This is a genomic window from Variovorax sp. Soil_C_17 (genome assembly GCF_057657265.1).
The window spans coordinates 503,420-559,578 of record NZ_JBDGIT010000001.1; the positions used below are offsets into that span (position 1 = coordinate 503,420).

Sequence of the window (56,159 nt, forward strand, 5' to 3'; positions counted from 1 at the left end):
GTTCATGCCTGGCATCTCTATGTCGTTCGACTGACCTCGAACGCGAGGATCACCAGAGACGCGCTCATTCAGCAGTTGTCGGATCGTGGTATCGGGACGAGCGTGCACTACATTCCGCTTCATCGCCAGCCCTACTGGCGCGACCTCTATGGGCTCAAGCCCGAGATGTTTCCCTGCTCCGAAGCAGCTTACCAATCCATGCTGAGCATTCCTCTCTTCACAGCCATGACGGATCAAGACCAGGATCGGGTGATAGACGCTTTGCACGAGATACTGACCTGATGATCAAACGGGGCTTCGACATCTGTTTTTCACTTTGCGCATTGCTGGTCTCCGCACCCGTTCTCGCAATCATTTCGCTCTGGATCAAGTTCGACTCCCCCGGACCGGTGCTATTCCGGCAGCAGCGTATTGGCCTGCGAGGCCGCCCGTTTGCCATCAACAAATTTCGAACCATGCGGATTGGAGCCGACGAACAGGGGCCGCAGATTACGGTAGAGGCTGACCCGCGCGTGACGCGAGCTGGTGCGTTCTTGCGCCGCCACAAGCTGGACGAGTTGCCACAGCTCTTCAACGTGCTCATCGGGAACATGAGCATTGTGGGACCGAGACCGGAGGTCTCTCGCTACGTCGACCTCTATCCGCGCGAGAAGCGGGAACTCATCCTCAGTGTGCGGCCGGGCATCACCGATCTTGCTTCCATCGCTTACCGGGACGAGAGTGCACTACTTTCCAGCGCGGGCGACCCCGAAGAACGCTATCTCAGCGAAATCCTGCCAGCAAAGCTGGAGTACTGCTGCTGCTACGTCAAGCAACGCAGCATGAAGCTCGACCTATTCATCATCTGGCGAACCGTTGCCGCAGTCCTCCGTAGGCCGCAGTCCTAGAGAAGATCTCGATTTCTCGTCATTCAACGCATGCGTGTTGGTAGACCCCGATCGGCATACTGACATGAGGTGAGAGCGCTGCGCAGCCACCATCTCGCGCACCGCTCCTTCGAACCTTCGAACCTTCGAACCTTCGAACGCGGACGGCAACGGTGGACGGCATCGCTGATGCTGACGTAAACACGGTACGCCCTCAATCCACCGTCGGCACCTCTCGCCAATTCAACAAGCGCAGTCCCAGCCCACCCGGGTCCTTGACACCCTGCTTCTTCACTTCGCCCAGCACATTGCCGGTCAGCCATCGAGTCTTTCCGTCGACCCCGACCACAGCCAAGTCGGTGATGGCTGAACTTGATTCGACAAACGCTTGTCCATCCGGCGTCAACGCAGACTTGCCAGTTCCGAAATCGATCGCATAAAAGCGGCTGATACCTGAAGGGCTGCACGCATCGCCGATGGTCAGCAGCGGTGCAAACGAAACCACACCGTTGAAAGCCAGCGGATTGAGCGTCATTCGCCAAGTGACGCTGCTGCTGGTGTCCGCGCCCAGATCCAGATACCACCCCTTGGATGTGTTGGGCAAGGTGACTCCGGTGGTCAGGTTGGTCAGCGCAGTCAGGTTCGCGCGGGTGATCGGCATCGTCGCATCGGCAGGCGCGAAGCTGGTCGCATTGCCGTCGATGATCGAGTAGAAGGTCTGCGCGGTCGTCGAGCTGATATCGCTCGGATCGAGCAGTTGACCGGTGCCGAACATCACGTAGCGCTTGCGAGTTTGCGGATGAATCTCGATCAGCGGCTGAGTCGTGATGGCTTGCGGCCGGGCGGCTGTCGTGCCGTCTGTCAGCAGCGCCAGCTTCGTCGGGGTTGGGTAGGCTGTCGTGGTGCCTCGGGGCGCCGTGACGTCGAAGCGCCAGAGCTGCCCGTCCAGGTCGCCCACGTAAATCGCGTCAGCGGTGTAATCGGTGAAATCCTGCACATAGGCCGATGCGTGCGTCAGGCCGTTCGAAGCAACGCCCGTGCTCACCTTCTGAAGCAGCGCACCGGTCTCCGGATTCACGAAGTAGAGGTAGCCCAGGCCATCGCTGTTGTTGTAGCCCGAGGTCAATACGACCACCCAGCCGTAGCGCTTGGTCTTCACTATCGTGGGCGCGCCGAAGCTATAGCCCATCGTCGGGTCCGTGAACTCCCACAGGACCTTGCTGGCGACCGTCGCCTCGCTTGTCATGCCCGCAGGGTTGGTCACGTCGATGGCGTAGTAGCTCTTGCCGCCCTTGCCCAATCCGCCGACCAGGATGGAGCGCCACCTAGAGGTTCCATCCGTCACGAAATTGCCGCCTGCTCGACTGAAGTCGACATCGAAGACCTTGGGCGTCGCATCGACGTAGTAGTGATGCAGGTAGTTGGGATTCCCAAGCTGCGCCAGTCCGTTGTCCTGTGGCGCGGCCGGCGAACTCGGTCCCTGGAACACGGCGCTGGGCACGTAGGCGAATTGCTCTGCGCCCGCCTCGGTGCCGGTCAACGCTCCGTTGAATGCGTGAAGCATGCCGTCGTTCGCGGCGGCGTACACCATGGTCGGGCGGCTGGCCCAGGTGGTCTTGAAGGTCTTGTAGCCAGGATTGACTGCTTCCGAGAACCGCTCACCCGGCGGTGCGACCGGCGTTACCTTTGCATTGACGATATCACCCAGCAGGGTCGCTCGCGCGCGATAGGGCCTGGAGGGCGCGGCCAGCGATCTCTCATTGCTTCGATCGCCGCGCAGGTAATTGAGGTAGTTCGCGCTGTCGTCGCCGGTGACGTAGCTGGTGTTGAGGGCTGTCGCTTGCGCCGTAGTAAGGTTGGCCGTGCGGAACGCGACCCCTGCAGTGCCGTTCCAGGTGGCAATGCGCCTGTTGGTGTCCCAGCCGGTGCCGGTGAACTGCGCCGCAAGCTTGTCGGTACTCGCCCACTTCAGGGTTGTCGTGGGATTACCGGCGCTGTCGAATGTGATTTCGCTGGCCGTGACGATGCTGGTCCAGCCGTTGGCGTCGTACTGTGAGGCGTAAGACGCGGCTCCCGCCGAAGACACCTGCACGGCGGAGAGCGAGAACGACGTGGTGTAGGCCTTGATGGCACTGACGATGCTTTCGAGTGCCTGCGTCAAGCCCGCTACCAGCGTGTCGGGGCGTCCCGCCGCGAAGTAGTTGTCCGGCCGTTGCTGCGTAGTGTTGGTACGGGTGTCGGTCAGCGTCTCGCCGTTGGTCGACCACCAATCCAGCGGTATCGTCGCGGCGAAGGTGTAGGGATCGAAGTTGGCCGGGACTTTCAATCCACCGAACTTCGCGGCCAAATAGAACTGATTGTTGGCCTGGAAGGGCTGCTCCAGCACGTCGACCCAATAGGTCTGCACAGTCTGCTTGCCGATGGTCTTGGCCTGATTCGCGACATCCGGGCGAATGTCCTTTGTGTTGGCGTCGTAAGCCAAGCCCGCGATGTACGCCGAGTTGTCGCGACCACTGTAGCTGTTCGTCGCGCCCAACGCGTTGCCCAGGCCTTGCAGTGAACCGACCTTATTGGTTGCCGTGATGGCATTCACGGTGTTGTCTGCAGCGATCTCCGCGGGCATGGCAGGCTCCCGGGTGCGGTAGGTAGCGTTGCCCGCCACGTTCTTGTCGACGTGGGTGTAGATGTCGCCGATCCCCAGGATGAAGTTTCGCTGGCACGAATACTGAATCGGATCGTCCCAGCTCGTGATGACGGGGAAGCCATCGATCCAGGTCGTCTTGGTGGCCGCGCTGGCGCCGGTCATCGAGCTCCATGCCGGGACATTGCCGAGATTCTTGTAGTAGCGCAGGACGGCGTAGTACATCTCGCTGACCGGGTCATAGTTCTTGTAGTTGCCGGGAATGAGCTGCCCGAACTGGTTCAGGTAGTTCATCACGCCGCTGTTGGTGATCTGGACGCCGAACTCTGTGGTGGTGGCAGTCGCGTCGGCGCCGTTGGGATTAGGCTCGAAGATACCGGTCGTATCGCTCCACTCCTTTTGCGTGTTCGCAATGGCGGTCTGGCCAGGGCGCGGTGCAGTCGGGCCGACGAATTTCTGCGCGGCGCGAAGCACGCCGCCATCGCGCTGGTCGCTGGCGTCGTTGAGATATCCGAAGGCGCTGAAGCGGATTCTCTGCGAGTACTTCTGGATGAGGCCCTCGGGCTTGTAGTTGCTCCCGTAGGCCTTGCAGTTGGCCTCCACGCCGCCTGCCGCCGTCGACGGATCGCAAACCTTCACGCGCATGGTGTAGTCGACCGTCGCGTCACCGGAACTGAAAGGTGTGAAAGTGCCAGGTGTGGACGGCTTCTGCCATAGCAGGCGCATGGTGGCGCCGCCGGAGCTTTCAAAATAATCAACCCTGACGCTGAAGCTTTGCCCCGCAGTGAGACTGATGGACCCACTGTCGTCGTCCGTGGGTCCGTGGTCCGAAAAGTTATTGATGATGCGATTGCCGTCGCCGAAGCTGCCGCTTCCCGAGGTGTCGACCCACAGCCGAACACCATCGTCGGAGTTGGTCCGGAAGATGTAGTTGCCCGTTTCCGGCGCCGTGAAAGTGCCCGTGAAGCGGACGGAGAAGTTGTCGACGTTCACGCCTGTACCAGGACTTGCATTTCCCCAGTTGTGGTCCGCAGTGTCATTGCTGACCGTCAGTACCGCGGGATTGGTGAAATTCTTGTTGTTGTAGTAGTTGGCGGTGAAAGTGCGCGCAGCAGGGTCGTTGATGCTCAGCCGCATCTTGAATCCCATGCCGTTGACACGGATGCCGAGACGAGTTGCGGTGTCGTAGGGGGTGGCACCCGCGATTTCGCTGACCGTGAGATCGCGGTCGGCGAACAGCCCTTGGCCCGAATGCCAGCCTTTTTCAAGAATGGTTTCGGTTGTGGTATCCACGACACGACGGCCGCCCGTCATCGCCCAACGGAACGGATCGATGGTGGCCGTTGCGGCCCAGTTGAGAAAGTTGCCGCTCCACTTGTTGTTGTTGCTGGTCCCGGTGCAGGTGCGGCTGGTGGCCGGCCCCGCGGGATAGAAGTGGCTGATATCGCCGGTGTTGGTGCTGTTGGCCGTGGTGTTGGTCTGGTACAGGTAGCACTTGTTCGGGTCGAAGTAGCCGAGGTAGGTGCTGGCGCTGGTGTAGGCACCTACGTGCGCCGTCCGGGAAGCTGTCGGCCACTCCACCGACAGGGCGAGCGCCAGGTTGCCCGGCACTTCCGAGGTCGAGAACACCGGTTGGTCGGACAGGGTCGTGGCCGAGGCGATCAGGGCACCTCCCAAAGCGATGCCAAGCACGGCAGCAAGTCCCGCTTTTTGCAACGTGCGGGATGACAAGAGGAATTTTGTTTTCATGAAGAATGCTCTTGCGGGTTACTCGGGCCTTGAGAACGAGCTCTGCAGAAAGACCTGCGTGTCGCGCGGCCCGTCGACTCGGATGCTCAGCCGATAGATGGCGGGTGGCGGCAGGTCCGGCTTCGCCACGCCGGCGGTGCCGCCGCCCACCTGCGTTGTCGCGGAAACGCAGCCGGAGTTGCCCAGCGTGGCAAAGCTGCCGGAGGCGTTGCACATCCGATCGATCACGTAGTACACGGTGACGCCTCCTGCCCCCGTGATGGCGCCTCCGGTGGGGGTGAAATCGGCATTCGTGATGTCCTTGCCGGTGAGACCGGTCTTCTTGAGCAGCACGTCGGGAATGCCGAGCTTCTCGTTGACCTTCAATTGAACAGCGCTGTAGTTCTCGGCCGGCACGCTGTTGGCCGTGAGCGTGGAAGTCGCCAGTCCGCCTGTCTTGAACGCCTGCATGGCCTTGGACACCGCCAGTTCGCCCTGGTTGACCAGATCGCGCTTGAAGGCCAGGTTGCCGGCACTGAACAGCGAGGAGTTCATCGAGCGCATCACTGCGACTCCGCCGGCAAGCAGGATCACGAGAATGACCAGGCAGAACAGAAGCACCACACCCCGTTGACGGGCGGGCGAGATGGAGGCGGAGACGGTCTTCATGCGGCGGGCTGCAGCAACATGTTGCGCAGCGGGATGGTGGTGTCGATGACTCGGTAACGGTAGCGCTGATCGAGCGAAACGGAACGTCGCAACGCAGTGGCCAGATCGCTGAAGAGCGTCAGCGACGCCGGTGACACGTTGTCCTTGTTGAGCTCGGAACTGCGCATGACCAAGGCCACCCGTACTGCCACGATCTGCCTGACGGTGGCTGGCGTTGTCATCAAATTTGCGATCGCGTATGACGTGCCACTGGGGGCAACCCAGTCATTGACGATGCCGTCGCCATTCGTGTCGATGCCGTATAGCGCGCGGAGTTCGACGACACCATCGGCGATAGCCTGCAAGGCATCTGCGTCGGAGCCGCTTCCCGCACTTCTGAGCAGGTCGTAGGCAAACAACGTCTGGTTTGAACCCACGCCGATGAGCTGGAACTGGACGCTGCTGGCGAGCGTGTTGCCGACCGGGATGTAATAGGCCGTTCCGCTGGCTGCCAAGGTTGCGAGCGAGGTGGTCGCCCCGCTCGAAGTCAAGTAGCGACCTCCCAATGGCAGCACTTCATTGCCTGCGGCGCCAAAGGTCGTCGCGTCCGTCACGTTGACCTGCTCGATGAGGCAGTCCTGCGTGCCGTCCTGTGCGACGAGTCCGAGATCCCCGTTGGCCAGCCCGATCGTGTTGTTGAGACGCAGGTTGTTGGTGCCCGTCACGCCAGAGCGGATCTGCCGGGGGACGTCGCCGGCAGCGCCATTCCCGCCCATCACCACGAGTACATCGGAACCGGTCGCAGATTGGCCTTCGGCGATCAGCAGCGGCGCCACGCGCAGGTTGCCGGCCAAGGTGGCGCCGGCGCCGCCGAGAAAAGAGGCGAATGGAGCAGGGAAAGCGGTTGTGCGAGGCAGGATGGTCGTAGCAGTACCTCCGATGTCTCGCGCCACGCTCAACTTGCAGCCATACACACCGAGGTTCCCGGACTGCACGAAGCCTGAGCCCGCACTCCGCAGCACGCGGTCGAGTGCGTAGGCGGCAAAGGCACCGCTCTGGCTCATGTCATTGGTGGACGTGGTGGTTCGTTTGTGGGCTTCGCCGACAGTGACGACGCTGGTCACCGCCAGCGTGACGATGAGGCCGATGGCCATCGCCACGAGCAGCTCGATGAGCGTCAGGCCTCGCTGCGGCATGCGAGAGGTGGATGTCGGTGGGTTCATGGCGGCGGCGGGAGGGTCACGCGGGTCGTGAGCCGGCTCTTGTCGGTCGAGTTGCGCTGAGGGGGCACCCACTCGATCGTGATCTCTGCGGTGTTCGCCGTGACGGCAGTGACCGTCGCGGTGGCGCCAGGCAGCCCGTCCTTGGACGTGTCTGCAATGCGTGTGGCCCATGCGGTCCCGGCGCCGGTATTGACTGTGATTGAGTTGTTCAGCCACATCGTGCTGGCAATCTCGTTGGCCAGCAGGGCAGCGCGGTTGCGATCTGCCGCGTCGACCGAGAAGCTCATGGCACGCGTCTGCAAGCCGATCATGCCGAGAATGCCGAGAGAGAAAAGGAGGATGGACACCAGCACTTCGATCAGGGCCATCCCGGCCTGAGCGCGCAAGGGGAAATGAGGAATGCGCTTCATCAGGGGCATCCGTCGGGAGAGGTTGAAATATTCCTGGCCGGATCGCACATGCGCACCTGGCCTCCCAAGGTGACCAGTACGCGCAGTGGCCGGTCGGACCCGGTGGCGCTGACGATGTAGGTCGCCGCTGCGGCAGTGCAGTTGGCGCCGGTCGGGCCTGGATCGGAGTTGGTAACCAGTCGACCCAGTGAGTTGAAGCAGATGGATGCCGGGCCGGTGATCCCCACGCCGCTTCCTACGCTGGTCAGCACACCCGCTTCGATGAATTGAGCCGTCTCGTCCGTGAGCAGCTTGACGGAGTTGACGGACCAGTTGCGGCCATCGGCGACTGCGGTCAGGCTGGTGGCGGGGGTGGTGCTGTTGGTAAGCGAGAAGACTGTCTGCCGGCTACGGCGAAGCGCCTCGGCTTGTGCAAGGCGAAGGCCATTTTGCAGTCCGTCGGCAACCGTTCGAACTTTGGAGTTGTGGACCCACGTCATCATCGACGGGAACCCCACCGCCAGGAGCAGGCCCATCAGCACGATGGTCACCATCAACTCGATGAGGGTGAAGCCGGCCATGCGCCCGGCTGGGCGCTTCAGCACGTCTGCCCCCTCTTCGTAACCCAGTCATTGCTGCAGGTGTTCCAGCCCGAGACCCCGGTCACTGTGGTCGACCGCTCATTTTTCTCGTTCACTTTGAACGTGAAGCCGCTCGTGGGGCCACTGCCGACGGCCTCGAGCGTGAATGCTGTGGCTGTGGGGTCAGGATTGCACTGGAGCTGAAAACTTCCGACCTTGCGATTTGCCGCCGACACCAAACAAGGCGAAGTGAATCCAGTGACCGAGTTGTAGGTCCGGTTGTCCTGATAGAAGCGTTCCATGTTGGCGCGCATGGCTGCCAAGCCATTCTGCGCATCCACGAGTTGGCCGCGCAGGACATAGTCGCGATAGCTCGGAAGTGCGATTGCCGCCAGGATGGCCACGATCGCGACCGTGATCATGACCTCGATCAGCGTGAATCCTCTCAACGAGCAACGAGACTGGAGAGCGTTTGGCACTGTGGTGATCCTTCGAGCGCAGTTCTTGTAACGGTGACAAATTGTCAACAGCACAGAAGATTTCGCGACAACCGTCCGTCAGCACTCAGCTTCCATTCGTCGTCTCCACTTAAGCCATTTGTGCACTTTTTGGCACAGGCACAATGCCGCGCATGACGACCTCCGCCGTTCGTGCCAGTGCGCCCGCGTCGTGGGTCTTCGGCCCCGTCGCAACGTCGGCGCCACTGCTCGCACTGCCATTTCTCTTCCCCTTCACCGCCGGCCCTTCCGCCAGCGTCTGGCAGCAACTGGCCACATTGACCTGCGCGGCGCTTCTGCTGCTGGCAGGGCCAGTGCTTTGCCCGGGGCGGGGCGTTCTGGCATGGCTGGGTGTGATCGGCATGTCGATCGTGCTGGGGCGGGCACCCGATTCGATGCTCAGCCTCTACGCGATGGGGGCCGTGGCAGTCGTCGCAGTAGCAGCCTGCGTGGGCGCCGGCCTGGCGCGCGCACCAGCCTCGCGACAAATCGTCCTCGCCTACGCCCTCCTCGCGGCCGGCCTCCTCAGCGCCCTCCTCGGCCTCCTCCAGTACTACGGCCTCGCCGCCCCCCTCGTCCCCTGGACCACCGCCCCCGATCTCGGCCAGGCCTATGGCAACCTCCGCCAGCGCAACCAGTTCGCCACCCTGATCAGCATGGCCCTCATCGCAGCGCTCTGGCTGCACGGCAACGCCGGCCACCGCGCCCGCCTTGCACTGATCCCCGCTGCAGCCCTGCTGCTCGTCGCTCTCGCCGCCTCGACCTCGCGCACCGGCCTGCTCCAGCTGCTGCTGATCAGCGGCATCTCCGCCTGCCTCGCCTGGCGCGAAAGACATCCCCGCCCGGGTGACCCGGCGAGCACCCGCCTACCGCCGCCCTGGGCGCTCCTCGCCTTCATCCCCGCCTACTTCTTCGCCGCCTGGCTGCTCCCCCTGCTCGCGGGCTCGAGTGTCGAAGGCATGATGCATCGCCTGCGCGAGGGCGCGCCCGAGGCCCACAGCCGCTTCGTGCTCTGGGCGAACGTTCTCGATCTGATCGCCCAGCACCCCTGGACGGGCTGGGGCTGGGGCGAACTGAGCTTCGCCCACTACAGCACGCTCTACCAGGGCCCGCGCTTCGCCGAGATCCTGGATAACGCGCACAACCTGCCCTTGCATCTCGCAGTCGAGCTGGGCATTCCGGCGGCACTGCTGATCTGCGGCGGCTTCGGCTGGCTGGTGCTGGCCGGACGGCCCTGGCGCGAGACTGACCCCGGGCGGCTGATGGGCTGGGGCCTGCTCGGCGTGATCGTGCTTCACAGCCTGCTCGAATATCCGCTGTGGTACGGGCCCTTCCAACTGGTCTTCGGCCTCTGCCTGGGTTTCCTGTGGCCCTCGCCGCTCGGCAACGCAGCTCCCGCGCCGGACGGCCGCCCGGCCTTCGCGGCCTCCCGGGCCGCCGCCCTCGCGCTGATCGCCATCGTCGCTTACGCAGCCTGGGACTACACCCGCATCAGCCAGCTCTATCTCGCCCGGGAAGACCGCCACCCGGCCTGGCGCGACGACACGCTGGCCAAGGTGCAGGACTCCTGGCTCTTCGCCAACCAGGTGAAGTTCGCCGAGCTCGCGCTCACGAAAGTCGACCGGACCAACGCCGCGGAAGTGCATGCCCTGGCGCAGCGCCTTCTTCATTTCTCGCCGGAGCCGCGCGTGATCGTCAAGCTCATCGACAGCGCCACGCTCCTCGGCCGCGACGAAGAGGCCTTCGAACAGGCCACGCGCTTCAGGATCGCCTTCCCGCTCGACTATGCGCGCTGGCTCGACCACGAGCCGATGAACGATCCGTCGGAGTAGCGTGCCTCAGCCCTTGGCGGGCGGGGCTGCGGTGTAGCTCCCCGACTTGCCGCCATGCTTCTCGCGCACATGCACGCCGTTGATCGTCATCCCCCGATCCACCGCCTTGCACATGTCGTAGATGGTCAGGAGCGCCACCTGAACCGCCGTCAGCGCCTCCATCTCGACGCCCGTCGGCCCCACCGTCTCGACGGTCGCGGTACACACCACCTGCGGCACGCTGCCCTCGCCCGTGCCCAAATCCACAGCCACGCGCGTCAGCGCCAGCGGATGGCACAGCGGGATCAGGTCGCTGGTCTTCTTGGCGGCCTGGATGCCGGCGATGCGCGCGATGCCCAGCACGTCGCCCTTCTTTGCCGTGCCCGATTCGATCAACGCGAGGGTCGCCGCTTGCATCTCGATACGACCCGTGGCCACCGCCACGCGATGCGTGGCCGGCTTGGCGGCCACGTCCACCATGTGGGCCTGCCCTTGGGCATCGAAATGGGTAAGAGAACTCATGCTTGAACGTTCCGCGGAGTAAAGCATCATACGAGGCCCAGCCATCGACCCATGCCATGCTGCGCCGGACCTCTTCTCCCCCTCCGACCCGCAAGCCGAAGCCCCTGCTGCGGACGCTCTGCGCCTCCCTCCTGATCGCCGGCCAGCTCGCAATGCCGCCGCAGGCGCAGGCCCAGTTGCCCGGAATGGGCGACGGCGGCGAGATGACGGCCAGCGCCGAGCGCCGGCTCGGCGACCAGATCGCACGCGAGCTCTACCGCGACCCCGACTACGTCGACGACCCGGTGCTGGTCGAGTACGTGCAGGACATCTGGCAGCGCCTGCTGGCGGCAGCGCGCCTGCGCGGCGATCTCACGCCCGAGCTCGACGAGCGCTTCGCCTGGACCGTGCTGCTGGGGCGCGACCGCAGCATCAACGCCTTCGCGCTGCCGGGCGGCTATCTGGGGCTGCACCTCGGGCTGATCTCGGTCACCGGCAGCCGCGACGAGCTCGCCACGGTGCTGGGCCACGAGCTCTCGCACGTCACGCAGCGCCACATCTCGCGGATCATGGCCAAGCAGAGCCGGCAGATGCCGCTGCTGCTGGCCGGCATGATCCTGGGCATGATCGCCGCCGGCAAGAGCCGCAACGGGGATGCCGGTCAGGCCGTGCTGATGGGCAGCCAGGCGGCCTTCATGCAGAACCAGCTCAGCTTCTCGCGCGACATGGAGCGCGAGGCCGACCGCATCGGCTTCGGCGTGATGACGCAGGCGGGCTACGCACCGCAGGGCGCGGCCGCGATGTTCGAGAAGCTGCAGTACGCCTCGCGCCTCAACGACAACGGCTCCTATCCTTACCTGCGCAGCCATCCGCTCAACAGCGAGCGGGTGGCAGACATGCAGGGCCGCTACCAGTTCAGGCCGGGCAGCGGGGTCACCATGCCGCTGGCGATGGACCACGCGATGATCGCCGCCCGCGCCCGCGTGCTGGTGCGCCCCGGCGTGGACGTGCTGCGGCTCTGGATCGACGCGGCCGGCAGCGGCGAATTCGCCCGCAGCACGCCGGCGCAGCAGGCCGGCACGCTGTACGCGGCGGCCCTGGCGGCCAACGAGTTGCGCGACTACAAGTCGGCGCGCGCGCTGGTGCAGCGGCTGATGGCGCGAACGTCGGAAGATGCGCCGGCAGCGCGGCTGGCACGCCTGCTCTCGGCCGAAATCGAGCTTGCGGCCGACGACGCGCCGAAGGCGGCCACGCTGCTCGACCTGCAAGCCAGGGACCGGCCCGAGATGCTGCTGGCCGCGCAGGCCGCCGCCGCCACCCGCAGTCCGAAGCCGATGGTGGCGCCGTTGCGCGACTGGGTGGCGTCGCATCCCCGCGATGCGACGGCCTGGCGCATGCTGGGCCGCCTCTACGGCGCGCAGAACGACACGCTGCGCGCCATCCGCGCCGATGCCGAGGCCAACGTGGCGGTGCTCGACTATCCGGGCGCGCGCGATCGCTTCAAGGCGGCGCAGGAGTTCATGCACAAGGGAGGGGCGCCCATCGACCATTACGAGGCCTCGATCGTCGACACCCGCGCACGGGCGATCGAGGTGCTGGTCAAGGAGCAGGCGGCGGAGCCGCCGCTCAAATAAGTACCGGCCTCAGCGGCCTTTGAACAGGCCGCCCAGCGCGGCCTCGATGATCAGGCCCAGCAGCGAATAGATCAGCGACCCGATCAGCGCCGCCACGAATCCATTGACGTGGAAGCCGTGCAGCAGGCCCGAAGCGGCCCAGAACAGCAGGGCGTTGATCACGAACAGGAAGAGGCCCAGCGTGACGATGGTGACCGGCAGCGTGAGCACCACCAGCACCGGCCGCACCACCATGTTGAGCAGGCCGATCACGGCGGCGGCGATCAGTGCCGAGGTGAAGCTCGACACCTGCACGCCGGTGTAGATGTAGGTCACTGCGAGCAGCGCGAGCGCGCTGAGCAGCCATTTGATGACGAGGCGCATGCGTCCGGTTGCGGCGCGCGCCTCAGTCGGTCAGCTCGTTGGCCAGCACCAGCAGCGCACCCATGCCGAGCACCGCGCCCGGCACGGCCCAGCCGGACTGGCCGGGCGACTTCACGTCCGGCGCCACCGGCTCGAGGTCCACGCCGATCTTCGGGCGGCGAGCGTCGATCACGCGGGCGGTGCCGTGCTCCATCTTCAGGCGCTGCGTCAGCTCGGCCAGCGGGCCCTTGGCCAGGACGGAAGTCACCTGGCCGTTCTCCAGCTGCAGCAGCGGCAGCAGTTGCTCTTGCGTCTTCGCCAGCCACTTGTTGCGCCAGTTCTCGCGCGCGCTGTGGCTCACCCATTTGCTGATGCGATGCGTCATGCGCGGAGCGCAGGCCACCAGCACCCAATGGCGGGCACCCGTGCCGACCGCTTCCGGCGTGAGCCGCGAAAGCAGCTCACGCGCATAGGCCGCGTCGTCGACATACAGAATGATCTTTTCCATGGGTGCTCCTTCTTGGCGAGATCAGGCGGTCGCGGTGTCCTGCGGCTTGGGCCGGCGCATGGCCACCCACTTGCCGATCGCCAGCACCAGCAACGCGCCGCCGATACCGGCAATGTAACGCACGGTGTCGGTCTGCGGCAGCTTGGGCACCCAGCCCCAGTTGGCGGGGTTGACCACCGCGGGATCGGTCACGGCCATGGTGCCCGCGATCCAGCCCAGCAGCATGCCGCCCAGCGTGATGATGATGGGGAAACGGTCCATCAGCTTGATGACCAGCTGGCTGCCCCAGACGATGATCGGGATGCTCACCAGCAGGCCGAAGATCACCAGCGGCATCTGATGGCCCTGGCCCGCGCCCTGGGCAGCACCGGCGATGGCGATCACGTTGTCCACGCTCATCACCAGGTCGGCCACGATCACGGTCTTGACGGCGGCCCACAGCTTGTCGCTGGCGGCGATGTTGCCGTGCGCATCGTCATGTTCGGGGGCGAGCAGCTTCACGCCGATCCACACCAGCAGCAGCGCGCCGGCGAGTTTCAGGAAGGGGATGGCGAGCAGGGTGAGCGCGAAGAAGATCAGGATCACGCGCAACAGAATGGCGCCCGCCGTGCCCCAGAGGATGCCCTTGGTGCGTTGCGCGGGCGGCAGCTTGCGGCAGGCCAGCGCGATGACGACGGCGTTGTCGCCACCCAAAAGAATGTCGATCATGATGATCTGACCGACGGCCACCCAGAATTCCGGGGTCATGAACTGTTCCATAGAGTCCTCTGTTCGTGATGCTTCATCCCATGCGAGTGTCGGATCAAGCGGCTGAATGAGGACCCCAGGGGTCCCGGACATGCAAACGCTTCGATCGAACCCGCGCGAGCTCCAATCGAAGGTCTTGCTCGGCAGCGTGAACTGCCCGACAGGCCGGAAGTGTTGTCTTCGTATTGACGACCTGTCGAAGTCCGCCCTCGTGGAGGACAGGTGGGAGCTACTCCCCTTCGTGGGCGCGATTAGAGCATCGAGGCGCCCGGGCTGGCAACCGGATTTTTCTCGGGCCTTGAAGAAAAAGCGCCGGCATGCTGCGCCGCCAGGGCACTGGACGCTATCGATTTAAGAGCAGGGCATAACCTTCACCCGCCGCTGGATTTTGCCGGCACTATGATGCCCAGCCGCATTTTTCGGACCCCTCATGGCCGCCATCCACATCACCGACATCGAGGCCGCCATCAACTACTGGCGCGACAGAAAACCCTCGCCCGACGGCATCACCCTCGCGCCCGAGCTGCGCGCGCTGGCCGAGGTCTACGCGTTGATGGTGTTCCACCACGAAGACGAGGTCGACGAGGTCGGCTTTCCGCCCAAGGCCTGGGACGCCTGGCTGGCCTGGTACCAGAGCACCCCCGACACCCCCTGCATCGCCATCTGCTCGACCAGCCAGGGCGATGACGAATGCAAGGGCTGCGGCCGCAGTTTCGACGAGGTGCAGCACTGGCCCTCGATGACGCCGGCCCAGAAGCGCGCCACCTGGCGCCGCATCACCATGCTGGACAAGGCCTGGCGCTTCAACCGCTATGCCGAACGCGCGCGCGAGGCCGAGCCCGTCTGGCCGGACGACGAACCCGTGCCGGCCGAAGCGGCCGAGCTGCCGCGCTGACCAGGGCACAAACGCCATGCGCCGCCTCGCGCAAGCCCCCAACCTGGCGATCGCCACCCTCTGGGCCGATGCCTTGCGGGAAGAAGGGGTCGCCGTTTCCGTGCAGCGCGAATACCTGGGCGCGGCGGCGGGACAGCTGCCGCCCGACCAGTGCCTGCCCGAGCTCTGGGTCGAGGACGAGGCGCAGTTCGAGCGCGCCGGGCAGTTGCTCGATGCCCTGCAGCACCGGCCCCAGCGGCGCTGGCAGTGCGCTTGCGGCGAGTTGGTCGAGGGCGGCTTCGAGCAGTGCTGGCGCTGCGGCGCCATGATGCCTCGCGAGGCCTGAACTAACCTTACTTCCAGCGCAGCGGCTCGATGTCCACGGTGTGCGTGCCGTCGCCCAGCATCAGCGTGCCTTCCTGGATCGTGGCCTGCAGCTGCATCGAGCGCTGCGCGAGCGCGGCCAGCGCCTGCGAGGCGGCGGTCGGCACGCGATGGACGGCCAGGTTCTGCGGCCGTGTGAGCTTGTTCTCGATGCCTCGCCACCAGACCTCGGCCGCGTGGTGAAAGGCGTAGACGATGGTCTCGTCCGCCTTGCCGCAAGCCTTGATGATCGGCTTGTCCTCCGGCTGTCCGACCTCGATCCACAGCCGCACCGCGCCGGTGAAGTCGCGCAGCCAGACGTCGGGCTCGTCCGGGTTCGACAGCCCGGCGCCGAAGGCCAGCGTGCCGTCGCCCTGGCAGACGTCCTGCAGCTTGTGGGCATTGAGCGCCAGCGCCACCAGCCGGATCATCATCCGCTCGTCGGTTTCGCTCGGGTGGCGTGCCAGCGTGAGCGCATGGTCGGCGTAGTAGCCGTGGTCGATGTCGGCCACCGCGAGGGTGGCCTTGAAGATGGTGGATTTGAGCGCCATGGGGTCGCGAGTGTAGGCTGCACGGCCCGGCGGCTCAGAACATCATGCGGCCCTGCACGTACACCGTGCGCGGCGCGCCCACCAGCTTGCCCGCATTGGTGTCGGTGGTGCGCGTGAAGTAGCGCTTGTCAGCCAGGTTGTTGACGCCCACCACCACTTCCACGCCGCGCTTGCCGGGCATCTTCCAGCGCGCCTGCGCGTTCCAGACCCGAAAGCCCGGGATCACGCCCACGGTTCCGGCCGCGTTCTCCGCCACCGTGTTGGCCTCGTCCGCGAACTGGCTCGACTGGTGGGTGCTGGAAAGATTGAAGCTCCAGTCGCCGCTCGCGTAGCGGGCGCCGACGGTGTCGGTGTGACGCGAGTAGAAGGGCACGTCGTTCCCGGCGAAGCTGCCCGACCGCAGCTTGGCGCGCGTGCTGGTCAGCGTCGCATAGGTGCTGAAGCCTGCCAGCGGACCCGACCGGTCGAAGGCGTAGTCGACGCTTGTCTCCACGCCTTCATGGCGCGTTTCGCCGAGGTTCAGGAAATAGTTGGAGCTGCCGACGAACAACAGCTGGTTGTCGAAGCGCATGTTGAACAGGGTCGCCTCGGCCGACAGGTTGCCGCTTTTCCAGCGCGCGCCGGCCTCGATTGTCTTCGCCACTTCCGGCATCAGCGGATTGCCAAGCGGGTTCAGGTTGAGCTGCAGGTGCTGGATGCTGCCGAAGGAGGTGTTGTAGTTGGCGAACAGAGTCAGCTCGCGGCTCAGCAGATAGGCCAGGTTGACCGAGGGCAGCGACTTGCTGTTCTTCACGCTTTCGCCGTAGCCGGTGAGCGTGTTCTCGCGTCCGGTCTCGATGCGCTCGAAGCGCACGCCGGGCGTCACGCGCCAGCGGCCGATGGCGACTTGATCGTCGATGTAGAAGGCGTGCGCGTCCGTGCTGTTCTCCGAGCGGCGCGCAATGGTCTGCCGCGCGGTGCGCAGGTTGGTGTTCACGTTCGTCTCGTCTGCGCGCTCGCGGATGTAACGGTAGCCCACGCTGACGTCCTGCGTCACGCTGCCGGTACTGAAGCGCTGCGTGTAGCGCGGCTCGATCCCCAGCACGCCGTAGTTGCGCGGCTGGTTGCTTACCGAGGTGGCGCCGGCGTCGAAGTTGTTGGCCAGGAGGCTCTGGCGGAAGCTGTCGTTGTAGAACGCGCGCAGCTCGAACTCCTGCGTGTCCGAGATCGTGTTGAGGTAGCCCAGGTCGATGCCGGTGCGGCGCCCGCTCCAGAGGTCGCGCGTGCGTTGCGACTGGAAGGGGTCGGCCGCGTACTGCGCGCGGTTCAGGCCGCCGGGCACCTCGGTGCGGGCCTCGTAGTACGAGAACTTGCCGTACAGCTCGGAGGTGGGGCTCAGCTCGTAGCGAAACTTGAGCGCCACGTCGTCGATTCTCTCCTTGCTATGCTCGCGCCAGCCGCTGCCGTCGGAGCCGGAATAGAGCAGCGCCAGCCCCAGTTCCTTGGTGACCTGGCCACCGATGAAGGCGCTGTACTGCGTGCTGTGCCCGCCCTCGCCGAAGCTGTTGTAGCGCAGCGAGACATCGCCCGCGAGCGGCTCGTTCGGGATCGAGCGCGTGCGGAAGTTGATGATGCCGCCCACGTTCTGCGGCCCGTAGCGCACTGCGCCGCCGCCGCGCACCACGTCGATCGATTCGATGTTGGCCAGGCTCACGGGCGCGAAGGACAGCTGCGGCTGGCCGTAGGGGGCGACCGCCAGCGGGATTCCGTCGAGCAGCACCGTGGAGCGGGGCGAGTAGCGGCCTTCGAGACCGCGCACGCCGATGTTGAGCGAGATCGCGCTGCCGCCGCTGGAGGAGTTGTCGGTCACCTGCACGCCGGGGATGGTGCGCACCACGTCGCCGATGCTGGCCGCTCCGGTGTCGGAGATGGCTTGGCGCTGGACCAGCGTGCGCGCCCCGGCGAAGCCCTGCACGCTGTTCTGCAGGCCCGAGCCCAGCCAGTCGCCGCTGACCTGGATGGTGCCGAGCGTCGGCGCCTCGGCGTCCGACACGCTCGATTGCGCTGCGGCGCTCATCGCGAGCAGCAGGCCGCACGCGGCGGCGACGATGGTGCGCGAGGGCAAGGGAGGGTGGATGTGCATGGTTTTCATGGAGATCGGTGAATAGACGAAAGAAAAGATGGGCGGTGCAGGCTCAGCAACGGCGACGGCGACGCCGACGCCACCAGAGCCAAAGTCCGCTGAAGCCCAGCCCACCCAGGACCAGCCCGGTCAGCGCCGTGAGCACCGAGTGCGCGGCCCCGCCGAGTGCGCCGGTATGCAAGGGGTAGATCACGGCCACGGCACGCGCACCCGGGTCCAGCGCATTCCAGCGGCGCGCGCCCAGCACCTCGCCGCTGACCGGGTGCAGCCAGACCGAGCTCAGCCCGTTGGGATGCGGGTCGTCGTCCAGTCTGAAGCGCACCTGGACCGGTCGCGCGGACTGCGGCGGCAGATGGATGTAGCCAATCGGTTGGCGCGGGAAGACGGCGCGGGCCCGCTCGAGCAGCGCGTCGAGCGTGGCCGGCGGGCCTTCGACGGCGCCCTTGGGCACGGGGGGTGGCGCTGTCGGTGCCGATCCGGCCAGGGTGCTGACAAAGCCGCGCAACGGCGGCCAGGCCATGTACGCGCCGCTCAGCACCGACACCAGCACCAGCAGCCCCAGAAGTGCCCCACCGGTGCGATGCAGATCGAACAGCCCGCGCACGAGGCCGCGGCGCAGCTCGACCCGCCAGGAGGGCGGCCAACGCGTCGGCCACCACAGCACCAGACCGGACAGAAGCAGCAGCGCATAGGCGAGCGCCACGCTCGTGAGCAGGGCCTTGCCCGTGTCCTCGAGCAGCAGCGAGCTGTGGATCTCGAACAACAGGTTGAAGGCGCCCTCGTGCTCGCCGCGCCGGCCCTGCTCCAGCCCGGTGGCCGGGTCCAGGTACACCGTGCCGTTCCAACTTCCGCGCACGCGCACCCAGAGCGTGTCGTCCGGCTGGCGCGGCGGACGCAGCGTCAGGCCGGTGCGCGGGCCGAACTCGCGCAGCAGGCGCTGGCGCACCGGTTCCAACGGCGCCGCCGGCGCGCTGCCGGCCGATTTCGACACAAAAAGCCCGGGATGGGCCCAGCGGTCCAGCGGCTGCGCCACGACCAGCGCGGCGCCGAGCAGGGCCGTCAGCGCAAGAAGCCAGCCGAGGCCGAGGGCCGTCCAGCGATGGGCCTGAAGCCAGAGGCGTCGCAGTGCAGGGCGCAGCATGAGGTGAGGCGGATCTGTCTCATGGGTTGCTGGCTTGCACCGACGCGAACGCGGCGCTGGCTGTCAAAGATGAAGAAGAAGATGCCGGGCGCAGTCGGCTAAGGGGTTTGAGCCCGCCGCGCCAGCTCGGCCGCCTTGCCGGTGTAGCTGCCCGGCGTCATGGCCAGCAGCCTTTCCTTCTCGGCGTCGGGGATCTCGAGCGATCGGATCAGCTTGTGCAGCGCCTCGGCGGTCACCGTCTTGCCCCGCGTGACCTCCTTGAGCTGCTCATAGGCGCCCTGCACGCCGAAGCGCCGCATCACGGTCTGGATCGGCTCGGCCAGCACTTCCCAGGAGGCGTCGAGGTCCTCGGCCAGCGCCTCTTCGTTGAGCTCCAGCTTGCCCAGCCCCGTCGCCAGGCTCGCATAAGCCAGCACCGCATAGCCGAAGGCCACGCCGATGTTGCGCAGCACGGTGCTGTCGGTCAGGTCGCGCTGCCAGCGGCTGATCGGCAGCTTCTCGCTCAGGTGGCGCAGCAGCGCGTTGGCGAGTCCCAGGTTGCCCTCGGCGTTCTCGAAGTCGATGGGATTGACCTTGTGCGGCATGGTCGAGGAGCCGATCTCGCCTTTCTTGAGCCGCTGCTTGAAGTAGCCCAGCCCCACGTAGCCCCAGACGTCGCGCGCGAAGTCGACCAGGATGGTGTTGATCCGCGCCACTGCATCGAAGAGCTCGGCCATGTAGTCGTGCGGCTCGATCTGGATGCTGTAGGGCTGGAAGGTGAGGCCCAGGCCCAACGGTGCGGGCGTCTCGACCACCTTGCGGCTGAAAGCTTCCCAGTCGAACTCGGGCCAGGCCGCCATGTGGGCGTTGTAGTTGCCCACCGCGCCGTTCATCTTGCCCAGCAGCGCCACGCCGGCGATGCGCTCGCGGGCCTTGGCCAGGCGCACCGCCACGTTCGCGATCTCCTTGCCGACGGTGGTCGGGCTGGCGGTCTGGCCGTGCGTGCGCGACAGCATCGGCACCTCTGCGAAGCGGCCCGCCATCTCGCGCAGGGTGGCAATCAGACCGTCGATCGCGGGCAGCACGACCTTCTCGCGCGCCGCCTGGATCTGCAGCGCATGGCTGGTGTTGTTGATGTCCTCGCTGGTGCAGGCGAAATGCACGAACTCCGAGGCCGCGAGCAGCTCGGGCCGCGCCTCGAACTTGGACTTGATCCAGTACTCCACCGCCTTCACGTCGTGATTGGTGGTCTTCTCGATCTGCTTGATCGCGACTGCGTCGGCCTCGGAAAAATTGGTGACCAGCCCGAGCAGGTACTTGCGCGCGCCGCCGGTGAGCGGCTTGAACTCGGGGAAGCCGCAGTCCGACAGTGCGATGAACCATGCGACTTCGACCTGGACCCGCCGGTGCATGTAGCCCTGTTCGCTCATCAGGGGCCGCAGGGCCGAGAGCTTGGCCGCGTAGCGGCCGTCGAGGGGGGAGAGGGCGGAGACGGTGGAGAAACTCATGTTTGAATTTTAGGTGCCGCCCCGGGGCGTTCAATTTCAGTCGGCGGCGGCGCGGAAGAAGGCGATGCGCTCGGCCGTGGCCGGGTGCGAGGAGAAGGCCAGGCCGATGGCGTCGTCGTCCACCCCGGCGCGCTTCTGGCCGGCGCGCCAGCGTTCGATGGACTCGAAGAAGGCGACCATCACGCGCGGCGAAATGCCGGCGGCGCGCATCAGCCGCACCGATTCGGCATCGGCCTCGCGCTCGGCATCGCGCGAGTAGCCGAGCGAGGCCAGAAGCACCGGCGCAGTGCCGATCAGCGTGCCGTAGTCGCCAAAAGCGACCGACACCGCAAAGCCGATGGCCGAGGCCTGCACCAACTGGCGCATCGCATGGCGCAGCCGCACATGGCCGAACTCGTGGCCCAGCACGCCGAGGACCGCATCCGGGTCGCCGGGCAGCAGTTCCGCCAATTCGTCCGTCAGGATGATGGTGCCGCCCGGCAGCGCCAGCGCATTGGGGCCCAGGCGCTTGTCGCGGGCGCGGCGGAACTCCAGCTTCCAGGCCGGCGCGCCTTCCGGATGGGCCGCGTGCACCATCCGCGCGAAGGCGCGGCGCAGGCGCTCCTGCTCCTCCGGAGGCAGCGCGCTGGGCGCGAGCAGCGACTGGTCGATGGATTCGAGCACCTCGGCGCCGATCATCGCGTCGACGCTGGCGGGCACCGCCGCGGTCACGCCGCGCACGATCCAGGGCAGGCCCCACTGGTACAGCGCCGCAGTCGCCGCCAGCAGCAGCGCCAGGGCCAGCGCCACGCCGCGCCAGTTCTGCTGGGCGCGAACCGCCCAGCTCTCGCGGCGGCCGAGCTGGGCCACCCAGGCGTCCCACGCCGCGACATCGAGGGCCTGCACGCCGGCGCCTTGCGGCAGCTGCAGCAGACGGCCCCCGTGGCGCGTGCGCTCGGGCCAGCGCAGCGGCGCCAGCGGCACGCTGAACGCTGCGAAAGCTTCGCCGGGCGCCGGCGCGATGGTCAGGACGTCGCCCTGGACGTGCAGGCGCGCCGCCTGGGGCCGGCTGCTGCGGCCGTCGAAGAAGCGGACCTCCAGGGCTGAGCTCATTGCGTCGGCCGTGCGGCCCTCACAAGCCGATGTCCAGCCCGAACAGGTCGGCCGCCATGTCGCCGGTGGCGCCCGGGTCCTCCCGTGCCGCCGCCTGGCTGAGCTGATCGAGCCCGATGCGCGTCTGCAGCTCGACCGCCTCGATCTGGGCGCGCCGCGTGTTCACCACCGCGAAGGGCCAGTAGAGGCCCAGCGTGAGAAAGATCAGCAGGTAGTTCCTGCACTGCAGCCCCATGTAGCTGCCGAACTTCAGGCGGCTGTCGAAGCGCAGCACCTCGTTGCCGGTGGTCGACCACAGCAGGTTCTGCAGCCGGACCTGCAGGTAGGACTTGGGCAGGATGTTGACGAGCAGGATCGCGCCGAAGCCCATGAGCGCCGCCACGATGACGAAGCCCGCGCCGGTGCCGGTCTTGCGCCCGGCGAAGGCGAACAAGCCGCCCGCCAGCAGCATGACTGCGAAGGCCGCGAAGCTGATCCCGATCAGCTTGATGAAGATGCCGTAGAGCACGCCCAGGTCGGCCTTGAGCCGGGTCTGCAGCGGGCCGATGGCGTAGTTGTCGTGCTGGTAGCGCCGCACGCGCCAGAGGAAATAGGGCAGCCCCGCGATGAAGGCCAGCATGCCCAGGCCGACGAGGCCGGTGGCCACTGCCGGCAGCGCGGAGGGCTTGCCGTCCACCGGCGCACCAGCCATCGCCCCGGCCAGGGCCACCGGCAGCAAGGCCAGCGCCAGGGGCGGCATCATGCAGGCGTAGGCGCCCGCGGTGTCGCCCGCGAAATGGAAGCGCAGGCCGCGCCAGCTGGTGTTGGCCAGGCGAAAGCGCATCGCCGCGCGGAACAGCGCCGGCCACAGCGCCACGAAGGCCAGCGCCGCCAGCAGTGCCGCCCAGCCCGAGAAATTGCTGCCCACCGAGTAGGCGATCAGGAAGCCGGCGGCGATCAGCGTCCCGCGCAGCATCTTGGCCGGTTCGCCGTGGAAGTCCAGCGCGTCGCCGCCGACCCAGGTGTTGCTGTAGAAGTACTTCAGCTTGCGCACCTTGGCCCACGGCAGGTAGACGCCCAGGGTGAGGACGATGAGCAGCAGGTTCACGATCCAGATGCGGAAGTACTCGCTGCCGCTGGCCGTGAACTCGATCGGATGGCGCTCGGGCGCGGCATCTGCAGGCGCTTCTGTGACCATGTTCTCCTACCTTCTCCCTCGTTGGCTTGGATGCGGGATTCTGCACTGCGCGCCTTCCCCTAGAATCAAAACGCTACAACGACGACCCCGAGGGGGAGAGAGCCCGCATGAAACTGATCGGATCCGCAGCCAGCCCTTATGTGCGCAAGGTGCGCGTGGTCATGGCCGAGAAGCGGCTCGACTACCAGTTCGTGATCGAGGACGTCTGGTCCGACGACACCACCATCGCGAGTTCCAACCCGCTGGGCAAGGTGCCCTGCCTGATCATGGACGGCAGCGAGGCAATGTTCGACTCGCGCGTGATCGTCGAGTACCTGGACACCTTGTCCCCGGTCGGCAAGCTGATTCCGCAGCCCGGCCGCGAGCGCGCCGAGGTCAAGACCTGGGAGGCCCTGGCTGACGGCGTGATGGATGCCGGTGTGCTCTGGCGCCTCGAGGCCACCTGGGCCCGCCGCGCCGACGGCGAGCGCAGCCAGGCCTGGATCGACCGCCAGCGTGCCAAGGTCGAGGCCGGCATCCGCGCCATGGCCAAGGGCCTGGGCGACAAGCCCTTCTGCAGCGGCATCCACCTGAGCCTGTCGGACATCTCGGTCGGCTGCGCGCTCGGCTGGATCGGCTTCCGCTTCCCGGATATCGACTGGCGCGGCGAGCACCCGAACCTCGGCAAGCTCTACGACAAGCTGATGCTGCGGCCCAGCTTCGCCGACACGGCACCTTGAGCTTCTCAGCGCCCAAAGCAAAAGCCCCGCAGTGCGGGGCTTTGCTTTTGGGGAAGATAAAAATGCTGCGAGGCGCCCCGAAACGAAGGAGGGAGGGAGGGAGGAGGAGAAGAATCGCCTCGGGATTTCGACCGGACGTCAGGCGTCCGGAAGGCCTCGCAACATGAAAAACGCTCGGGTCTTTTCACACCCGAACCGATAAGAGCCCGGTCCGAGCGGACCGGTTCCCAGGCAGTGGTAAGCGTTTGTGAACGAGCCCCGCGCACGCGCCGCGCCGACCGGAATCCGCAATCGTCACTGCGGCCCGAGTTGCTTCTCCAGGTCGCGCACGAAGGCCCGGTCGTCCGGCGAGGTCATGCTCGAATACGACTCCACCACCTTGCCGTCGCGGCCGATCAGGTACTTGTAGAAATTCCACTTGGGCGTCGTGCCCGTGGCCTGCGCCAGTTCCTTGAACAGGGCGTTGGCCTGCGCGCCGCGCACGGACGATTTGGCAAACATCGGAAACTTCACGCCGAAGGTGCTTTCGCAGAACTCCGCGATTTCCTTGTTGGTGCCTGTCTCCTGCGAGAAGTCGTTGGAGGGGAAGCCCAGCACCACCAGCCCGCGCGAGCGGTACTTGCTGTCCAGCGCCTCCAGGCCCTTGTACTGGGGCGTGAAGCCGCAGAAGCTCGCGGTGTTGACCACCAGCACCACCTTGCCCGTGTACTGGCACAAGGCCTGGGGTTTTTCGTCTTGCAGGCGGGGGAAGGTGTGCTGCAGGATGGGAGGGCAGCCGGCAGGCATCGCCGTGGCGGCGGGCCTTGCGGCGTCCTGGGCGCCCGCGGCTGCAGGCAGCAGGCAGACAGCCGCCGCGAGGGCTGCAAAAAAGGGAGCAACAAAAGGCCGTCGGAGGGGGCGTCGCATGGCGGTTTCCAAGGGTGAAAAAGGGGCGCGGCCCGGGCGATGCCACGGCCGTCTATACCGCATCATCGCGCGCTTGTCACGAGGGCGCCAAACCCCGCGTCTAAAATTGCCCGGTTCAGAAAGTCATTGATGCTCTACCCGGAACTTTTCAGACAGCTCGAATCCGTCCGCTGGGACATGGACAAGGACATTCCCTGGCAGTCCTTCGATGCGAGCCGCCTGTCGGAAGAACAGGCCCAGACCATCAAGATGAATGCCATCACCGAGTGGGCCGCCCTGCCCGCCACCGAGATGTTCCTGCGCGACAACCGCCACGACAGCGACTTCTCCGCCTTCATGTCGATCTGGTTCTTCGAGGAGCAGAAGCATTCGCTGGTGCTCATGGAGTACCTCAAGCGCTTCAGCCCCCAGCATGCCCCCACCGAGCAGGAACTGCACGAGGTGCGCTTCGACTTCGATCCGGCCCCGCCGCTCGAGACGCTGATGCTGCATTTCTGCGGCGAGATCCGCCTCAACCATTGGTACCGCCGGGCCGCCGAGTGGCACACCGAGCCGGTCATCAAGCACATCTACACCACCCTGAGCCAGGACGAGGCCCGCCACGGCGGCGCCTACCTGCGCTACATGAAGCGCGCGCTCGAGAAGTTCGGCGACGAGGCCCGCGCCGCCTTCACCAAGGTCGGCGTGCTGATGGCCAGCGCCCGGCGCACCGCCCAGGCGCTGCATCCGACCAACCTGCACGTCAACAAGGCGCTGTTCCCGAACGACACCATCCAGAGCCGCGTGCCCGACCCGGACTGGCTGGAGCACTGGCTGGACAAGCAGATCAAGTTCGACGCCGTCTGGGAAAACAAGGTCGGCGAGCGCATCCTGCACAACCTGAGCCTGCTGATGAACCGCAGCTTCAAGACCGTGCAGGAACTCAACCGGTACCGCAAGGAAATCGCCGCCACCCTCGGCCCGAGGGCCGAATACCAGGGCGCCTGAGCGCCCGCGGCGTGCGGCCGTCACAGGAGGGCAGCCCGCCCGTCTCGTCGACATGGACGCCTCCACCCGCACCTTCCACCTCCACCGCAAGCGCCTGCTGGGCATTGCCTACCGCATGCTCGGCTCGCCGGCCGATGCCGAGGATGTGGTGCAGGATGCGTGGCTGCGCTGGAACGACGCCACGATCGATGCGCTGGACAACCCGGAGGCCTGGCTCGTCACGGTGGTCACCCGCCTGTCCATCGACCGCCTGCGCGCCGCCAAGCTGCAGCGCGAGCACTACGAGGGCCCCTGGCTGCCCGAGCCGCTCGTGACCGACGCGCCGGCTTCGCCCGAGCAGATGCTGGAGCGCGCCGACAACATCTCCGTCGCCTTCCTGGCCGTGCTGGAGCGCCTCGCGCCCGAGGCGCGGGCGGCCTTTCTGCTGCGCGAGGTCTTCGACGCCGACTACGCGGACCTCGCCCGCACCCTGGGCAAGAGCGAAGCGGCCTGCCGCCAGCTGGTGCACCGGGCCAAGACCCAGATCCAGGACGACCGCCCGCGCTTCGCGGTGGATCGCGATGCCCACCTGCGCCTGCTGCAAGGCTTTGCGCAGGCCGCCGGCAGCGGCGACATGCAGCGGCTGAAAGAACTGCTGGCGGAAGACGTCGAGCTGGTCGGCGACAGCGGCGGCAAGGTACCCGCGTTCCGCAAGATGCTGCGCGGCGCCCAGCGCATCGCGCAGTACTTCCACGCCGTCCCGCGGCTGCTCGGCGCGGGGCTGCGGCTGGAGCTCGCCGAGGTCAACGGCGAGCCGGGGCTGCTGCGCTTCTTCAACGGCGCCCTGGAATCGGTGCAGACCATCGAGACCGATGGCGAGCGCATCCTGCGCATCCATACGCAGCGCAATCCGGAGAAGCTGGCGCGCATTGCCGCACGCTTCTCGGCGCCGGCCATCACGCGGGCCGAACTCGAGGCGCTGCGGACGTCCGCGCCGCCCGAAGAAGACCCGGCCTGACGGCGTTTCAGCGCCGCTCGACGATCATCGGCGCCAGCTGCAGTCCATTGCGCACCTGCTCGGCCGTATCGCGCGCCTGGTCGCGCGAGGCGTAGGGCCCGGCCTGCAGCCGGAAGGTCCCGCGCTCGGCGAACACGCTGAGCGCGCCGGCCAGCGCCGGCATGCTGCGGGCCACCTGCTGCTGAAAGCGTTCCACCCCGTCGCGTTGGCTGAAGGCGCCCAGCTGGACCCAGAAGCCCGAAGTGGCCATGGACAGCGACCTCGGCGCGGATTCGTCGGCGGCGGCCGGTGCCGGTGCCGGTGCCGCCTCGGGCGCCAAGGGCGGCAAGGCGCCGAGCTCTCGCACCTCCGTGCGCGGCATCGCCACGACGGGCGAGGTCAGTGCCGCGGGCACGGCCACCGCAGCGGCTTCGACGGCGCTCGGCGCGGCGAGCGGGGCCACGGCGGGCGCCACGCCCGGCGCGGCCTGCGCCAGCGCGGTGTCGCCGCGCCGCCAGGTGCCCGCGCGGATGTCCGCATTCGTGATGCGCTCGATCTCCACCGGCGCCACCCCGCGCAGCAGGTCGAGCTTGTAGGCCGCGGTGTAGCTCAGGTCGATGATGCGGTCCTCGTGGAAGGGCCCGCGGTCGTTCACCCGCACGATCACCTCGCGCCCATTGGCCGGGTTGCGCACGCGCACGTAGCTGGGCAGCGGCAGCGTCTTGTGCGCGGCCGTCATCGCGTACATGTCGTAGGGCTCGCCGCTGGCGGTGGATTGCGCGTGGAACTTGCGGCCGTACCAGGAGGCGAGCCCGGTCTCGCGCCACGGCCGGTCTTCGGTGATCGGCACGTAGGAGCGGCCCAGCACCACATAGGGCTTGCTGGTGCCGCCGCTGCCGCGGATGGCCTCGACGCGCGGTTCGGCGTCGGCGACCTGCCCCAGGCCGGCGGGCGGGCTCGCATGGGCGCCGTCGCGCCCGATGCCGGAGCCGCCGCGCGGCCCGCTCGCGCAGCCGGCCAGCAGCACCAACGCCGCGCCGGCAACCAGCGCGAGCGCGCGCGCAGGGGCCGGGCTAGCCAAACACCGCCTTCCACAGGGCCAGCATGGCCTCGCGCTCGGCCGCGAGTGCGCTCATCGGCACCTGCGTCGGCTCCTCGTTGAGCCGGGCCCGGTGCTGCACGCGCCGCAGCTCGCGGTAAGCCGAGGCGGCGTTGCGGCCGATGCCCTCGGGCAGCAGCCCCGCTTCCTCGGCGCGGATCAGCAGGGCGATATTGCCCACGTTCGGGATCAGTTCGCGATGCGTCCTCGCTTCCGACAGCACCAGGAACTGCACCGCGAACTCGGCATCCACCATGCCGCCGGGACTGTGCTTGACGTCGAAGCGGTCGGCCTTGACCGGCCGCGCGGCGCGTACCTTCTCGCGCATGGCGACGATCTCGGCCTTGAGCGCGCTTCGGTCGCGCGGCGCCGTGATCACGGCCTCGCGAATGCGGTCGAAGCGATCGCACAGCGAGCAGTCGTCGCCGCCATCGGGTCCCGAAGCCATGTCCACGAAGCGCGCGCGCGTCATGGCCTGGTGCTCCCAGGTCCATGCGGTATTGCTGCCGCGGCCCAGCTGGTATTTTTCGTAGGCGTCGAAGCTGGTGGTGAGCAGGCCGGAGTTGCCGTTGGGCCGGAGCGCCGTGTCGATCTCGAACAGGTCGCCCTCGCGGGTCTTGACCGTGAGCCAGTTGATCAGCTTGCGCACATAGGCCGCATAGACCTCGCCGGCGCGCTCGTCGTCGTCGTCGTAGACGAACACGATGTCCAGGTCGCTGCCGTAGCCGAGCTCCTTGCCGCCCAGTTTTCCGTAGCCGACGATCGCGAAGCGCGGCACCTCGCGGTGCGGATTGCGTACATGCGGCCAGCACCAGCGCGCGGTCAGGCGCAGCACCGCGTCGGCCAGGGCGCTCAGGTCGTCCGCCACCTGCTCGACCGTGATGTGGCCTTCGACGTCGCGCGCCAGCGTGCGGAACAGCTCCGCGTGGTGCGCATGCCGCAGCAGGTTCAGCAGGCGCTCCTCGTCGGCCTCGCCGGTCCGGCGCAGCGCCAGGTGCCGCGCTTCCAGTTCGCGCTCGAACTCGGCGGGCGAGAAGCGCCCGGCCAGCATCTCGGGACTGGCCAGCTCGTCGATCACGCCGGGGTGCTGCATCAGGTAGCGCGCCGGCCAGCGTGCCGAGCCCAGCAGGCGCAGCAGCCGCTCCTGCACCGCCGGCCGCTCGACCAGCAGGGCGATGTAGTTCTCGCGCCGCATCAGCGGCTCGATCCAGTCGGCCCAGCGCAGCGCGCCGTCGATGTGGTGGGCGATCTGGCCCGCGCCTTCGCCGTCCGGTTCGCGCAGCCAATGGCCGGTGCGCTGGATCAGCTGGCGCAGCCGGGCGCGGGTTTCGTCGCGCAGCGCCTGCACGCGCGGGCTGTCGGACCAGGCCTGGATGCGCTCGGCAAACGGCGCAGGCAACTCCTCGATCAGGTCGCTCAGGTCGGCCGGCGCGGCACCGGCCGACTTGCCGTTGCAGCGCGTGCAGGGCTGCTTCTTGCCACCCAGGAGCTTGTCGAATTCCTGGGCCACGAATTCGCGGTGCGCGTCAAGCTGTGCCAGGAAGGGGCAGCACCCCTCGAAGCCCAGCGTGTGTGCGATCCAGCGCAGGTCCTCGTCCTGCACCGGCAGCACATGCGTCTGCTGGTCGTCCAGGTACTGGATGCGATGCTCGACGCGACGCAGGAATTCGTACGCCGCGGCCAACGCATCCGCCGTTTCCTGCGGCATCAGGTTGGCGCGCGCCAGGCGTTGCAGCGCGTCGAGCGTGGGCCGGGTGCGCAGTTCGGGGAACTGGCCGCCGCGCACCACCTGCAGCAGCTGGACGATGAATTCGATCTCGCGGATGCCGCCGCGCGAGAGCTTGACGTCGTTGGCCCGCTCGGGCCGTCCGGCACTGCGGCGCGCCGCCTGCTCGCGAATCTGCCGGTGCAGGGTGCGCAGCGAGTCGAACACGCTGTAGTCCAAGTAGCGCCGGAAGACGAAGGGCAGCACGGCGCCGCGCAGCGCGTGGGCCGAGCCGTCGGCAATCGCGCACTGCGGCGCCACCACCCGGCTCTTGAGCCAGGCGAAGCGCTCCCACTCGCGGCCCTGCACCTGGAAATACTCCTCCAGCGCGTCCAGCGAAACCACGCTGGGCCCCGAGTTGCCGTTGGGCCGCAGCGCAAGGTCGACGCGGAACACGAAGCCGTGCTCGGTGGTGTCGCCCACCAGCGCGTAGATGCGCTTGACGGCGCGCGAGAAGAATTCCTGGTTGGCGAGCCGCGCACGCCCCTGCGCATCGCCCGCGGTCTCGCCGTCGTGGTCGTAGAGATAGATCAGGTCGATGTCGCTCGACACGTTGAGCTCGCGCGCGCCGAGCTTGCCCATGCCCACCACCCACAGCTGGGCGCGCTGCCCCGCGGGGCCCGTGGGCACGCCGTGCTGCGTCTCGAGTTCGGCACAGGCTTCGCGGCAGGCGACGTCGAGGGCGAACTCGGCCAGCTCGGTGACGGCCGTGGTGACCACTGCCAGCGCAGCCTGCTGTTCGCAGTCGAGCGTGACCAGCCGCTCCATCACCAGCTGCCGCACGATGCGCAGCGCATCGGCCACGCTGTCGCCGCGCTCGCGCAGCACGGCGTAAGCCTGCGCCATCGCGGGCCGACGCGGTTCGCCGGCCGGCAGCAGCGCCAGCTCGCCGGCATAGCGGCGCCGCAGTCGTTGCACGAAGCGCGAGGAGGCCGCGAGCGGCGGCACGGCGGGCGCATCCGCTGCGCGGGCCTGGATATCGGTGGAACCGGTTGGGAGGCTCGCAGTCATAATTCCCGTCACAGCGCGATCCTCAATGAACGACACGACGTCTTCCCCTTCACGTCTGCTCAAGATCACCGCTGTGGCGGCACGCTGGTTGTTGAGTTTGCTGATCGGTGCATGGCTGCTGCTTGCGCTGTCAGTCCTGGTCCTACACGCGTGGATTGTGCCGCGAATCGGCGACTACCGTGGCGCGCTGGAAGCGCAGGCCAGCCGGGCCATCGGCGTACCGGTGCGCATCGGCGCCATCACGGCCAAGGGCGGCACCCTGTTTCCGAGCTTCGAGCTGCGCGATGTGGTGCTGCACGATCCCCAGCAGCGCGAGGCCCTGCGCCTGGCGCGGGTGGTGGCCAGCGTCTCGCCGCGCTCGCTGTTTCGCTTGAACTTCGAGCAGCTCTACATCGAGAACCCCGCGGTGGAAGTGCGACGCGATGCGGCCGGCAAGCTGCACGTGGCCGGCCTCAGCATGGCCACCGACACCACCGGCGAGGGCCGCGGGGCCGACTGGTTCTTCGGCCAGCGCGAGTTCGTGATCCGGGGCGGCACCGTGCGCTGGACCGACGAGAGCCGCGGCGCCCCGCCGCTCCTGCTGTCCGACGTGCAGTTCATTGCCCGCAACGGCGCGCGCAGCCACACGATGCGCCTGGACGCCACCCCGCCGGCCGGCTGGGGCGAGCGCTTCATGCTGCTCGGCGCCTTCCGCCAGCCGCTCCTGTCGGTGCGCACCGGCAACTGGCACAGCTGGGACGGTGTGGCCTACGCCGAGCTGCCGCGCATCGACATCCGCCAGCTGGGCCAGTACGTGACGCTCGACGCCCGCATCCGCGAAGGCAACGGCGCACTGCGGATCTGGGCCGATGTCGACGACGGCCAGATCGCCGGCGGCACGGCCGACCTGGCACTGCTGAGCGTGGATGCCTCGCTGGGCAAGTCGCTCGAGCCGCTGGTGCTGCGCGCCGTCACCGGCCGGCTGGCCGGGCGCATGACGCCGGAGGCCCTGGAGTTCTCCACCACCGACCTGCAGTTCCAGACCCCCGACGGCATGCGCTGGCCGGGCGGCAATCTCTGGTTCCAGCACCTGCCTGCGAAGGGCCGGATCGCCGAGCGCGGCGCGCTGCGCGCCGACCGGCTCGACCTGGCGGCGCTGGCCATGATCGCCGACCGCCTGCCGCTGGACGACAAGGCCCGCAAGACGATCGACGACCTGGCGCCGCGCGGCCTCGTCGAGCGCGTCGATGCCAGCTGGCAGGGCGCGCTGGGGGCGCCCGAGAAGTACCAGGCGCGCGGCCGCGTCAGCGGCTTCGGCGTGGCGTCGCAGGCCGCCGTCGAGACCGCGTCCGCCCCCCCGCCGACCCCGGCGCCGCGCTCCTCCGCCCCGGCTGCTGCGCCGCACGGGGCGGCGGCGCCAACACCGCCGGCCGGCGCGCCGGGCATCCGCGGCGCCACCGTCGACTTCGATGCCACCCAGGCCGGCGGCAGCGCCGCCTTGACCATCGCCCAGGGCGCGCTGGACTTTCCGGGCGTCTTCGAAGACCCGGTGATCCCGATCGCCCAGCTGTCCGCCCAGCTCGTGTGGAAGCTCGACGGCGACAAGTCCCAGCTGCAGGTCTCGGGCCTGCGCTTCGCCAACGCCGATGCAGAGGGCGAGGCGCAGGCGAGCTGGCGCACCAGCGACCCCGCCAGCTCGGGCAGCCGCTCGCGCTTTCCCGGCGTGCTGGACCTGCAAGGCAAGCTGACGCGCGCCGACGGCACCCGCGTGTTCCGCTACCTGCCGCAGCACATCCCGAAGGAAACGCGCGACTATGTGCGCGACGCGGTGCAGAAGGGCACCGCCAGCACGGTGGACTTCAAGGTCAAGGGCGACCTGTGGGACATGCCCTTCAAGGACCCCAAGCAGGGCGACTTCCGCATCGTCGCGCGCGTGGCCGACGTGCACTACGCCTACGCGCCGCCGGAGGCCGGATCGAGCAGGAACTGGCCGGCCCTGAGCGGCCTGTCCGGCGAGCTGGTCTTCGAGCGCTCGGGCATGCAGGTGCGCAATGCCCGTGGGCGCCTCGCCGGCGCGCCCGGCATCGAGATCATCAAGGCCGAGGCCCAGATCCCCGACATGGACCACCATGCGCCGCTGCTCAAGGTCGACGCCCAGGCCAAGGGCCCGTTGGCCGAGCTGCTGCGCGCCGGAGCGCCGGTGGCGGGCGAGGCCGGCCCCACGCTGGCGGGCGCCCGCGCCACCGGCAACGCCGACTACCGGCTGCGCCTGGAGCTGCCGCTGGGCGCCATGGACAAGGCCAAGGTGCAAGCCAGTGTCGCGCTGACCGACAACGACATCCAGATCCTGCCCGAGACCCCCGCCCTGGCCCAGGCGCGCGGCACGCTGAACTTCACCGAAGGCGGCTTCTCGCTGGCCGGCGTGCAGGCGCGCGCGCTCGGCGGCGCCCTGCGCATCGAGGGCGCGGGCCGCTGGGGCGCCACGCAGGAGCTGAGCCTGCGCGCGCAGGGCAGCGCCAGCGCCGAGGGCCTGCGCGCTGCGCGCGAAGTCGACTGGCTCGCGCGCCTGGCCAAGCACGCCACCGGCAGCGCGCCCTACACCGCGTCTTTCTCGATGCGCGATGGCGCCTCCGAGTTCTCGCTGGCCAGCAGCCTGCAGGGCCTGGGGCTGCAGCTGCCCGCGCCGCTGGCCAAGCCGGCCGAGGAAGCGATGCCGCTGTCGATCGAGAAGAAGATCGTGCAGCGCGACACGCGCGCGAGCGGCAGCCCGCTGCTGCAGGACCGCTTCTCCATCGAGCTGGGACGCGTCGGCTCGGCCTCCTACGTGCGCGACATCTCCGGCAGCGAGCCCCGGGTGCTGCGCGGCGGCATCGGCATCGGCCTGTCCGCAGGCGAATCCGCGGCCCCGCCCGAGCGCGGCGTGCTCGCCAACATCCAGCTCGCGCGCATCGACGTGCCGGCCTGGCAGGCCCTCTTCGGCGACACCACCGGCAAGCCGGCCGAAGCCGGCGAGGGCGGCGACGATGCCTCGTCCTACATGCCCACCCTGTTCGTGCTGCGGGCGAAAGAGTTGGCCGTCGGCGGGCGCACGCTGCACGACGTGGTGATGGGCGGCACCCGCGAGGGGGCGCTCTGGCGCGCCAACATCGATGCCGCCGAGCTCAACGGCTACGCCGAGTACCGCAGCGCCCAGGCCGGGCGGCTCTATGCGCGGCTGGCGCGGCTCAAGATCGCGCCGAGCACGGCCACCGCGGTCGAGTCGCTGCTGGACGAGCAGCCGGGCGACCTGCCCGCGCTGGACATCCAGGTCGACGACTTCGAGCTGCTGGGCCGGCGGCTGGGCCGGGCCGAGATCGATGCCGTGAACCGCGGCGGCGCCGGGCGCGAATGGCGGCTCAACAAGCTGAGCTTCACGACCCCCGAAGCCAGCTTCACGGCGCAGGGCGCCTGGGCCGCCGCACCCGCGGGAAGCAGCAGCGCGCGCGGACGCGGCGAGCCGCGCCGCACCACCATGGACTTCAAGCTCGACATCGCCGATGCCGGCGGCCTGCTCGGGCGCTTCGGCATGAAAGACGTCGTGCGCGCCGGCCGCGGCCGGCTCGAGGGCCAGGTGCACTGGAGCGGCTCGCCCTTCGCGCTCGACTACCCGAGCCTGGGCGGCCAGCTGAAGATCGACGTCGAGGCCGGCCAGTTCCTCAAGGCCGAGCCCGGCATCGCCAAGCTGCTGGGCGTGCTGAGCCTGCAGGCGCTGCCGCGGCGCCTCACGCTCGACTTCCGCGACGTGTTCAGCCAGGGCTTCAGCTTCGACTTCCTGCGCGGCGACGCCAAGATCAACCAGGGCGTGGCCAGCACCAACAACCTGCAGATGAAGGGCGTCAACGCGGCGGTGCTGATGGACGGCTCGGCCGACATCGCGCGCGAGACGCAGGCCCTGCGCGTGGTCGTGGTGCCCGAGATCAACGCCGGTACCGCCGCGCTGGTGGCGACCGCCATCAACCCCGCGATCGGGCTGGGCACCTTCCTCGCGCAGATGGTGCTGAGCCGCCCGCTCATCGCCGCCGCCACGCAGGAGTTCCAGATCGACGGCACCTGGGCCGACCCGAAGATCGTCAAGGTGCCGCGCCGCCCGCGGACCGAGGCGCTGGGCACGCCGCCGGCCCCCGCGCCCACGGTACGCTGACGCACGACGAACGACGCGCAGAGAAAAGGAAGACGGAGCCCCTCATGAAAGTCGCAGCCATCCAGATGGTCTCGGCCATCGCACGCGAAGCCAACCTCGCCCGCGCCCATGCCTTGCTGGGCGAAGCCGCCGCCGGCGGCGCCGAGCTGGCCGTGCTGCCCGAGTATTTCTGCATGATGGGTGCGCGCGACACCGACAAGCTGGGGCTGCGCGAGACTGCCGGCACCGGCACGGTGCAGGGCTTCCTGGCCGACGCCGCGCGCGAGTTCGGCATTTGGATCGTGGGCGGCACGCTGCCGCTGGAGACCGGCGACGAGACCCGCGTCTTCAACAGCTCCCTGGCCTATTCGCCCGACGGCGAGCAGGTGGCGCGCTACGACAAGATCCACCTCTTCTTCTACGACAACGGCCGCGAGCGCTACGACGAGCGCCGCGTCATCGCGCCCGGCACCGAGCCCGTCTGCTTCGACCTGCCCTCGCGCGACGGGCATCGCTGGCGCATCGGCATGAGCGTGTGCTACGACCTGCGCTTTCCCGAGCTCTACCGGGCGCTGGCCCGGCAGGGCGCCGAGCTGCTGCTGGTGCCCAGCGCCTTCACCCACACCACCGGCTCGGCGCACTGGGAGGTGCTCTTGCGGGCCCGCGCCATCGAAAACCTCTGCTGGGTGGTCGCGCCCGCCCAGGGCGGCACCCACGAGAACCGGCGCCAGACCTGGGGCCAGTCGATGGTCGTGAACCCCTGGGGCGAGGTGGTGGCGCAGCGTGCCGTCGACGAGGGCGTGGTGAGCTTCGATCTCGACGCCCGGCAGATCGAGCGCGCGCGCACCCAGCTGCCGGCGCTTTCGCATCGCGTGCTCTGAAACACCTTCCGAAGCCGGTGTCCTCGACCACCCTGCCCATCGCAAGAACGCTCCGGGGGGCCGTGGCCGGCCTGCGCTCGCTGCGCAGGCTGCATTCGCTGTGGCAGCGCTGGTTCCTGTGGGTGATCCTGGCCGTGCTGGTGATCGCGCTCCTGGCCACCGTGGTGTGGCTGGCCGGCCGCCACGAGGTCGAGCAGGTGCAGACCGCGCTCGACCGCGACACCGCCGATGCCGTGTCCGACCTGCGCAGCGGCCTGCAGCGCAATGCCCAGAGCCTGCGCGCCTCGCTGGCCAACGGCATGAACCGCGAGCGCTGGCCCATGGAGGCCGCGGCGCTGCTGCGCGAGCATCGCGAATGGCTGCGCCTCGAATGGCGCGACGCCGCGCTGCGCCCGCTGGCCACCGCCGACACGCCCTATCGCCAGCGCGTTTTCGACGACAGGAACCGCGGCCCCGACCAGTCCGACGTCGCGCTGGCCTGCGCCGCGGCGCGCAAGGCCGGCGCATCGGCCTACTCGCCGAGCCACTATGTCCCCCTGGTGCCCAGCGGCGGCCTGGAGGTGATGGAGCTGTGCCTGCCGGTGGACGGCGGCGGCTACCTGGTGGCGGTCTATTCGCTGCGCGACACGCTGATCGAGCTGGTCGCGCCCACCCTCACGCGCGGCCAGGAAGTCGCCTTCACCGAGGCCGACGGCACGCGCCTGGTGGCCGTCGGCGCGGCCCGCCGCGTCGGCACGCGCGTCTTCACCGCGCAGCAGCTGGTCGACCTGCCCGGCACCGCGCTGATGCTGCGCGTGGACGGCTGGCGTGCCGCACCCGACCTCTTCCCCAACCTGCTGACCGCACTGGTCACGGCGATCTCGATCGCGCTGGTGTCGGTGCTGGTGCTGCTCGCGCGCGACACGCGAAGGCGCCTGCGCGCCGAGCACGACCTGGCCGACGCGCTGGCCTTCCGCAAGGCGATGGAGGATTCGGTCATCACCGGCCTGCGCGCGCGCGACCTGCAGGGCCGCATCACCTACGTGAACCCCGCCTTCTGCGAGATGGTGGGCTTCAGCGCCGAGGAGCTGATGAACCATGTCGGCGACGTGCCCTACTGGCCGACCGAGCTGGCGCAGGAATACCGCCAGCGCCAGGCCTTGCGCATGGCCGGCGGCGTGCCGCCGCGCGAGGGCTTCGAATCGGTCTTCATGCACAAGGACGGCCGCCGCTTCCCGGTGCTGATCTTCGAGGCGCCGCTCATCAACGCGCAGCGTGCGCAGACGGGCTGGATGAGCGCCTTCATCGACATCAGCGAGCAGCGTCGCATCGAGGAGCTGTCGCGCGCCAGCCAGGAGCGGCTGCAGGCCAGCGCGAGGCTCGCGACCGTGGGCGAGATGGCCTCCCTGCTGAGCCATGAGCTGACCCAGCCCCTGGCCGCCATCGCGAGCTACGCCAGCGGCTCGCTCAACCTGCTGCGCGGTGCCTCCGGCGGCGAGCACGGCGATCATGGCGAGGTCGCGATGGCCGTGCGCCGCATCGCCGAGCAGGCCGACCGTGCGGGCCAGGTGATCCGCAGCGTGCACGACTTCGTGCGCCGCCGCGACCGCATCCGCGAGGCCGTGGCGCCGCACACCCTGATCGACGCCGTGCTGCCGCTGGTGCGCCTGCAGGCGCGCAAGCTCGGGGTGCGGGTCGACGTGCACTACGAGGAGCGCCTGCCGCGCGTGCTGTGCGACCGCACGCTGGTCGAGCAGGTCCTGTTGAACCTGGCGCGCAACGCCATGCAGGCCATGGACCTGCCGGAGCTGAGCGAGCGCGTGCTGCACATGCGCGTGGCGCGCGCCCGCGCCGTCGGCGAAAGCGATGCCTCCGACAAGGCCGACGTGCGCCGCTGGGTCGAGTTCTCCGTGGCCGACCGCGGCGCCGGCATCAGCGAGGAGGTGGCGGCGCGGCTCTTCACGCCCTTCTTCACCACGCGGCCCGACGGCATGGGCCTGGGCTTGAGCCTGTGCCGCACGGTGGTCGAGCAGCATGGCGGCGCGCTGGTGTTCGAGCCGCAGCGGCCGCGCGGCACGGTCTTCCGATTCACGCTCCCTGCGGCATGAAACTGTCTTCGAGCTTCTACTTGCGATGCAACCCTTGATCGATGCCCTGATCTTCATCGTCGACGACGATGCGAGCGTGCGCGAGGCGCTGGCCTGGCTGCTGCGTTCGCGGCGGCTGGTGAGCGAGCAATACGCGAGCGCGGAGGACTTCGAGCTGCGCCTGGCCGAGGGCCCGCTGGCCGATCAGCCGCACTGTCTGCTGCTGGACGTGCGCATGCCCGGCATGAGCGGGCTGGCGCTGTTCGACCGGCTGGCGGAGCGCGGCCTGCTCGACGTGCTGCCGGTGATCTTCCTGACCGGCCACGCCGACGTGCCCACCGCCGTCGATGCGGTGAAGCGCGGCGCCTTCGATTTCTGCGAGAAGCCCTTCTCCGACAACGCGCTGGTCGACCGCATCGAGCAGGCACTCGGCGGCTCGCTGCGCGCGGTGGAGGCGCAGCGCGCACGGCGCCTGCTGCTGCGCCGCGTCGAAGAGCTGACGGAGCGCGAGCGGGAGGTGATGCGGCGCGTGGTCGAGGGCCTGCCCAACAAGCTGATCGCCGATCAGCTCTCGATCAGCGTGCGGACGGTGGAGGTGCACCGGGCGCGGGTGTTCGAGAAGATGGAGGTGAAGTCGGCAGTGGAGTTGGCGAATCTGCTGCGGGTCGTCTGACGAACGGCGCGCCGGCCTGCCCTCCGCGAACGCTTCCGTGGATGAGCGCTGGACTTGCCGCGGAACCGAACCCGTGATGCCGGTTACACACGCTGGTGCGCCAAAAAATCGCCTTCTTGAAGGCGTGCGACAGCGTGCAATCAACCATTCATCAATGCATCGTCAAGGGAGAACGACCAATGACCCCCACCAGTAGTCCGCCCCGCACGCCACCAGGATCTCCGCGGATCACGCCCCAAGTGCCAGCCAACACCCGTCGCATGTCGAAGGTGCTGGCTCATTCGATGGGCTTACCTGGCAGTCCCACATTGGTGATGCTCATGACAGGGGGACCCAGCCACATGGCGGACACCCTGATCAGAGAGTGGCAAGAGAGCGCCATGGCCAAGGAGTGCAGTTTCTGCGCAATCGAGGTGAGCGAAGCGGCCAAGTCCGACAACGAACTACCTCGACTGCTGAGTGCGCATGCGCCGCAAGGCGCACATCTGTACATCGTGAAGCGCGACTCGAACGTTTCCGAAGACGAAATCCAACAGTTGCAGGACGTCCTGGACAGCCTGCAGATCCAGCCCGCACGGAGCGAGCCCTTGAATGCCGATGACTCGAGCACCTGGGCCTTTCCTGTCCTGGCCGAAGTGAAGCTTGAAGAGCGCGTCGAGTCGGCGGACCGAGATCGGTCGCTCGAAGGAGTGCGCGCGAAACAGACGCCTGAAGACAAAGAAGAAGTCCTTGAGCTGAAGGCCAGGTATGCAGGGCTTCGAGCGGCGCAGGATGCAGTAAGAAAATTGCTGGAGCAGAAGCAGTTGCAGTCTTTCGAGCAGCATACGCACATCCAAGACGCCCTGCTCAAGCGGTCGCGGGACATCGGCGCTGGAATCGAAGAAAAGGCGCCCTCCTTGTCGAAGACCATCGTCGATGCATTCAATCGACTCCAGTTCTCGGAGAATTGGCAAAAGCTCGCGGGCACACCGGGCGCAAAGGCCGTTTCGCGGACGATGCAGAGTCTCTACGCACGTCTGGATGATGAAACGAAGAGCTATCTCGAAAGCTTTCTGGAAACCCTTTTCGACGACATGCGCGAACAGCAGGTCTTGGTGTCGGTGCTGAATGCTGCGGCCCAAGTGCCTGCCGGTGCTGGCGACGTCATCGCGGTTTCGAGGATGTGCATGGCCTACATGGAACACCAGGTCGCCTCAGGCGCACTGGACGCCCAACCCCTGGTCGCGCTTGGCTATGCCCGTTGCGTGCAACGGTTCGCCCTGCTGGAGAACATTTACCAGAGCGAGCTGGCAGCGGTGCAAAACTTGGAAAAGTCCAACCCGCCGCTCGCGAACGATCTTTGCATGGCTTTCGAAGCGGCCTTGTTAGCTGTGTTGCGTGATGCCGGCGAGCGGGGGCCGCATCTGCAGGAGGACTTGATGCCTGAAGTCGTCGACACCATCCACAACGCGTGGCAAGCGATGAAGCAACGCGGCAACGAGGACTTCAAGAATTTCCTGGCTCAGCCGCCTTGGAGGGAATTCATCAGTCGCAGCTGGGCCGGGTTGAAGGGAAACGAAAAGTAGGACGGGCCTCATTGCAAGGGGTGCGCTTCGCCTGAAGCGATGCCAAGCCCCTTGCGTCGATGCTTAGCTCACCCCTGCGGCCGCTCACCCACATAGATCTCCACCCTTCGGTTCTGCGCCCGCCCCGCATCGCTGCCGTTGTCTGCAACCGGCTCGCGCGAGCCGCGCCCCTCGATGCGGAAGGCCTGCTGCGGCACGCCGCGTGAGATGAGGTAGTCGCGCGTGCTGGCCGCACGGTCCACCGACAGCGGGTTGTTGATCGCGTCGGTGCCGGTGCTGTCGGTGTGCCCGATGATGCGCACCTCCGCATTCGGGTTGTTGCGCAGGCCGTTGGCGAACTGGTTGAGGATGGGCACGAAGTTCGGCTTGATGGTGGAGCGGCCGGTGTCGAAGGAAACGTCGCTCGGGATCGCGAGCTTGAGCTCGTTGTTGGGGGTCTGCGTGACGGCGACGCCGGTGCCCTGGGTGGCGGCCTGCATCTCGCGCTTCTGCGCTTCCATGCGCTGCGACCACAGATAGCCGCCGAGCGCCCCCGCAGCCGCACCCACGGCGGCGCCGGTGCCGATGGCCTTGCTGTCGCCGCCGGTTGCGGAGCCGATCACGGCGCCGCCGAGGGCCCCGATCCCGGCACCGATGCCGGTCTGGCGTTGCGTGTCGCTCATGCCGGCACAGCCCGACAGGACAATGACAGCGGCGGTGGTGGCGAGGACGAACTTCTTCATGCAATCTCCTTGTTGAATCAGCGACTTGCGATTATCTGGACCCGCCCGCCGGCGGCTCGTCGGACGGAGGCGCTTTTTCGTCCTCGTCCTCGTCATGCAGTTCGCCGCCCTTGCGGCCCGAAAACATCGTCCACCACACGATCAGCACCAGCACGATTCCGGCGCCCAGCGCTTCGAGCAAAATCAAACCCATGAAAAGAGGACTCCAGTGGTGGGTGTCGCGCGCGACACTGGTCGGGCTTGCGATCGTAGCAACGCTGTCCGGCTGTTCCGTCGGCACCCTGCAGCCCGAGGCACCGGGAGCGACCGCGCCCTCGAGCGCGCCGCCCGCGCGCGAGCCGGGCCCGCTGACCGGCTCGCTCAACCATCCGAAGAGCCGCTGGGTGCCGGTGCCCTGGTCGGAGCTGCCCGGCTTCGAGGACGACGCGCTGCACGAGGGCTGGAGCGCGATGATCACCAACTGTGCGCGTCCCAACACCGCCTTTGCGCCGCTGTGCCGCGAGGTGCGCCAGCTGGCGCTGGCCGAGACCGAGGAGCAGCGCCAGTGGTTGCGCGAGCGGCTGCAGCCCTATCGCGTGGAATCGCCGGCGGGCCCGGTCGAGGGCAAGCTCACCAGCTACTACGAGCCGGTGTTCGAGGCTTCGCGCCGGCCCACCGCACAGCACACCGTGCCGCTCTACCAGGCGCCCGCGGGCCTGGTGGCGCGCCGCCCCTGGTTCACGCGCCAGGAGATCGATACCCTGCCCCAGGCCCAGGCCGCCCTGCGCGGGCGCGAGATCGCCTGGCTGGCCGACCCCATCGACGTGCTGATGCTGCACATCCAGGGCTCGGGCCGGCTGCGCATCACCGAGCCCGACGGCTCGCAGCGCACCGTGCGGGTCGCCTTCTCGGCCACCAACGAGCAGCCCTACCGCAGCGTCCAGCAGTGGCTGCAGAGCCAGGGCGCGACCAAGGTCAGCCTGTGGCCCGACGACACCAAGCAATGGGTGGCGCAGAACCCGCAGCGCCTGTCGCAGCTGCTGTGGAGCAACCCGCGCTATGTCTTCTTCCGCGAGGAGCCTCTGGCGGACATCGACGCCGGCACCGGCCCGATCGGCGCGCAGGGCGTGCCGCTCACGGCGGGCCGCTCGATCGCAGTCGACCGCGAGAGCATTCCCTACGGCACGCCGGTGTGGCTGGCCTCGCCGGGGCCGGCCGTGCCGCTGGCGCGGCTGGTGGTGGCGCAGGACACCGGCAGCGCGATCGTCGGCGCGGTGCGTGCCGACTACTTCGCCGGCACCGGTGCCGAGGCGGGGCGGCTGGCGGCGCGCATGAATCAGCCACTTCGCCTGTGGGTGTTGTGGCCGAAATGACTTGGTGAAGCGGCATGATTCCTGCCTAAGCTTCAATACAGGCAGGGAGCGTCATGAACCTTCACACCTTCTCGATCATCTTCGCCGGCGTGCTGCTGAACTCGGCCGCACAGTTGATGCTCAAGGCCGGCGCCAGGACGCTCGGCACCGTCGCGATGGGCAGCAGCGCTTCGCTGACGGCTGCTGCCTGGAACGCGGCCACGCAGCCCTGGATCGTTCTGGGGCTCGTGTGCTATTTCGTCAGCGCCGGGCTGTGGATCCTCGCGTTGACGCGGGTGGACGTGACCGTCGCCTATCCCATGCTGTCCATGGGCTACGTCATCGCCGCCCTGCTCGCATGGCAGTTCTTCGGCGAGTCGCTGAACGCCACGCGCGTGATGGGCATCGCGATCATCCTGGTCGGCGTGGTCGTCTTGAGCCGTGGGTGACGCCATGCGCCCGCTCTACGTGGACCTGGACGGCACGCTGATCGCCACCGACTCGCTGCACGAATCGCTGCTGCAGCTGGTGCGCGCCTCGCCGGCGTCGCTGCTCGCGCTGCCCGTGTGGCTGCTGCGCGGCAAGGCCGCGCTCAAGCAGGAAGTGGCGCAGCGCACCGCCATCGACGTGCAGACGCTCCCCTACCGGCCCGAAGTGCTCGAACTGGTGCGCAGCGCCCGCGCCGCCGGCCGGCGCACCGTGCTGGCGACGGCCACCGACGGCCAGGTGGCGCGCGCCGTGGCCGCGCACCTGGGCCTGTTCGACGCGGTGCTCGCTTCCGACGGCGAGCACAACCTGCGCGGCGCGGGCAAGCACGCCGCCATCGAGGCCGATGCCGGCGGCCGGGGCTTCAGCTATGCCGGCAATGACCACGTGGACCTCGCGGTCTGGCGCGAGGCCGACGCCGCGGTGGTGGTCAGCCGCTCCGAGGCGCTGGCGCGCCGCGTCGCCGGGTTGACCGCGGTCGAGGCACGGATCGTGCCGCCGCGCACCCCGCTCAAGCGCTACCTGTACGGGATGCGGCTGCACCAGTGGCTCAAGAACGTGCTGGTCTTCCTGCCGCTGATGCCGGTGCTGCACGAGCTCACGCAGCCGATCCTGCTGCATGCCGTGCTGGCCTTCCTGGCCTTCGGCTTGATGGCCTCGGGCATCTACGTGCTCAACGACCTGCTCGACCTGGAGTCGGACCGGCGCCACCACCGCAAGCGCCTGCGGCCCTTCGCAGCGGGCGAGATCACCGCACGCGAGGGGCTGGTCATGGCAGGCTTGCTGTGCGCGGCCTCGCTGGTGCTGTCCATCGCGCTGCTGCCCGACGAATTCGTGGGCGTGCTGCTGCTCTACATGGCCTTGACCAGCGCCTATTCGCTGACCCTCAAGCGCCGCGCGGTGGTCGACGTGTTCGCGCTGGCGGGCCTCTACACCATCCGCGTGGCGGCCGGCACCGCGGCGACCGGGCTGCCGCTGTCCTTCTGGATTCTCTCTTTCTCGATGTTCATCTTCCTGAGCCTGGCACTGGCCAAGCGCTACGTGGAGCTGAACGGCCCGGCGCCCGAGGTGCAGCGCATGAAGCGCGACCGCGGCTACCACCCGGTGGACACCCCCTTCGTGCTGTGCACCGGCATCGCGGCCGGCCAGATGGCGGTCCTGCTGCTCGGCCTCTACCTGCACGACCAGGAGGTCCTGGCGCGCTATGACAACCCCGAGTACCTGTGGGTGCTGATTCCGCTGTTCCTGTTCTGGACCATGCGCGTGTGGCTCAAGGCCATCCGCGGCGCGCTGCACGACGATCCGGTGGTCTTCGCTGCGCGCGACTGGGTCAGCCGCTGGGCAGTGGGCATCGCGGCGCTCGCGCTGTGGATGGCGGGCTAGTGCCCGGACGCGCGCTCGCCTGGGATGCGTTCGCCGCGGCGCTGCTCGCGCTGGCGGCCGTGCTGCTGCTGACGACGCTCGCGCGCCAGCTGCCGCCGGAGCTGTTCGCCCGCGACAGCGGCCTCGACGCCTGGTTCCAGTCCGACACTCCGCGCGTGCTGGCCAACATGGTCGATGCGCAGAGCAACCACTACCGCACCAAGGTCCACCCGATTGCCTCGATCCTCATCCATCCGATGGTGACGGGCCTGCGCGCGCTCTGGCCCGGCAGCGACCTTCAGGCCGCCATGCGCTTCGCGTACCTGGTGGCGGCGCTGTGGGTGATGTGCTTCTACGCCCTGTGCCGCCTGCTCGGCAACGGCCGCCTGGTGGCGACGTGCTTTTCGCTGCTGGCCATCGGCAGCGCCGCCTTTCAGTTCTGGTTCTCGGTGCCCGAGACCTATGCCCTCGGCTCGCTGACCCTGTTGTGGGTGCTGCTGGTCGCGGCGCTCGCGGTGCACCGGCCGGTGGGCGATGGGCTGCTGCTCGCCGCCAGCATCGCCAGCCTCGCCATCACGGTCACCAACTGGGTGGCAGGGCTGGCGCTGGCCGTGGTGAAGCGGCCCTGGCGGCGCGCGCTGGCGATCAGCGCGGCGGCCTTCATCGTCGTCGCCGTCGTTTCGGTGGCGCAGCGCTTTCTCTACCGCTTCGCCAAATTGTTCTTCCTCGGCAGCCGCGAGGAGGCCGACTACATGAACCTGGAGCGCGCCGGCACCGTGCTGAACAAGCTGGCCGCCATGTTCTGGCACCCGCTCAGCATGCCCGAGGTGCTGAGCGTGCCCTCCGTTGCGCCCAAGCTCGACTGGCTCACGGTGCAGCTGAGCACCCCGGCCTCGGGCGGCTGGATCGGCGGCTTGGCTCTCTTCCTGTGGAGCCTGCTGCTCGCGGCCGGTGTGGTGGGCCTGCTGCGCACCCCGCGATGGCGCAGCTTCGCCGCGGTGCTCGGGCTCACCCTGGCCGCGCAGGTGGCGCTGCACCTGGTCTATGGGGACGAGACCTTTCTCTATGCCGCGCATTTCCTGCCGCTGCTGATGGCCGTCGCAGCCTTCGCCACGCGCGCTCTGCCGCCCACGGTGGCCGCGGCGATGGCCCTGCTGGCGGCCGGCCTCGCGGCCTTCCAGAACGCCGCGATGTACGAGGCCGCGGCCGGCCTGCTGCAGCAAGCGCGCTGAGCGGTTCGGGCCGCGCCGTCCTTGCGGCGCGGCCTTGTCAGGAATCCGACCCAGGTCTGACTTCCTGGCGTCATATGGAACTTTTAGCGTACCGGGGTTTTTCAACCACCGTGCCCCACTGAAAGATTCGCGCATGACCGCCAAGACACGCCATGAAGTCGCCGCCATCGACCCCGACGACATCGGCCACAACAACAGCTCCAACCCTTCCTTCAACGACCTGATTGCTTCGCGCCTGAGCCGACGCCACCTGTTCGGCCTGGGCGTCGGCACCGCCGGCACCGCCCTGCTGCAGGCCTGCGGTGGCGGCGGCAGCGGCGGTTTCCCGGTGCTGCCGGCCGCGCCGGCCCCTGCCCCGGCGCCCGCTCCCGCCCCCGCGCCTGCGCCGGCCCCCGCCGCGCCCAAGCTCGGCTTCACCGCGGTCTCCAAGAGCCTGGCCGACGTGGTCACCGTCCCGGCGGGCTACACCGCCACCGTGCTGTACCGCCTCGGCGACCCGATCGCGGCCGGCGTGCCGGCCTACGCGAACGACGGCACCGACGCCGCCGCCACCTTCGACCGCCGTGCCGGCGACCACCATGACGGCATGACCTTCTTCGGCATGGACGCTTCGGACAAGTGGAGCGCGAGCGCCGCCGCGCGGGGCCTGCTGGCGATGAACCACGAAGCCATCACGCCGCTCTTCCTGCACCCCACCGGCCAGACCACCACCGGCACCGGCAATGCGCAGGTGCGCACCGTGACGGACGAAGTGCTGCGCGAGTTCTACCTGCACGGCGTGAGCGTGATCGAGGTCAACAAGGGCACCAGCGGCTGGAGCTACAAGCAGGACTCCCCCTTCAACCGCCGCGTCCACACGCTGACCGAGATGAGCTTCTCCGGCCCGGCCGCCGGCACCGGCTACCTGGCGACCAAGTTCTCCACCGACGGCAGCAAGACCCGCGGCACGCTCAACAACTGCGCCAACGGCACCACGCCCTGGGGCACCTACCTGACCTGCGAGGAGAACTGGGCGGGCTACTTCCGCCGCATCGCCGCCACCGACAACCTGAACCGCACCGCCAGGGAAATCGCCAGCTTCAACCGCTACGGCGTGGCCGGCACCGGGCGCGAGCTGTGGGCCACCGTCACGCCCGACACCGCCGACAACCTCTACGGCCGCTGGAACGCGCAGGTCACCGGCGCCACTGCGGCGGACGACTATCGCAACGGCGCCAACACCTACGGCTGGGTGGTGGAGATCGACCCCTTCAGGCCCGGCAGCACGCCGAAGAAGCGCACCGCCCTCGGGCGCATGGGCCACGAAGGCGCCTGCCTCGGGCCGGTGGTGGCCGGCAAGCCGCTCGTCTGGTACATGGGCGACGATTCGCGCAACGAGTACATCTACAAGTTCGTGTCGACCAAGAACTGGGACGCGGCCGATGCCAACGGCGGCCTGGCCGCCGGCGACAAGTACATGGACGACGGCCGGCTCTACGTCGCGAAGTTCAATGCCGACGGCACCGGCGCCTGGCTGGAGCTCAAGTTCGGCGTCAACGGCATCACGGCGAGCAACCCGGCCTACGCCTTCGCCGACGCAGCCGACGTGGTGATCAACGCGCGCCTCGCGGCCGATGCCGCCGGCGCCACCAAGATGGACCGACCCGAGTGGGCGTCCGTCAATCCGAAGACGGGCGAGGTGTACATCACGCTCACCAACACCAACGCCGCCTCGCGCCCGATCACGGCCACCGACGCCGCCAACCCGCGCTTCTACAACGACCCCAAGGGCGCTGCCGCCACCCCGCAGACCGGCAACCCCAATGGTCACATCGTTCGCTTTGCGGACGACAACGCCGACCCGGCGGCCCTGAGCTTCAAGTGGGACGTGTACCTGTTCGGCGCCCGCGCCGGCGCAGCGGCCGACATCAACCTCTCGGGCCTGGTCGCCGACAACGACTTCTCCAGCCCCGACGGCCTGTGGTTCAGCGAGGCCACCGGAGGCCTGCTCTGGCTGCAGACCGACGACGGCGCCTACACCGACGTGACCAACTGCATGATGCTGGCCGCCCTGCCCGGCAAGCTCGGCGACGGCGCGGCGAAGACCATCACCAACGTCGACGGCGCGACCACGCGGCAGCAGGCCACCTTCGTGGGCAAGGCGCCGGGCACGGACGGCCTGCGCCGCTTCCTGGTGGGACCGAAGGACTGCGAGATCACCGGCATCGCCGAATCGGGCGACGGCCGCGCGCTGTTCGTCAACATCCAGCATCCGGGCGAGACCACGCCGGTGGCGAACATCGGCAACCCGGCGCTGTTCGGCAGCCACTGGCCGGAGGGCGGCAATGCCCGCCCGCGCTCGGCCACCATCGTGATCACCAAGGACGACGGCGGGCTCGTCGGCTTGTAAGCGCCTTCAAGGCGGCGCCGCCGGCAAGGGCAGCGCCGTCTTGTAGCGCACCTGCTTGAGCGCAAAGCTCGAGCGGATCTTCTCGATGCCCGCAATGGGCGTCAGCTGCTCGAGGATGAACTTCTCGAGCGCCGCGATGTCGGCCACGGCGACCCGGATCAGGTAGTCGCTGTCGCCGGTCATCAGGTAGCACTCCATCACCTCGTCGTGCTCGGCGATGCGCTGCTCGAAGTCGGCCAGCGACTGCTTGCTCTGCGTGCGCAGGCTGATCGAGATGAACACGTTGAGCCCCAGGCCCAGCGCGGCCGCATTGGCCAGCGCCACGTAGCGCTGGATCACGCCCGCCGCCTCCAGCGCCTTCACCCGCGCCAGGCAGGGCGAGGGCGACAGGTGGACGCGCCGCGCAAGCGCCACGTTGGAGAGCGCGCCGTCGCGCTGCAGTTCGTCGAGGATGCGCAGGTCGATCGCGTCCAGTTGCATGAAATGCCTTGAAATACCTCAATCGCCGCATCTTATGCCGCGACATGAGGATGGATGCTGCTCGAACGGCAGCTCATTCCATGAATCACGGCCTAAAGTGCGGCTCATGAACGCTCCGATTCCCGCCGACCCATTGCGCGCCCTGCTCGACGTCCCTCTGGACGACGCCGACCCGGCCGAGACTGCCGAATGGCGCGAGTCCTTTGCCGCGCTGGCCGAGACGCACGGCCCCGAGCGCGCGCGCTGGATGCTGGACGAGCTGGCACGCATCGCGCGTGCACGGCACATCGCCTGGCAGCCCGAGCTGGCCACGCCCTATGTCAACACGATCGCCGCCGAGGCGCAGCCGCCCTTCCCCGGCGATCTGGCGATCGAGGAGCGCCTGGCCTCGCTGATGCGCTGGAACGCGCTCGCGATGGTGGTGCGCGCCAACAAGGCCTACGGCGAGCTGGGCGGCCATATCGCCAGCTATGCCAGCGCGGCGGATCTGTTCGAGACGGGCTTCAACCACTTCTTCCACGCGAGGACCGATGGGCATCGCGGCGACCTCGTGTTCTTCCAGCCGCACAGTGCGCCGGGCGTCTACGCGCGTGCCTTTCTGGAAGGACGCCTCTGCGCAGAGGACCTCCAGCACTACCGGCAGGAACTCACGGCACCGGCCTTCCAAAGCGGCAGCGGCGCGCGCGGTCTCTCCAGCTATCCGCACCCGTACCTGATGCCGGACTTCTGGCAGTTCCCCACCGGCTCGATGGGCATCGGTCCCATCAGCTCGATCTACCACGCGCGCTTCATGCGCTACCTCACGCACCGCAACCTGCTCGACTGCGAAGGACGCAAGGTGTGGGGCGTGTTCGGCGATGGCGAGATGGACGAGCCCGAATCGATGAGCGCACTGACCCTGGCCGCGCGCGAGCGCCTGGACAACCTGGTGTGGGTGGTCAACTGCAACCTGCAGCGCCTCGATGGTCCGGTGCGCGGCAATGGCCGCATCATCGACGAGCTGGAAAAGCTCTTCGCCGGCGCCGGCTGGAACGTGATCAAGCTGGTCTGGGGCAGCGACTGGGACGGCCTGTTCGCGCGCGACACCGAAGGCGCGCTGATGCGCGCCTTCGCCAACACGGTGGACGGCCAGATGCAGACCTTCGCCGCCAAAGACGGCCGCTACAACCGCGACACCTTCTTCGGCCAGAACGAGGCGCTCGCGCGGCTGGTGCAGGGCCTGACCGACGAGCAGATCGACCGCCTCAAGCGCGGCGGCCATGACCTGGTGAAGATCCACGCCGCCTACGCCGCAGCCGCCGCGCACCGCGGCCAGCCGACCGTGATCCTGGCCCATACCAAGAAAGGCTACGGCATGGGGCAAGCGGGCCAGGGCAAGATGACCACGCACTCGCAGAAGAAGCTGGACGAGCACGACCTGATCGAGTTTCGCAACCGCTTCGCACTGCCGCTGTCCGACGAGCAGGCCGCGCAGGCCGCCTTCTACAAGCCGGCCGAGGACAGCCCCGAGATGCGCTACCTGAAGGACAGGCGCGCCGCGCTCGGCGGCAGCATGCCGCGGCGCGAGACCGCGTGCGCCCCGGTCGCCAAGCCCGGCATCGCCGCCTACGCCCAGTTCGCCGTGGCTGCCGCCGGCAAGGAGATGAGCACCACCATGGCCTTCGTGCGCATGCTGGGCAACCTCATGAAGGACACGGCGCTGGGCCCGCGCATCGTGCCCATCGTGGCCGACGAGGCGCGCACCTTCGGCATGGCCAATCTCTTCAAGCAGGTGGGCATCTATTCGAGCGTGGGCCAGCGCTATGCGCCGGAGGACATCGGCTCGGTCCTCTCGTACCGCGAGGCGACCGACGGCCAGATCCTGGAAGAGGGCATCAGCGAGGCCGGCGCCATCGCGAGCTGGACGGCCGCGGCCACCAGCTACAGCGTGCACGGGCTCGCGATGCTGCCCTTCTACATCTACTACTCGATGTTCGGCTTCCAGCGCGTGGGCGACCAGATCTGGGCCGCGGCCGACCAGCGCCCGCGCGGCTTTCTGCTGGGCGCCACATCCGGGCGCACCACGCTGGGCGGCGAGGGGCTGCAGCACCAGGACGGCACCAGCCACCTCGTCGCGGCCACCATTCCCAACTGCAAGGCCTACGACCCGGCCTTCGCGGGCGAGATGGCGGTGATCGTCGACGCGGGCATCCGCGAGATGATGGTCGAGCAGAAGGACGTTTTCTACTACGTCACGCTGATGAACGAGAACTACGCCCAACCCGACCTGCCGCCGGGCGTGGAGGCCGATGTGCTGCGCGGGTGCTATCGCTTCCAGGCGGCCGCCGGAGAGGGCCGAAGGGTCACGCTGCTGGGCTCGGGCGCGATCCTCACCGAAGTGCTCAAGGCCGCGCAGCAGCTGGCTGAAGAAGGCATCGCTGCCGAGGTCTTCAGCGTCACCAGCTGGAGCGAGCTGGCGCGCGACGGGCAGGCCTGCGAGGCGCGCGCGCTGGCGGGCGAGGCCGAACCGGGCCGGCCCTTCATCGCACAGCAGCTCGCGGGCGGCAGCGGCCCGGTCGTCGCCGCCACGGACTACGTGCGCGCCGTGCCCGAAAGCATCCGCGCCTTCCTGCCTGCGGAGCGGCGCTACCTCACGCTGGGCACCGACGGCTTCGGGCGCAGCGACACGCGTGCGGCGCTGCGGCGCTTCTTCGGCGTGGATGCCGCGAGCATCGTTCGGGCGGCGCGCCATGCGCTTGCGTGAGACGAGCGTTGCGCGTGCATCGAGGGCCTGGTGCCCTGACCCCATCAGGCGTCAGGCAATGCCCTGACGCTCGCCCCGCCCCCTACCCCTTCTTTCCTTTCGCCTGCGCGGCCGGCGCCTCGCCGAGCGGCGGGAAAGGCGGCAGCGGCCGATGCGCCACCTCCCTGGCCGCCGCAGCGTCCATCCCCAGCCCGCGCAGCACGCACGTCGCCACCTCGCGGCCATGGTTCGGGGGCGCGAGCCCGAAGGCCACGCTGCGCATGGCCTGCGCGATGGTGCCGTTGATCATGTCCATCGCCGCAGCCTCGCTGGGAATTCGAAAAGCCTTCTGCTTCACCCCCAGCCGCAGGTCGGCCAGCACGTAGTCGCGGATCTCCAGCAGCAGCTCGGGCGCGGCGGCCGCCACGTCCAGTGTCATCAGCGCCCATTGCGGGCTTTGCTCGGCCAGCCAGATGTAGCGCTGGTTGCCGATGGCCATGCGCTGCGCGCCCTCGGCGATGCCCCGCTGGCTGTCGTCGATGCGACGGCACAGCGTGTCGGCGAGCAATAACGCCACCGCTCGCGCCACATCCTCCTTGGTCTTGAAGTGGTTGTAGACCGTGCCGGTGGTCATGCCCGCGACTGCTGCCAGCTCCTGCATCGTCGCACCGGCGAAGCCGCGCGCCGTGAACACGCGGATGGCCGCCTGCACCAGCTGGACCCGCGTCCGCTCGCGCTTGGGCAAGCCGGGCCGCGGGCGCCATACGCTCTCGGCCAGGGCATCTGGCAAAAGTGGTATTGACGGGTTTCCGAAATTCACAGCATCATTCATTTTTGTACATACCAACCATTTTTACTCGAACCGTCCACGAAAGAGAGTTTGCCATGTCCTCCGATCTGCGTCTCGCTTACCAGGTGTTCGAAGTGCGCCGCCCCGCGCGATGGGCGAGCTTCTGCCAGACCGGCCCGATCGCCCGCAGGGTTTACGGCGCGCCGGGCCGGGCGAAGGAGCTCGCATGATGTCGACAGGGGCACGCCGCTGGCTCAAGCGCTCCGCCGTGGCGCTGCTCGTCCTGGTCGCGCTCGCCGCCGCCGCGCTCTTCGCGGGCGAGCAGCTCGCGCGCCACAAGATGCAGCGCAAGCTCGATATCGCGGTCCAGCCCGTGGCCTACCGCGAGGACGCGGCGGCCGTCGAGCGCGGGCGCTATCTCTTCGCCTCGCGCGGCTGCGTCGACTGCCACGGCGCCCATGGCGACGGCCGCACCTTTCTCGACGACGGCAAGGGCATGCGCATAGCCGGCCCCAACATCAGCCCCGGCCCCGGCAGCGCGGTGGCCGGCTACGCGCCCGAGGACTGGGTGCGTGCCATCCGCCATGGCGTCGCCCGCGGCGGCCGGCCGCTGATGGTGATGCCCAGCGAGGACTACAACCGCCTGACCGACGAGGACCTGGCCTCGCTGGTGGCGTACATCCGAAAGCTCGCGCCCGTGCAGGGCGGTGCTGCCGTGGTCGAGCTGCCGCTGCCGGTGCGTGCCCTCTACGGATTCGGCCTCGTGCACGATGCCGCCGCCAAGATCGACCACGCGCTGCCGCCGGCCCAGCCCGTTGCCGATGGCGTGAACGTGGCGCATGGCGCCTATGTCGCCAACATGTGCCTGGGCTGCCACGGCCCCAAGCTGGCGGGCGGCAAGATCCCCGGCGGCCCGCCCGACTGGCCGGCCGCGGCCAGACTCACGCCCGGCGAAGGCAATGCGATGCCGCGCTATCCCGATGCCGACGCCTTCGCGCGCATGTTCAAGACCGGCAAACGGCCCGACGGCACGCCGATCAAGGTCATGCCTTTCGGGTCTCTCGGCCAGATGAACGACACCGACGTGCGGGCGCTCTTTCTCTACCTGAAGAGCTTGCCGCCGGGCTGAGCGCCCGATCTTCGCGGCCGGCCAAGGCCGCCGCGGCGGCGCCCCGGCGTGCCGCCCGTGCCCGCGCGGTTCTCGACGATCGCGCTGGCGTTGAGCGCCGCCCCCAGCTCGCAGTTGAAAGCGTCCGCCACCGCGTCCTGCACTTTGCCGGTGCCGGTGCCGGTGCCGGTGCCAAAGCACCAGTTTCCATTTCAACCTGTTCTAGAAATCGAGTCCTTGCTTTCACTAAATCTGACAAATTGTCTCGCCGCAGAAAGGATCATTCACTGACTGCATAAGATCGGCCGCCTCAGAAACCCAAGAGGAAAAAAATGAGAGCTCTGATCTTGCTCGCCGTCTTCATGTTTTCGATGGCAGGCCTTGCCAATTCTGCGAATATCTATCCAGATCAGGTCATTTACAAAGGCCAATCCCTGTCCTCGGACGACGGTCGATATCGGCTGATCATGCAAGGCGACGGCAATCTCGTTTATTACAGAACGTCCGACTGGTCTGCTCGTTGGTGGACCTCCACACACACGACTGGCGGGCATCTGGCCGTCATGCAAGGGGATGGGAATTTTGTCATATACGATGTTAATTGGAGGCCACTCTGGCAAACAGGCACCAATGGTCGTCCAGGCGCGTTCATTGCCGCACAGAGCGACGGCAATCTGGTGGTTTATCAAAATGGGCAAGCGTTGTGGAATATTGGAGCTGATACTCCACAGATCCAGGATCCGAAATATCAAGGCGATGTGGTGGGCCGCAACATGGAAACCAACATGCCCTACTCGGCGCTTGGTCACATTGGATTATTTGACGGCGCCGGGGGTATTTACGAAGTACTCAATGATGGCAAACCCAACGCCGTTGCATTCAACACGCTCGACAATTTCAAGCAAAGATCCTACAACGGATACTGGGGTGGAGCTTCCCCCAAGATTCCTGATTTCTATGGGATCGGCTGCTTCAATGACTATTGCGGCACCTCAGGTTATCAAACCGTGCATATAAGGCGGGCGATGGTGCTGCGAGCATTTCAAATTCTGGCGATCGGAGCAAAATACACATACTTTACCGCCTCGACGTCTGCAATGCCCAGGACGCAAAATTCGTCGGCAAAGCAAGGCCTTTATCGTTGCGATACCTACTTGCTGGACATCTACAAGGCTTTGTACCTCAACCCCACCAATGCGAATGGCTACGTCATCAATGTCTTGGCCCCCGAGCATGCTGCAATAGAGCGCTGGCTGACGTTCACGGAGGGATATCTACAGCTACTGGTGACCCCGCGAGCCATTTTTGACAAACTCAAAAACTATGCGGGGTGACACATGGGTAAATCGCTCTGGATTCTTTTCGCAATCGCCATCCTGGCGACGGCCCTCCTGCTCCATCAGAACACGTCTTGGCAGGCCACCGCTGACCCGCACAACGGTGGCGCGAGCGAAGCGCGTCAATCGAAGCCTTCGCGTTCGGATGGCGCTGCCAAGTACAAGGCCAACGTCACCATCGCTGCCGCCGGAATAGATGAACACCATCCATTGCAATCTTACAAACCACGGCCAGGACTCGCAGGCCGTGGAGCGCTGGACGAGATCGACGTCAAAGGCGTTGCGGCCACGGCGCAATCAGTGAGCCTCGCGCGTGGGCTCTTGCATGGCGGGACGCTAAGTCCTGACGAAAGAATTCCAATGATTCGAATTTTGGCAAGCCTTCACAATCGCGAAAATACAACGGGCGCGAACGACGACATTGCGCTCGATTTAAAGGTCTTGGCGAGCGATCCCGACAAACAAGTCGCCGCTCAGGCCGCAACAAGCTATGCGCGACTCGACTACTTGCCGGGCACCGAAGTCGTGCTGAAGAAGGCGCTTGAAAACGGGGCCCTCGATACCGATGCATATTTTCAGGAGCTGGCCCATCTGGTGCCCGGCGCACCACTGGACAAGAAAAAAGAATTCCTGGCAGAAATCCGCGCCGCCGGTAGCCAGATCGGCCGCGATGTCCTTGTCATGGCCCTCAACAGCGGCGAGGAGTTCAACGCCGTGTCGTTTCTGAAAACATCCGAAGACATGGCCGAGTTCCTGCGCGAAACGGAGCCCCAATTTGGCCCGCTCGTGGGGTTGGGCCTTGGGGATGCCGTTCGCCACACCGAATGGCTGCGCGCCAGCGCCGCCATCGAGAGCCACAAGACCGGACGCAGCATCGACGAGTTCATCCTTGCGAGATTGAGCCGGCCAAACACCGACGAGCGCAAGGTCATGAGCTTTCTTATCTCCCCCCAAGCGGGCCCCATGCTGGCAGCGGCCGCGCCCGACTCGCCCGTTCAAAAGCTCGTCGCCGTCGCGCAGGTCTATTCCTCTCAGAGCCCCCAGAACGAAAACATGGCCGCCATGGTGCAGGCGATCAGGGCGCAGATGAAGAACCCGCCGCCCCCGCCCCCGCCGGTCGTTCTCATGCCGCCCACCGGTCCCGCCGTCGGGCCGAGCCCGGCCCCTCCGGGATATCCCATGTACGTTGCTCCACCGCGGCAATAGCCGCTCTCCGCGGCTTCCCGCCGCCTAGTCGATCTTCGCCCCCGATGCCTTGACCACCGCGCCCATGGTCTCCCAGTCCGCCCGCAGCAGCTTCTGGAAGTCCGCCGTGCTCGAGCTGCGCGGCTCGATGCCCAGGCGCGTGAGGCGCTCCTGCATGGCGGGCTCGGCGATCACCCTGGCGATCGCCGCATGGAGCTTCTCGACTTCGGCAGGGGGCGTGCCGGCGGGCGCGAGCACGCCGATCCAGGAGTCGAATTGGTAGCCCGGCAGGCCGCTCTCGTGCGCGGTCGGCAAGTTGGGCAGGAAGGGGCTGCGCACCTTGCCGGTGGAGGCCAGCGGCTTGATGCGCGCATCGCTTTGCAGCCCCATCACGCCGATGCTCGACGAGGTGACGGCCTGCACGCGCCCGGCCAGCAGCTCGTTCACCGCCTCGCCGGTGGACTTCATCGGGATGTGCGTCATCTGCAGCCCGGCCTTGGCGAGGAAGGAGGCCATGGCCAGGTGCGTGGCGCTGCCGTTGCCGGCCGAGGCGTAGTTGTACTTGCCGGGATGCGCCTTGACCTCGCGGATGAACTCGGCCGTGTTCGCCACCTTGAGGTCGCTCGAGGCCACGACCACGTAGCCGGCGTTGCCGATCTCGGCCACGCCGACGAAGTCCTTGAGCGGGTCGTAGGGAAGCTTGTTGTAGAGGTGGCCGGCAATGTGGTGGCTGGCCGCCGCCAGGATGAGCGTGTTGCCGTCCGCCGGCGCCTTGGCCACGAGCGCTGCGCCCACCGTGCCGCCGGCGCCCGCGCGGTTCTCGACGATCACGCTGGCGTTGAGCGCCGCCCCCAGCTCGCTGTTGAAGGCACGCGCCACCGTGTCCTGCACGGCGCCGGTGCCGAAGGGCACCACCATGCGGATCACACGCTGTTGCTGCTGCGCCTGCGCGCGGCCGAGGCCCGCCAGCGCGGGCAGGCCGGCGGCGAGAAGGACCAGGGAACGTCGATTGGAGGAGAAGGACATCGTCGCGGCCGCTTTCGTGGTGAAGGGATTCAGGGAACGACCGGGAGCCAGCGCTCCACCAGCTTCACGAAGTAGCTGGCACCGATCGGGATGATCTCGTCGTTGAAGTCGAAGGAGGTGTTGTGGATGATGCACGGCCCCGGCCCGTGCCCGGCGAGCCGGTGGTCGCCGTCGCCATTGCCGAGGAAGGCGTAGCAGCCCGGCCGCGCCAGCAGCATGTGGGCGAAGTCCTCGGCGCCCATGACGGCCGGGAAGTCGTCGGTGACCATCTGCTCGCCCA

The 56,159-nt window shown here is 67.7% G+C and carries 50 protein-coding genes (2 of these 50 running past the window's edge); 24 read left to right on the plus strand and 26 right to left on the minus strand.

Going from position 1 to position 56,159, the window contains the following annotated elements; all coding sequences use genetic code 11:
• Positions 1 to 282 carry the 3' portion of a DegT/DnrJ/EryC1/StrS family aminotransferase gene (locus AC3A6Y_RS02350; protein WP_487866620.1) on the plus strand. The gene continues 879 nt to the left of window position 1, outside the view, so the window shows 282 of its 1,161 coding nt (coding positions 880–1,161); its start codon lies off the left edge, out of view; its stop codon occupies positions 280 to 282.
• Positions 282 to 887 carry a sugar transferase gene (locus AC3A6Y_RS02355; RefSeq protein WP_487866621.1) on the plus strand — a complete coding sequence of 202 codons (606 nt, stop codon included), beginning with the start codon at positions 282 to 284 and terminating at the stop codon, positions 885 to 887. The genes AC3A6Y_RS02350 and AC3A6Y_RS02355 overlap by 1 nt, the downstream gene beginning before the upstream one ends.
• Positions 888 to 1,080: 193 nt before the next feature.
• Here AC3A6Y_RS02355 and AC3A6Y_RS02360 read toward each other — a convergent pair whose 3' ends face one another.
• The 6 genes from AC3A6Y_RS02360 to AC3A6Y_RS02385 are packed head-to-tail and all read right to left on the minus strand — an operon-like array spanning position 1,081 to position 8,555.
• On the minus strand, positions 1,081 to 5,256 hold the full coding sequence (locus AC3A6Y_RS02360) for a PilC/PilY family type IV pilus protein (protein ID WP_487866622.1): 4,176 nt from the start codon (positions 5,254 to 5,256) through the stop codon (positions 1,081 to 1,083).
• Between the two features lie 18 nt (positions 5,257 to 5,274).
• Positions 5,275 to 5,904, minus strand: a complete 630-nt coding sequence (locus AC3A6Y_RS02365) for a pilus assembly PilX family protein (protein ID WP_487866623.1) — start codon at positions 5,902 to 5,904, stop codon at positions 5,275 to 5,277.
• On the minus strand, positions 5,901 to 7,106 hold the full coding sequence (locus AC3A6Y_RS02370; RefSeq protein ID WP_487866624.1) for a PilW family protein: 1,206 nt from the start codon (positions 7,104 to 7,106) through the stop codon (positions 5,901 to 5,903). Before AC3A6Y_RS02370 ends, AC3A6Y_RS02365 begins: the two co-directional genes overlap by 4 nt.
• Complete coding sequence (pilV, locus tag AC3A6Y_RS02375) at positions 7,103 to 7,516, minus strand: type IV pilus modification protein PilV (protein WP_487866625.1); 414 nt, start codon at positions 7,514 to 7,516, stop codon at positions 7,103 to 7,105. Before pilV ends, AC3A6Y_RS02370 begins: the two co-directional genes overlap by 4 nt.
• Positions 7,516 to 8,076 (minus strand): prepilin-type N-terminal cleavage/methylation domain-containing protein, encoded by a 561-nt coding sequence (locus tag AC3A6Y_RS02380; RefSeq protein ID WP_487866626.1) that lies wholly within the window; start codon positions 8,074 to 8,076, stop codon positions 7,516 to 7,518. Before AC3A6Y_RS02380 ends, pilV begins: the two co-directional genes overlap by 1 nt.
• A gap of 17 nt (positions 8,077 to 8,093) precedes the next feature.
• Positions 8,094 to 8,555, minus strand: coding sequence for a type IV pilin protein (locus AC3A6Y_RS02385; RefSeq protein WP_487866627.1), 462 nt, complete (start codon positions 8,553 to 8,555; stop codon positions 8,094 to 8,096).
• Positions 8,556 to 8,707: 152 nt separating this feature from the next.
• Here AC3A6Y_RS02385 and AC3A6Y_RS02390 point away from each other — a divergent pair, with 152 nt between their 5' ends.
• Positions 8,708 to 10,405, plus strand: a complete 1,698-nt coding sequence (locus AC3A6Y_RS02390; protein WP_487866628.1) for a PglL family O-oligosaccharyltransferase — start codon at positions 8,708 to 8,710, stop codon at positions 10,403 to 10,405.
• A gap of 6 nt (positions 10,406 to 10,411) precedes the next feature.
• Here AC3A6Y_RS02390 and moaC read toward each other — a convergent pair whose 3' ends face one another.
• Entirely contained in the window at positions 10,412 to 10,906 is a 495-nt protein-coding gene (moaC, locus tag AC3A6Y_RS02395; RefSeq protein WP_487866629.1) for a cyclic pyranopterin monophosphate synthase MoaC, read from the minus strand.
• A 56-nt stretch (positions 10,907 to 10,962) separates the two neighbouring features.
• Here moaC and AC3A6Y_RS02400 point away from each other — a divergent pair, with 56 nt between their 5' ends.
• Positions 10,963 to 12,519, plus strand: coding sequence for a M48 family metalloprotease (locus AC3A6Y_RS02400; RefSeq protein WP_487866630.1), 1,557 nt, complete (start codon positions 10,963 to 10,965; stop codon positions 12,517 to 12,519).
• Between the two features lie 9 nt (positions 12,520 to 12,528).
• Here AC3A6Y_RS02400 and AC3A6Y_RS02405 read toward each other — a convergent pair whose 3' ends face one another.
• The 3 genes from AC3A6Y_RS02405 to AC3A6Y_RS02415 are packed head-to-tail and all read right to left on the minus strand — an operon-like array spanning position 12,529 to position 14,128.
• Positions 12,529 to 12,882, minus strand: a complete 354-nt coding sequence (locus tag AC3A6Y_RS02405) for a phage holin family protein (RefSeq protein ID WP_487845083.1) — start codon at positions 12,880 to 12,882, stop codon at positions 12,529 to 12,531.
• Positions 12,883 to 12,904: 22 nt separating this feature from the next.
• A complete protein-coding gene (locus AC3A6Y_RS02410) occupies positions 12,905 to 13,369 on the minus strand; it encodes a hypothetical protein (protein ID WP_487866631.1) in 465 nt (154 codons plus the stop codon).
• A 21-nt stretch (positions 13,370 to 13,390) separates the two neighbouring features.
• The gene (locus AC3A6Y_RS02415; protein WP_487866632.1) at positions 13,391 to 14,128 is read right to left on the minus strand and encodes a TerC family protein; all 738 of its coding nucleotides are present in this window, start codon (positions 14,126 to 14,128) and stop codon (positions 13,391 to 13,393) included.
• Between the two features lie 418 nt (positions 14,129 to 14,546).
• On the opposite strand from AC3A6Y_RS02415, the gene AC3A6Y_RS02420 reads away from it, so the two are divergent.
• Entirely contained in the window at positions 14,547 to 15,011 is a 465-nt protein-coding gene (locus AC3A6Y_RS02420) for a DUF3717 domain-containing protein (RefSeq protein WP_487866633.1), read from the plus strand.
• 16 nt (positions 15,012 to 15,027) lie between these two features.
• The gene (locus AC3A6Y_RS02425; protein WP_487866634.1) at positions 15,028 to 15,336 is read left to right on the plus strand and encodes a putative signal transducing protein; all 309 of its coding nucleotides are present in this window, start codon (positions 15,028 to 15,030) and stop codon (positions 15,334 to 15,336) included.
• A gap of 7 nt (positions 15,337 to 15,343) precedes the next feature.
• On the opposite strand, the gene AC3A6Y_RS02430 is transcribed toward AC3A6Y_RS02425, so the two are convergent.
• The 6 genes from AC3A6Y_RS02430 to AC3A6Y_RS02455 form a co-directional block, all read right to left on the minus strand.
• The gene (locus AC3A6Y_RS02430; RefSeq protein ID WP_487866635.1) at positions 15,344 to 15,904 is read right to left on the minus strand and encodes a YaeQ family protein; all 561 of its coding nucleotides are present in this window, start codon (positions 15,902 to 15,904) and stop codon (positions 15,344 to 15,346) included.
• Between the two features lie 34 nt (positions 15,905 to 15,938).
• Positions 15,939 to 18,035 carry a TonB-dependent receptor family protein gene (locus tag AC3A6Y_RS02435; RefSeq protein ID WP_487866636.1) on the minus strand — a complete coding sequence of 699 codons (2,097 nt, stop codon included), beginning with the start codon at positions 18,033 to 18,035 and terminating at the stop codon, positions 15,939 to 15,941.
• A gap of 43 nt (positions 18,036 to 18,078) precedes the next feature.
• Positions 18,079 to 19,167, minus strand: coding sequence for a PepSY-associated TM helix domain-containing protein (locus AC3A6Y_RS02440; RefSeq protein ID WP_487866637.1), 1,089 nt, complete (start codon positions 19,165 to 19,167; stop codon positions 18,079 to 18,081).
• Positions 19,168 to 19,265: 98 nt separating this feature from the next.
• Positions 19,266 to 20,654, minus strand: a complete 1,389-nt coding sequence (gene purB, locus AC3A6Y_RS02445) for an adenylosuccinate lyase (RefSeq protein ID WP_487866638.1) — start codon at positions 20,652 to 20,654, stop codon at positions 19,266 to 19,268.
• A gap of 36 nt (positions 20,655 to 20,690) precedes the next feature.
• Positions 20,691 to 21,746: a M48 family metallopeptidase gene (locus AC3A6Y_RS02450; protein ID WP_487866639.1), complete on the minus strand. Its 1,056-nt coding sequence runs from the start codon at positions 21,744 to 21,746 to the stop codon at positions 20,691 to 20,693.
• Between the two features lie 19 nt (positions 21,747 to 21,765).
• Complete coding sequence (locus AC3A6Y_RS02455) at positions 21,766 to 22,923, minus strand: YjgN family protein (protein ID WP_487866640.1); 1,158 nt, start codon at positions 22,921 to 22,923, stop codon at positions 21,766 to 21,768.
• 107 nt (positions 22,924 to 23,030) lie between these two features.
• On the opposite strand from AC3A6Y_RS02455, the gene AC3A6Y_RS02460 reads away from it, so the two are divergent.
• Positions 23,031 to 23,642: a glutathione S-transferase N-terminal domain-containing protein gene (locus AC3A6Y_RS02460; protein WP_309959689.1), complete on the plus strand. Its 612-nt coding sequence runs from the start codon at positions 23,031 to 23,033 to the stop codon at positions 23,640 to 23,642.
• Between the two features lie 294 nt (positions 23,643 to 23,936).
• Here the strand turns inward: AC3A6Y_RS02460 and AC3A6Y_RS02465 are convergent, their stop codons facing one another.
• A complete protein-coding gene (locus AC3A6Y_RS02465) occupies positions 23,937 to 24,548 on the minus strand; it encodes a glutathione peroxidase (RefSeq protein WP_487866641.1) in 612 nt (203 codons plus the stop codon).
• Between the two features lie 129 nt (positions 24,549 to 24,677).
• Between AC3A6Y_RS02465 and AC3A6Y_RS02470 the strand changes: the two genes are divergently transcribed.
• Positions 24,678 to 25,535: a ferritin family protein gene (locus AC3A6Y_RS02470; protein WP_309959692.1), complete on the plus strand. Its 858-nt coding sequence runs from the start codon at positions 24,678 to 24,680 to the stop codon at positions 25,533 to 25,535.
• 52 nt (positions 25,536 to 25,587) lie between these two features.
• Entirely contained in the window at positions 25,588 to 26,532 is a 945-nt protein-coding gene (locus tag AC3A6Y_RS02475) for an RNA polymerase sigma-70 factor (protein ID WP_487866642.1), read from the plus strand.
• A gap of 7 nt (positions 26,533 to 26,539) precedes the next feature.
• Here AC3A6Y_RS02475 and AC3A6Y_RS02480 read toward each other — a convergent pair whose 3' ends face one another.
• Positions 26,540 to 27,592 carry a septal ring lytic transglycosylase RlpA family protein gene (locus AC3A6Y_RS02480; RefSeq protein WP_487866643.1) on the minus strand — a complete coding sequence of 351 codons (1,053 nt, stop codon included), beginning with the start codon at positions 27,590 to 27,592 and terminating at the stop codon, positions 26,540 to 26,542.
• Positions 27,585 to 30,386 carry a bifunctional [glutamate--ammonia ligase]-adenylyl-L-tyrosine phosphorylase/[glutamate--ammonia-ligase] adenylyltransferase gene (glnE, locus tag AC3A6Y_RS02485; RefSeq protein ID WP_487866644.1) on the minus strand — a complete coding sequence of 934 codons (2,802 nt, stop codon included), beginning with the start codon at positions 30,384 to 30,386 and terminating at the stop codon, positions 27,585 to 27,587. Before glnE ends, AC3A6Y_RS02480 begins: the two co-directional genes overlap by 8 nt.
• A gap of 25 nt (positions 30,387 to 30,411) precedes the next feature.
• Here glnE and AC3A6Y_RS02490 point away from each other — a divergent pair, with 25 nt between their 5' ends.
• The 5 genes from AC3A6Y_RS02490 (at position 30,412) to AC3A6Y_RS02510 (ending at position 39,709) form a co-directional block, all read left to right on the plus strand.
• Positions 30,412 to 34,545 (plus strand): YhdP family protein, encoded by a 4,134-nt coding sequence (locus AC3A6Y_RS02490; RefSeq protein ID WP_487866645.1) that lies wholly within the window; start codon positions 30,412 to 30,414, stop codon positions 34,543 to 34,545.
• 44 nt (positions 34,546 to 34,589) lie between these two features.
• Entirely contained in the window at positions 34,590 to 35,405 is an 816-nt protein-coding gene (locus AC3A6Y_RS02495; RefSeq protein WP_487866646.1) for a carbon-nitrogen hydrolase family protein, read from the plus strand.
• Positions 35,406 to 35,437: 32 nt separating this feature from the next.
• Positions 35,438 to 37,492, plus strand: a complete 2,055-nt coding sequence (locus AC3A6Y_RS02500; protein WP_487867784.1) for a two-component system sensor histidine kinase NtrB — start codon at positions 35,438 to 35,440, stop codon at positions 37,490 to 37,492.
• Positions 37,493 to 37,517: 25 nt separating this feature from the next.
• Positions 37,518 to 38,144, plus strand: a complete 627-nt coding sequence (locus AC3A6Y_RS02505) for a response regulator transcription factor (protein WP_487866647.1) — start codon at positions 37,518 to 37,520, stop codon at positions 38,142 to 38,144.
• Positions 38,145 to 38,485: 341 nt separating this feature from the next.
• Positions 38,486 to 39,709, plus strand: a complete 1,224-nt coding sequence (locus tag AC3A6Y_RS02510; protein WP_487866648.1) for a hypothetical protein — start codon at positions 38,486 to 38,488, stop codon at positions 39,707 to 39,709.
• A gap of 68 nt (positions 39,710 to 39,777) precedes the next feature.
• On the opposite strand, the gene AC3A6Y_RS02515 is transcribed toward AC3A6Y_RS02510, so the two are convergent.
• Positions 39,778 to 40,431, minus strand: coding sequence for a YiaD family glycine zipper/OmpA-like lipoprotein (locus AC3A6Y_RS02515; protein WP_487866649.1), 654 nt, complete (start codon positions 40,429 to 40,431; stop codon positions 39,778 to 39,780).
• A gap of 31 nt (positions 40,432 to 40,462) precedes the next feature.
• Positions 40,463 to 40,624 (minus strand): hypothetical protein, encoded by a 162-nt coding sequence (locus AC3A6Y_RS02520; protein ID WP_487866650.1) that lies wholly within the window; start codon positions 40,622 to 40,624, stop codon positions 40,463 to 40,465.
• On the opposite strand from AC3A6Y_RS02520, the gene mltA reads away from it, so the two are divergent.
• The 5 genes from mltA (at position 40,623) to AC3A6Y_RS02545 (ending at position 47,231) form a co-directional block, all read left to right on the plus strand.
• Positions 40,623 to 41,783, plus strand: coding sequence for a murein transglycosylase A (gene mltA / locus AC3A6Y_RS02525; protein WP_487866651.1), 1,161 nt, complete (start codon positions 40,623 to 40,625; stop codon positions 41,781 to 41,783). The genes AC3A6Y_RS02520 and mltA overlap by 2 nt on opposite strands.
• Positions 41,784 to 41,836: 53 nt before the next feature.
• Positions 41,837 to 42,211 (plus strand): DMT family transporter, encoded by a 375-nt coding sequence (locus AC3A6Y_RS02530; RefSeq protein WP_487866652.1) that lies wholly within the window; start codon positions 41,837 to 41,839, stop codon positions 42,209 to 42,211.
• 4 nt (positions 42,212 to 42,215) lie between these two features.
• Positions 42,216 to 43,631, plus strand: a complete 1,416-nt coding sequence (locus AC3A6Y_RS02535; protein ID WP_487866653.1) for a UbiA family prenyltransferase — start codon at positions 42,216 to 42,218, stop codon at positions 43,629 to 43,631.
• Positions 43,631 to 44,842, plus strand: coding sequence for a hypothetical protein (locus tag AC3A6Y_RS02540; protein WP_487866654.1), 1,212 nt, complete (start codon positions 43,631 to 43,633; stop codon positions 44,840 to 44,842). Before AC3A6Y_RS02535 ends, AC3A6Y_RS02540 begins: the two co-directional genes overlap by 1 nt.
• A gap of 133 nt (positions 44,843 to 44,975) precedes the next feature.
• Positions 44,976 to 47,231: a PhoX family protein gene (locus AC3A6Y_RS02545; protein WP_487866655.1), complete on the plus strand. Its 2,256-nt coding sequence runs from the start codon at positions 44,976 to 44,978 to the stop codon at positions 47,229 to 47,231.
• 6 nt (positions 47,232 to 47,237) lie between these two features.
• On the opposite strand, the gene AC3A6Y_RS02550 is transcribed toward AC3A6Y_RS02545, so the two are convergent.
• Positions 47,238 to 47,711, minus strand: coding sequence for an Lrp/AsnC family transcriptional regulator (locus tag AC3A6Y_RS02550; RefSeq protein WP_309959718.1), 474 nt, complete (start codon positions 47,709 to 47,711; stop codon positions 47,238 to 47,240).
• 106 nt (positions 47,712 to 47,817) lie between these two features.
• On the opposite strand from AC3A6Y_RS02550, the gene mdeB reads away from it, so the two are divergent.
• The gene (mdeB, locus tag AC3A6Y_RS02555; RefSeq protein ID WP_487866656.1) at positions 47,818 to 50,454 is read left to right on the plus strand and encodes an alpha-ketoglutarate dehydrogenase; all 2,637 of its coding nucleotides are present in this window, start codon (positions 47,818 to 47,820) and stop codon (positions 50,452 to 50,454) included.
• An 82-nt stretch (positions 50,455 to 50,536) separates the two neighbouring features.
• Here mdeB and AC3A6Y_RS02560 read toward each other — a convergent pair whose 3' ends face one another.
• Complete coding sequence (locus tag AC3A6Y_RS02560; protein ID WP_487866657.1) at positions 50,537 to 51,223, minus strand: TetR/AcrR family transcriptional regulator; 687 nt, start codon at positions 51,221 to 51,223, stop codon at positions 50,537 to 50,539.
• A gap of 95 nt (positions 51,224 to 51,318) precedes the next feature.
• On the opposite strand from AC3A6Y_RS02560, the gene AC3A6Y_RS02565 reads away from it, so the two are divergent.
• A complete protein-coding gene (locus AC3A6Y_RS02565; RefSeq protein ID WP_487866658.1) occupies positions 51,319 to 51,453 on the plus strand; it encodes a hypothetical protein in 135 nt (44 codons plus the stop codon).
• Positions 51,453 to 52,352: a c-type cytochrome gene (locus AC3A6Y_RS02570; protein ID WP_487866659.1), complete on the plus strand. Its 900-nt coding sequence runs from the start codon at positions 51,453 to 51,455 to the stop codon at positions 52,350 to 52,352. The genes AC3A6Y_RS02565 and AC3A6Y_RS02570 overlap by 1 nt, the downstream gene beginning before the upstream one ends.
• On the opposite strand, the gene AC3A6Y_RS02575 is transcribed toward AC3A6Y_RS02570, so the two are convergent.
• Complete coding sequence (locus tag AC3A6Y_RS02575) at positions 52,325 to 52,483, minus strand: hypothetical protein (protein ID WP_487866660.1); 159 nt, start codon at positions 52,481 to 52,483, stop codon at positions 52,325 to 52,327. The two genes, AC3A6Y_RS02570 and AC3A6Y_RS02575, sit on opposite strands and share 28 nt — an antisense overlap.
• 180 nt (positions 52,484 to 52,663) lie before the next feature.
• Between AC3A6Y_RS02575 and AC3A6Y_RS02580 the strand changes: the two genes are divergently transcribed.
• Positions 52,664 to 53,665, plus strand: a complete 1,002-nt coding sequence (locus tag AC3A6Y_RS02580; protein ID WP_487866661.1) for a hypothetical protein — start codon at positions 52,664 to 52,666, stop codon at positions 53,663 to 53,665.
• 3 nt (positions 53,666 to 53,668) lie between these two features.
• Entirely contained in the window at positions 53,669 to 54,874 is a 1,206-nt protein-coding gene (locus AC3A6Y_RS02585; protein ID WP_487866662.1) for a hypothetical protein, read from the plus strand.
• A gap of 24 nt (positions 54,875 to 54,898) precedes the next feature.
• Here AC3A6Y_RS02585 and AC3A6Y_RS02590 read toward each other — a convergent pair whose 3' ends face one another.
• The gene (locus AC3A6Y_RS02590) at positions 54,899 to 55,879 is read right to left on the minus strand and encodes a tripartite tricarboxylate transporter substrate-binding protein (RefSeq protein WP_487866663.1); all 981 of its coding nucleotides are present in this window, start codon (positions 55,877 to 55,879) and stop codon (positions 54,899 to 54,901) included.
• Positions 55,880 to 55,908: 29 nt separating this feature from the next.
• On the minus strand, positions 55,909 to 56,159 hold the 3' portion of the coding sequence (locus tag AC3A6Y_RS02595; RefSeq protein ID WP_487866664.1) for a M20 aminoacylase family protein. 949 nt of this gene lie beyond the right edge of the window; 251 of the gene's 1,200 nt are visible here — the last part of the coding sequence; its start codon lies off the right edge, out of view — the gene reads right to left on this strand; the stop codon is at positions 55,909 to 55,911.

Bases quoted from the DNA above. Each gene is read 5' to 3' on its own strand.
- AC3A6Y_RS02355 (WP_487866621.1), top strand. From the start codon at position 282: ATGATCAAACGGGGCTTCGACATCTGTTTTTCACTTTGCGCATTGCTG.
- AC3A6Y_RS02360 (WP_487866622.1), bottom strand. From the start codon at position 5,256: ATGAAAACAAAATTCCTCTTGTCATCCCGCACGTTGCAAAAAGCGGGA.
- AC3A6Y_RS02365 (WP_487866623.1), bottom strand. From the start codon at position 5,904: ATGAAGACCGTCTCCGCCTCCATCTCGCCCGCCCGTCAACGGGGTGTG.
- AC3A6Y_RS02370 (WP_487866624.1), bottom strand. From the start codon at position 7,106: ATGAACCCACCGACATCCACCTCTCGCATGCCGCAGCGAGGCCTGACG.
- pilV (WP_487866625.1), bottom strand. From the start codon at position 7,516: ATGAAGCGCATTCCTCATTTCCCCTTGCGCGCTCAGGCCGGGATGGCC.
- AC3A6Y_RS02380 (WP_487866626.1), bottom strand. From the start codon at position 8,076: ATGGCCGGCTTCACCCTCATCGAGTTGATGGTGACCATCGTGCTGATG.
- AC3A6Y_RS02390 (WP_487866628.1), top strand. From the start codon at position 8,708: ATGACGACCTCCGCCGTTCGTGCCAGTGCGCCCGCGTCGTGGGTCTTC.
- moaC (WP_487866629.1), bottom strand. From the start codon at position 10,906: ATGAGTTCTCTTACCCATTTCGATGCCCAAGGGCAGGCCCACATGGTG.
- AC3A6Y_RS02400 (WP_487866630.1), top strand. From the start codon at position 10,963: ATGCTGCGCCGGACCTCTTCTCCCCCTCCGACCCGCAAGCCGAAGCCC.
- AC3A6Y_RS02405 (WP_487845083.1), bottom strand. From the start codon at position 12,882: ATGCGCCTCGTCATCAAATGGCTGCTCAGCGCGCTCGCGCTGCTCGCA.
- AC3A6Y_RS02410 (WP_487866631.1), bottom strand. From the start codon at position 13,369: ATGGAAAAGATCATTCTGTATGTCGACGACGCGGCCTATGCGCGTGAG.
- AC3A6Y_RS02415 (WP_487866632.1), bottom strand. From the start codon at position 14,128: ATGGAACAGTTCATGACCCCGGAATTCTGGGTGGCCGTCGGTCAGATC.
- AC3A6Y_RS02420 (WP_487866633.1), top strand. From the start codon at position 14,547: ATGGCCGCCATCCACATCACCGACATCGAGGCCGCCATCAACTACTGG.
- AC3A6Y_RS02425 (WP_487866634.1), top strand. From the start codon at position 15,028: ATGCGCCGCCTCGCGCAAGCCCCCAACCTGGCGATCGCCACCCTCTGG.
- AC3A6Y_RS02430 (WP_487866635.1), bottom strand. From the start codon at position 15,904: ATGGCGCTCAAATCCACCATCTTCAAGGCCACCCTCGCGGTGGCCGAC.
- AC3A6Y_RS02435 (WP_487866636.1), bottom strand. From the start codon at position 18,035: ATGAAAACCATGCACATCCACCCTCCCTTGCCCTCGCGCACCATCGTC.
- AC3A6Y_RS02440 (WP_487866637.1), bottom strand. From the start codon at position 19,167: ATGCTGCGCCCTGCACTGCGACGCCTCTGGCTTCAGGCCCATCGCTGG.
- purB (WP_487866638.1), bottom strand. From the start codon at position 20,654: ATGAGTTTCTCCACCGTCTCCGCCCTCTCCCCCCTCGACGGCCGCTAC.
- AC3A6Y_RS02450 (WP_487866639.1), bottom strand. From the start codon at position 21,746: ATGAGCTCAGCCCTGGAGGTCCGCTTCTTCGACGGCCGCAGCAGCCGG.
- AC3A6Y_RS02455 (WP_487866640.1), bottom strand. From the start codon at position 22,923: ATGGTCACAGAAGCGCCTGCAGATGCCGCGCCCGAGCGCCATCCGATC.
- AC3A6Y_RS02460 (WP_309959689.1), top strand. From the start codon at position 23,031: ATGAAACTGATCGGATCCGCAGCCAGCCCTTATGTGCGCAAGGTGCGC.
- AC3A6Y_RS02465 (WP_487866641.1), bottom strand. From the start codon at position 24,548: ATGCGACGCCCCCTCCGACGGCCTTTTGTTGCTCCCTTTTTTGCAGCC.
- AC3A6Y_RS02470 (WP_309959692.1), top strand. From the start codon at position 24,678: ATGCTCTACCCGGAACTTTTCAGACAGCTCGAATCCGTCCGCTGGGAC.
- AC3A6Y_RS02475 (WP_487866642.1), top strand. From the start codon at position 25,588: ATGGACGCCTCCACCCGCACCTTCCACCTCCACCGCAAGCGCCTGCTG.
- glnE (WP_487866644.1), bottom strand. From the start codon at position 30,386: ATGACTGCGAGCCTCCCAACCGGTTCCACCGATATCCAGGCCCGCGCA.
- AC3A6Y_RS02490 (WP_487866645.1), top strand. From the start codon at position 30,412: ATGAACGACACGACGTCTTCCCCTTCACGTCTGCTCAAGATCACCGCT.
- AC3A6Y_RS02495 (WP_487866646.1), top strand. From the start codon at position 34,590: ATGAAAGTCGCAGCCATCCAGATGGTCTCGGCCATCGCACGCGAAGCC.
- AC3A6Y_RS02505 (WP_487866647.1), top strand. From the start codon at position 37,518: ATGCAACCCTTGATCGATGCCCTGATCTTCATCGTCGACGACGATGCG.
- AC3A6Y_RS02510 (WP_487866648.1), top strand. From the start codon at position 38,486: ATGGCGGACACCCTGATCAGAGAGTGGCAAGAGAGCGCCATGGCCAAG.
- AC3A6Y_RS02515 (WP_487866649.1), bottom strand. From the start codon at position 40,431: ATGAAGAAGTTCGTCCTCGCCACCACCGCCGCTGTCATTGTCCTGTCG.
- mltA (WP_487866651.1), top strand. From the start codon at position 40,623: ATGAAAAGAGGACTCCAGTGGTGGGTGTCGCGCGCGACACTGGTCGGG.
- AC3A6Y_RS02520 (WP_487866650.1), bottom strand. From the start codon at position 40,624: ATGGGTTTGATTTTGCTCGAAGCGCTGGGCGCCGGAATCGTGCTGGTG.
- AC3A6Y_RS02530 (WP_487866652.1), top strand. From the start codon at position 41,837: ATGAACCTTCACACCTTCTCGATCATCTTCGCCGGCGTGCTGCTGAAC.
- AC3A6Y_RS02535 (WP_487866653.1), top strand. From the start codon at position 42,216: ATGCGCCCGCTCTACGTGGACCTGGACGGCACGCTGATCGCCACCGAC.
- AC3A6Y_RS02545 (WP_487866655.1), top strand. From the start codon at position 44,976: ATGACCGCCAAGACACGCCATGAAGTCGCCGCCATCGACCCCGACGAC.
- AC3A6Y_RS02550 (WP_309959718.1), bottom strand. From the start codon at position 47,711: ATGCAACTGGACGCGATCGACCTGCGCATCCTCGACGAACTGCAGCGC.
- mdeB (WP_487866656.1), top strand. From the start codon at position 47,818: ATGAACGCTCCGATTCCCGCCGACCCATTGCGCGCCCTGCTCGACGTC.
- AC3A6Y_RS02565 (WP_487866658.1), top strand. From the start codon at position 51,319: ATGTCCTCCGATCTGCGTCTCGCTTACCAGGTGTTCGAAGTGCGCCGC.
- AC3A6Y_RS02570 (WP_487866659.1), top strand. From the start codon at position 51,453: ATGTCGACAGGGGCACGCCGCTGGCTCAAGCGCTCCGCCGTGGCGCTG.
- AC3A6Y_RS02580 (WP_487866661.1), top strand. From the start codon at position 52,664: ATGAGAGCTCTGATCTTGCTCGCCGTCTTCATGTTTTCGATGGCAGGC.
- AC3A6Y_RS02585 (WP_487866662.1), top strand. From the start codon at position 53,669: ATGGGTAAATCGCTCTGGATTCTTTTCGCAATCGCCATCCTGGCGACG.
- AC3A6Y_RS02590 (WP_487866663.1), bottom strand. From the start codon at position 55,879: ATGTCCTTCTCCTCCAATCGACGTTCCCTGGTCCTTCTCGCCGCCGGC.